33 protein-coding genes (2 of these 33 running past the window's edge) are annotated in these 57,671 nt (G+C 71.0%); 13 read left to right on the plus strand and 20 right to left on the minus strand.

Annotated elements, in window-relative coordinates:
- The 3 genes in view from ACSHXC_RS41260 to ACSHXC_RS41270 are tightly spaced (at most 29 nt apart) and all read left to right on the plus strand, a layout consistent with a single transcriptional unit that may run on beyond the window.
- Nucleotides 1-60, plus strand: the end of a protein-coding gene (locus ACSHXC_RS41260) for an acyl-CoA dehydrogenase family protein (RefSeq protein WP_438297298.1). It extends 1,119 nt beyond the left edge of the window; the window shows 60 of its 1,179 coding nt (coding positions 1,120-1,179); its start codon lies beyond the left edge, outside the window; it ends in the stop codon at nucleotides 58-60.
- Nucleotides 57-1,136, plus strand: coding sequence for an HAD-IIIC family phosphatase (locus tag ACSHXC_RS41265; RefSeq protein ID WP_438297300.1), 1,080 nt, complete (start codon nucleotides 57-59; stop codon nucleotides 1,134-1,136). The genes ACSHXC_RS41260 and ACSHXC_RS41265 overlap by 4 nt, the downstream gene beginning before the upstream one ends.
- Before the next feature lie 29 nt (nucleotides 1,137-1,165).
- Nucleotides 1,166-2,050 (plus strand): 3-hydroxyacyl-CoA dehydrogenase family protein, encoded by an 885-nt coding sequence (locus ACSHXC_RS41270; protein ID WP_438297302.1) that lies wholly within the window; start codon nucleotides 1,166-1,168, stop codon nucleotides 2,048-2,050.
- Nucleotides 2,051-2,140: 90 nt separating this feature from the next.
- Here the strand turns inward: ACSHXC_RS41270 and ACSHXC_RS41275 are convergent, their stop codons facing one another.
- Nucleotides 2,141-2,680 (minus strand): hypothetical protein, encoded by a 540-nt coding sequence (locus ACSHXC_RS41275; protein WP_438297303.1) that lies wholly within the window; start codon nucleotides 2,678-2,680, stop codon nucleotides 2,141-2,143.
- A 494-nt stretch (nucleotides 2,681-3,174) separates the two neighbouring features.
- Here ACSHXC_RS41275 and ACSHXC_RS41280 point away from each other — a divergent pair, with 494 nt between their 5' ends.
- The 4 genes from ACSHXC_RS41280 (at nucleotide 3,175) to ACSHXC_RS41295 (ending at nucleotide 6,482) form a co-directional block, all read left to right on the plus strand.
- Nucleotides 3,175-3,711: a toxin-antitoxin system HicB family antitoxin gene (locus ACSHXC_RS41280; RefSeq protein WP_438297305.1), complete on the plus strand. Its 537-nt coding sequence runs from the start codon at nucleotides 3,175-3,177 to the stop codon at nucleotides 3,709-3,711.
- 78 nt (nucleotides 3,712-3,789) lie between these two features.
- Nucleotides 3,790-4,626, plus strand: coding sequence for a DUF4097 family beta strand repeat-containing protein (locus ACSHXC_RS41285; protein WP_438297307.1), 837 nt, complete (start codon nucleotides 3,790-3,792; stop codon nucleotides 4,624-4,626).
- Between the two features lie 386 nt (nucleotides 4,627-5,012).
- Complete coding sequence (locus ACSHXC_RS41290; protein ID WP_438297308.1) at nucleotides 5,013-6,251, plus strand: cytochrome P450; 1,239 nt, start codon at nucleotides 5,013-5,015, stop codon at nucleotides 6,249-6,251.
- A gap of 3 nt (nucleotides 6,252-6,254) precedes the next feature.
- Nucleotides 6,255-6,482, plus strand: coding sequence for a ferredoxin (locus tag ACSHXC_RS41295; RefSeq protein ID WP_438297309.1), 228 nt, complete (start codon nucleotides 6,255-6,257; stop codon nucleotides 6,480-6,482).
- Nucleotides 6,483-6,842: 360 nt separating this feature from the next.
- Here the strand turns inward: ACSHXC_RS41295 and ACSHXC_RS41300 are convergent, their stop codons facing one another.
- The 3 genes from ACSHXC_RS41300 to ACSHXC_RS41310 all read right to left on the minus strand — a co-directional run bounded on the left by ACSHXC_RS41300 (nucleotide 6,843) and on the right by ACSHXC_RS41310 (nucleotide 11,482).
- Nucleotides 6,843-9,083 carry an MMPL family transporter gene (locus ACSHXC_RS41300; protein WP_438297311.1) on the minus strand — a complete coding sequence of 747 codons (2,241 nt, stop codon included), beginning with the start codon at nucleotides 9,081-9,083 and terminating at the stop codon, nucleotides 6,843-6,845.
- Nucleotides 9,084-9,323: 240 nt separating this feature from the next.
- The gene (locus ACSHXC_RS41305; RefSeq protein ID WP_438297312.1) at nucleotides 9,324-9,719 is read right to left on the minus strand and encodes a hypothetical protein; all 396 of its coding nucleotides are present in this window, start codon (nucleotides 9,717-9,719) and stop codon (nucleotides 9,324-9,326) included.
- Between the two features lie 212 nt (nucleotides 9,720-9,931).
- Nucleotides 9,932-11,482, minus strand: a complete 1,551-nt coding sequence (locus tag ACSHXC_RS41310; protein ID WP_438297314.1) for an MFS transporter — start codon at nucleotides 11,480-11,482, stop codon at nucleotides 9,932-9,934.
- Between the two features lie 241 nt (nucleotides 11,483-11,723).
- Here ACSHXC_RS41310 and ACSHXC_RS41315 point away from each other — a divergent pair, with 241 nt between their 5' ends.
- The gene (locus ACSHXC_RS41315) at nucleotides 11,724-12,443 is read left to right on the plus strand and encodes a TetR/AcrR family transcriptional regulator (protein ID WP_438297316.1); all 720 of its coding nucleotides are present in this window, start codon (nucleotides 11,724-11,726) and stop codon (nucleotides 12,441-12,443) included.
- A gap of 299 nt (nucleotides 12,444-12,742) precedes the next feature.
- Here the strand turns inward: ACSHXC_RS41315 and argC are convergent, their stop codons facing one another.
- From argC to argJ, 4 genes are all read right to left on the minus strand, one after another.
- Nucleotides 12,743-13,771 (minus strand): N-acetyl-gamma-glutamyl-phosphate reductase, encoded by a 1,029-nt coding sequence (gene argC / locus ACSHXC_RS41320; protein WP_438297318.1) that lies wholly within the window; start codon nucleotides 13,769-13,771, stop codon nucleotides 12,743-12,745.
- A gap of 75 nt (nucleotides 13,772-13,846) precedes the next feature.
- Nucleotides 13,847-15,100: an acetylornithine transaminase gene (locus ACSHXC_RS41325; protein WP_438297319.1), complete on the minus strand. Its 1,254-nt coding sequence runs from the start codon at nucleotides 15,098-15,100 to the stop codon at nucleotides 13,847-13,849.
- Nucleotides 15,097-15,999: an acetylglutamate kinase gene (gene argB / locus ACSHXC_RS41330; RefSeq protein ID WP_438297321.1), complete on the minus strand. Its 903-nt coding sequence runs from the start codon at nucleotides 15,997-15,999 to the stop codon at nucleotides 15,097-15,099. The genes ACSHXC_RS41325 and argB overlap by 4 nt, the downstream gene beginning before the upstream one ends.
- Nucleotides 15,996-17,150 (minus strand): bifunctional glutamate N-acetyltransferase/amino-acid acetyltransferase ArgJ, encoded by a 1,155-nt coding sequence (argJ, locus tag ACSHXC_RS41335; RefSeq protein ID WP_438297322.1) that lies wholly within the window; start codon nucleotides 17,148-17,150, stop codon nucleotides 15,996-15,998. Before argJ ends, argB begins: the two co-directional genes overlap by 4 nt.
- 508 nt (nucleotides 17,151-17,658) lie before the next feature.
- Between argJ and ACSHXC_RS41340 the strand changes: the two genes are divergently transcribed.
- Nucleotides 17,659-17,871 carry an MbtH family protein gene (locus ACSHXC_RS41340; protein ID WP_438297323.1) on the plus strand — a complete coding sequence of 71 codons (213 nt, stop codon included), beginning with the start codon at nucleotides 17,659-17,661 and terminating at the stop codon, nucleotides 17,869-17,871.
- Between the two features lie 93 nt (nucleotides 17,872-17,964).
- Here the strand turns inward: ACSHXC_RS41340 and ACSHXC_RS41345 are convergent, their stop codons facing one another.
- Nucleotides 17,965-19,308, minus strand: coding sequence for a lysine N(6)-hydroxylase/L-ornithine N(5)-oxygenase family protein (locus tag ACSHXC_RS41345; RefSeq protein ID WP_438297325.1), 1,344 nt, complete (start codon nucleotides 19,306-19,308; stop codon nucleotides 17,965-17,967).
- Between the two features lie 383 nt (nucleotides 19,309-19,691).
- On the opposite strand from ACSHXC_RS41345, the gene ACSHXC_RS41350 reads away from it, so the two are divergent.
- Complete coding sequence (locus ACSHXC_RS41350; RefSeq protein WP_438297326.1) at nucleotides 19,692-20,363, plus strand: FMN-binding negative transcriptional regulator; 672 nt, start codon at nucleotides 19,692-19,694, stop codon at nucleotides 20,361-20,363.
- Nucleotides 20,364-20,490: 127 nt separating this feature from the next.
- Here ACSHXC_RS41350 and ACSHXC_RS41355 read toward each other — a convergent pair whose 3' ends face one another.
- The gene (locus ACSHXC_RS41355; RefSeq protein WP_438297327.1) at nucleotides 20,491-21,081 is read right to left on the minus strand and encodes an LmbU family transcriptional regulator; all 591 of its coding nucleotides are present in this window, start codon (nucleotides 21,079-21,081) and stop codon (nucleotides 20,491-20,493) included.
- 621 nt (nucleotides 21,082-21,702) lie between these two features.
- Here ACSHXC_RS41355 and ACSHXC_RS41360 point away from each other — a divergent pair.
- Entirely contained in the window at nucleotides 21,703-22,005 is a 303-nt protein-coding gene (locus ACSHXC_RS41360) for a chorismate mutase (RefSeq protein WP_438297329.1), read from the plus strand.
- Between the two features lie 183 nt (nucleotides 22,006-22,188).
- Here ACSHXC_RS41360 and ACSHXC_RS41365 read toward each other — a convergent pair whose 3' ends face one another.
- The 8 genes from ACSHXC_RS41365 to ACSHXC_RS41400 form a co-directional block, all read right to left on the minus strand.
- Nucleotides 22,189-25,395: a non-ribosomal peptide synthetase gene (locus ACSHXC_RS41365; protein ID WP_438297330.1), complete on the minus strand. Its 3,207-nt coding sequence runs from the start codon at nucleotides 25,393-25,395 to the stop codon at nucleotides 22,189-22,191.
- A gap of 116 nt (nucleotides 25,396-25,511) precedes the next feature.
- A complete protein-coding gene (locus ACSHXC_RS41370; RefSeq protein ID WP_438297331.1) occupies nucleotides 25,512-26,714 on the minus strand; it encodes an NAD(P)/FAD-dependent oxidoreductase in 1,203 nt (400 codons plus the stop codon).
- Complete coding sequence (locus ACSHXC_RS41375; RefSeq protein WP_438297333.1) at nucleotides 26,707-43,095, minus strand: amino acid adenylation domain-containing protein; 16,389 nt, start codon at nucleotides 43,093-43,095, stop codon at nucleotides 26,707-26,709. The genes ACSHXC_RS41370 and ACSHXC_RS41375 overlap by 8 nt, the downstream gene beginning before the upstream one ends.
- Nucleotides 43,095-49,592 carry an amino acid adenylation domain-containing protein gene (locus ACSHXC_RS41380; protein ID WP_438297335.1) on the minus strand — a complete coding sequence of 2,166 codons (6,498 nt, stop codon included), beginning with the start codon at nucleotides 49,590-49,592 and terminating at the stop codon, nucleotides 43,095-43,097. The genes ACSHXC_RS41375 and ACSHXC_RS41380 overlap by 1 nt, the downstream gene beginning before the upstream one ends.
- Before the next feature lie 306 nt (nucleotides 49,593-49,898).
- Nucleotides 49,899-50,675 carry a thioesterase II family protein gene (locus ACSHXC_RS41385; RefSeq protein WP_438297337.1) on the minus strand — a complete coding sequence of 259 codons (777 nt, stop codon included), beginning with the start codon at nucleotides 50,673-50,675 and terminating at the stop codon, nucleotides 49,899-49,901.
- Between the two features lie 383 nt (nucleotides 50,676-51,058).
- Nucleotides 51,059-51,220, minus strand: coding sequence for a hypothetical protein (locus tag ACSHXC_RS41390; protein ID WP_438297339.1), 162 nt, complete (start codon nucleotides 51,218-51,220; stop codon nucleotides 51,059-51,061).
- Between the two features lie 201 nt (nucleotides 51,221-51,421).
- Complete coding sequence (locus ACSHXC_RS41395) at nucleotides 51,422-52,282, minus strand: DUF4097 family beta strand repeat-containing protein (RefSeq protein WP_438297341.1); 861 nt, start codon at nucleotides 52,280-52,282, stop codon at nucleotides 51,422-51,424.
- A 286-nt stretch (nucleotides 52,283-52,568) separates the two neighbouring features.
- Nucleotides 52,569-53,354 carry an SDR family NAD(P)-dependent oxidoreductase gene (locus tag ACSHXC_RS41400; protein ID WP_438297343.1) on the minus strand — a complete coding sequence of 262 codons (786 nt, stop codon included), beginning with the start codon at nucleotides 53,352-53,354 and terminating at the stop codon, nucleotides 52,569-52,571.
- 293 nt (nucleotides 53,355-53,647) lie between these two features.
- Between ACSHXC_RS41400 and ACSHXC_RS41405 the strand changes: the two genes are divergently transcribed.
- Nucleotides 53,648-54,505: an AfsR/SARP family transcriptional regulator gene (locus ACSHXC_RS41405; RefSeq protein ID WP_438297345.1), complete on the plus strand. Its 858-nt coding sequence runs from the start codon at nucleotides 53,648-53,650 to the stop codon at nucleotides 54,503-54,505.
- A gap of 102 nt (nucleotides 54,506-54,607) precedes the next feature.
- Nucleotides 54,608-55,486: an SAM-dependent methyltransferase gene (locus ACSHXC_RS41410; RefSeq protein WP_438297347.1), complete on the plus strand. Its 879-nt coding sequence runs from the start codon at nucleotides 54,608-54,610 to the stop codon at nucleotides 55,484-55,486.
- A 166-nt stretch (nucleotides 55,487-55,652) separates the two neighbouring features.
- On the opposite strand, the gene ACSHXC_RS41415 is transcribed toward ACSHXC_RS41410, so the two are convergent.
- Nucleotides 55,653-55,964 carry a hypothetical protein gene (locus ACSHXC_RS41415; protein ID WP_438297349.1) on the minus strand — a complete coding sequence of 104 codons (312 nt, stop codon included), beginning with the start codon at nucleotides 55,962-55,964 and terminating at the stop codon, nucleotides 55,653-55,655.
- Between the two features lie 67 nt (nucleotides 55,965-56,031).
- Nucleotides 56,032-57,671: the 3' portion of a condensation domain-containing protein gene (locus ACSHXC_RS41420; protein ID WP_438297351.1), read on the minus strand. The gene runs 448 nt beyond the window's last position; only the last 1,640 of its 2,088 coding nucleotides appear in the window; the start codon falls outside the window, past its right edge; the stop codon is at nucleotides 56,032-56,034.

Here is a 57,671-nt window from a genome sequence, read left to right on the forward strand (position 1 = left end):
GGCTTCTGTCCCCCCTCCGGCGAGCGAGCTCGCGCAGTGATCCAGGAAGGACCGCAATGACGACCGAGGCAACCCGCACCGAAGCGCCCACACCCGCACCCGCACCCGCACCTACCGTGAAGTGCCTGGTGTGGGACCTCGACGACACTGTGTGGGACGGCACCGTTCTGGAGGGCGACGCCCCGCAGCCCTTCCCCGAGGTCCTCGCCACGCTGCGCGCCCTCGACGAGCGCGGCATCCTGCACGCCGTCGCCAGCCGAGGCGACCACGCCACCGCCACCGCACATCTGGAAGCGCTCGGCATCGAGGAGCTGTTCACGGTCCTGGAGATCGGCTGGGGCGCCAAGTCCGACGCGGTGCGTCGCGTCGCCGAGGCCCTCAACATCGGCATCGACACCGTGGCGTTCATCGACAACGACGCGGTCGAACGCGCGGAGGTCGCGGCGGCCCACCCGGCCGTGCGCGTCCACGCGGCGGAGCAGGCGGGCGGGCTTCCAGCCCTGGCCGCCTTCCAGCCTCCGTTCGTCACCGACGAGAGCCGCGGCCGCCGCCACCTCTACCGCGGTGAACTGTGCCGCAAGCGCGCCCAGGACAACTACACCGGGCCGGCGAAGGACTTCCTGGCCACCCTCGGCCTGGTCCTCTCCGTCCGGCGGGCGAGTGAGACGGACCTGGAGCGCGCCCATGAACTCACCGTCCGCACCCATCAGCTCAACACCACGGGCCGCACGTACGACATGGCAGAGCTGCGCGAGCTGCTCGCCTCACCGACGCACCAGGTCCTGGTGGCAGGCCTTGAGGACCGCTACGGCTCGTACGGCACCATCGGCCTCGCGCTCACCGAACTCACCGAAAACGACAGCGTGTTGAAGCTGCTGCTGTTGTCGTGCCGGGTGATGTCGCGCGGCGTCGGCCCCGCTTTGATCGGTCACGTCGTCCGTGACGCGCTGGCGGGCGGCCGCCGGCCGGTGGCGGAGTTCGTGCCGACCGAGGTGAACCGGGTGATGCTGGTCAACCTGCGCTTCAGCGGCTTCGACGTGATCGAGCGCAGCGGCGACCGGGTCCTGCTCGGTTTCGACCCCGCGGCGACACCACCCGCCCAGGACGGTGCGGTACGCGTCGTCGCCACCGTCTGACCCCCTCCGTCGATCAAGGAGAGCCCGCGATGCACACGACCACCCGCCCCACCCCCCGCCGTACGGTCGGCGTCGTCGGCGCAGGCACGATGGGCGTCGGTGTCGCCCACTGCCTGGCGGCCGCGGGCCATGACGTGACCGTCGTGGATCCCGTGCCGCAGGCCCTGGCCAACGCCCCCGGCCGACTGCGCGCCGGCATCCGCATGGCCACCCTGCTGCGCCGGCCCCCGGCCGACGGGGTCGAGCGCACGGTGGAACGGGTGCGCTTCGGAGCCGACCTCGAAGAGCTGCGTACGGCGTCCTTCGTCGTCGAATGCGCCCGCGAGAGCATCCCCGTCAAGCAGGAGGTCTTCCGCCTGCTCAATGCCGTGCTCGCACCCAACGCGGTGATCGCCACCTGTACGTCCGCCATACCGGTCGGTCTGCTCGCCGAGCGCGTCGACGCCCCCGGCCGGGTGCTCGGCATGCACTTCATGAACCCGGCCTACGCCAAGGACTCCATCGAAGTCATCCGCGGCGAGGACACCACCGAGCAGACCCTTGAGCACGCCCACAACCTGCTGAAGAGCATGGGCAAGCAGGGCATCGTGGTGCGCGACGCGCCGGGGTTCGTGTCCAACCGGCTTTCGCACGCCACGTACAACGACGCGGCCGCCGTGGTCGAGGCCGGCACCGCGGACGCGGCCACGGTGGACCGGCTCTTCCAGGAGTGCTTCGGACACACCATGGGGCCGCTGCGCACCGCCGACCTGATCGGCCTGGACACCGTCGTGGACACCCTGCACGTGCTGCGCGAGCTCACCGCCGACGACCGTTTCACCCCGTGCGCGCTGCTCACCGACCTGGTGGCGGCGGGCAGGCTCGGACGCAAGAGCGGCCAGGGCTTCCACACCTATGCCACCGCGAAGTCCTGACGGACGGCCTCCGCCGAAAGCCCGACGGGCCGTCAACTCCTGTGAACGCCATGGGAGTTGACGGCCCACCGCTTCCCTCCGGCCCGCCGGTCAGCCCGGCGCGTGTGCCCGTGCCCGCGGGCTGCGGCTCGCCGGGCCGCCCAACTGCCGCGTACGGACGGGGCCGGACGCGGCCCGGCGGCGGACCAGGAGGCCCTGCACGCCGAGGGAGACCGCCAGGTGGAGGTAGAGAGTGGAGAGCCCGAGCGATCCGGCTCCCGCGGCCCGGTCGATCCACGTACCGATGCAGAAGTGGCCCGCGACGGAAGCGAACCACAGGATCGTCGTGAGGGGCGTGTCCCTGCAGAGGGTCCGGCCCCCGGGTGTGCGCCACACCTGCACCGTACGGGACCGTGCCGCTCCGAACCCCGCGCCCACGACGAGGCTCGCCATCACGAGGGTGACGGCCCCGGCGTCCAGCGGGCGGTGTCTCACGACGGATGCCACGCCGAGGGCGAGGGCGAGAAACCCCAGCGCGGTCAGGAATCCCAGCAGCGCCGGGTGGTTGTTCTCCCGTACGGTCCGCGCGCGCTCCTGTCGGTGTACGACCAGCGCGACGATCACGAACCCTAAGACGATGCCGCTGCTCACAGTTGAGGTCCCCTCTGATACGCCGCCTCGCGCCGTCAGCGGCCGCCGGAGACCCCCGGACCACCTGCCGACGGGGCGTCATGACGGCAACGTTCCGAGTCCCGGAATTCACGGCCGGAAGGCCTGACGCGGCTCCAGCTTGCAGAACGACAATCGGCTACGGCAAGGGAATCGAGGCCGAAGCGGCTCCGTGCGGCGTCACAACCATCCGTACTGGCAACAGGACAGGCCGACGGGCCACGGGCTCCTGCCCGTGGCCCACGCCGCAAAGGAGCCACCCCCGGCCCCAGAAGCCGCCGTTGCGCTGGAGGACGGTGCCGCCGCAGGCAGACGGCCCGAGAGCCGCAGCCGCTGCCCGCGACGAAGCGGCCGGAGGCGCGACGGCCACTGCGCACCACAGGGCAAGGCCAGGAGTCCGCAGCCCCACCAGCCATGACGCCACGATTGCGCCATCACGACTTGCGATGGCGCCATGACGGTGCCATGATGGCGTCATGGACCTTACTCCGTACGTCGACCATCTCCGGCACGAGCTCGCGGTCGCCGCGGATGCGGGCGGAGCCGAAGCACGGGCCCTGGCCGAGCGGCTCACGGCGCCCCTGGAGTCGGCTGCCCGGCTCACCCTGCTGAACGCGCTGTCGGCCGCCATGGGCGAGGTCACCCGTGACCTGGCACCGGGCTCGGTCGATGTACGGCTTCGTGGGCTCGACCCCGAGTTCGTGGTGACACCACCGCCGGGGCAGGAGCCGTACGAGGATGCAGGGGAGCGCGCGAGCACACCGAGCGGTGCACGGGCGCCGTTGGCACCCGCCCCGACGGACGGCGACGACGGCAGCACCGCGCGGATCAACTTCCGCCTCCCCGCCCATCTCAAGAACCGGCTGGAAGAAGCCGCGGCCCAGGAAGGCCTCTCGGTCAACGCCTGGCTGATCCGGGCCGCCGCCACTGCCCTGGAACCCGCCGAGCCCAGCCGCACGCAGGGACGCAGTAGACATCTGGGCCGACAGGGGTACACGGGCTGGGTCCGCTAGCGCGGACGCGAACCCCACCACCTCCCTCCCCCGCCGCACCGGCGGGCACGCACACCACCGCCATGAGGACGGGACACCATGCCCACTTTCGACACCCCAGGCCCCATCTCCGTCACCCTCGAATTCGACGTCGGCTCGGCACGGATCACCGCGGGCAAGCGCACCGACACGGTCGTCGACGTGCTCCCGAGCAACGGCGCCGACGACATCGACGTACAGGCCGCGCAGCAGACCAGAGTCACCTGCTCGGGCGGCAGGCTGCTCGTCAGGGGACCCAAGAAGCACTCCCTGTTCGGCAAGTCCGGATCGGTCGAGGTGAACATCGAGCTACCGGCCGGATCGGACGTCCAAGGCACCTCGTCCATGGCGGACTTCACCTGCGCGGGCCCGCTCGGGGACTGCCGGCTCAGGACCTCGCTCGGCGACATCCAGATCGACGAGGCCGCTACCGTGCGGCTGGGCACGGACCACGGCGACATCCGCGTGGACCGGGTGACGGGGGACGCCGAGGTCTCCGGAGCCGGCCGGATCGACATCGGCGAGATCGCGGGTTCGGCGACGGTCAAGAACGTCAATGGCGAGACCACCGTCGGCGAGGTCACCGGCGAGCTGCAGGCGAAGGCGTCCAACGGCCGCATCTCCGTGGGCATCGCGCATGCGGGGGTCGACGCCAAGTCCGCCAGCGGCGGCATCCGGATCGGCGAAGTGGCGCGCGGCCAGGTGGTGTTGCAGACCGCGGCCGGTGATGTCGAGGTCGGCATCCGTGATTCCACCGCTGCCTGGCTCGACGTGAACACCCGCATCGGCAGCGTGCGCAACTCCCTCGGCGCCTCCGAGGCCCCCGCGACGTCCGACGAGACCGTCGAGGTCCGCGCCCGCACCGGTGTGGGCGACATCGTGATCCGCCGCCCTTGATCCCCCGCACGACCCCAGCGATACGACTGCCGCACCCCGGGCTGCCGGACGGTATGCGTCCCCCGGCGACAAGGCGGTGCCGAGGCGCCGTCTGCGCATGGCCCGGGCCCTGCATCACGGGCGAGAGCGCCACCGAGCCGGCTCTCCCCGCTCCCACTCAAGCCGACTCACACCGGACGTGCCGCTCGCGCCGCGCTCCGCGTCCCCGCACCGTTCCCGGCCCGAGGCGACCTTCGACGCCACCTCGTGATCGTCCGCCCCGGCCGGCTTCGTGCTGCCCGGACGGCATCGGCTCGCCGGACCACCCGGCGGGCAGCCGCAGCACCATCGTTTCACCCTGCACGTCACGTCGTTGACCACACAGGCATTCCGCACCGGAGGACACCATGCGACACGAACCGTCCAGCCACACGCCCGGAACCGCCCACGAGGCAGCGCCACTCGCCGGGCTGCCCACCCGACGGCCCACGGGCTGCCCCTTCAGCCCGCCCAGTGAACTGGCCGAGCTGCGCGAACAGGGCGGGCTCGTCCGGATGCGTTACCCCGACGGCCACATCGGCTGGCTGGCCACCAGCCACGCCGTGGTCCGCTCCTTAACCGCCGACTCCCGCTTCAGCTCGCGGTATGAACTCATGCACTACCCGTTCCCCGGCGGGGACGTCACCGAGATGCCCCCCGCGCAGGTCGGCGACCTCACGGGGATCGACCAGCCCGAGCACACCCGCTACCGACGCCTGCTCGCGGGCAAGTTCACGGTCCGCCGGATGCGGGCACTCACCGCGCGCGTCGAGCAGATCACCGCCGAGCACCTGGACGCCATGGAGCGCCGCGGCCCCTCGATCGATCTGGTGGAGGCGTACGCGCACCCCATCCCGGCGCTGATGATCTGCGAGCTGCTGGGCGTGCCCGAGGCCGACCGCGAGGTCTTCCAGCGTCACGCGGCCACGTTGAGCGGCGTGGATGCCACGCGAGAGGAGCAGTTCGCCGCCTACACCGCGCTTCAGGAGGTGGTGCATACGCTGGTGCTGGCCAAGCGGGCCCGCCCCACCGACGATCTGCTCAGCGACCTCACCACGAGCGACCTCACGGACGACGAACTGGCCGGCATCGGGAGCTTCCTGCTGGCCGCGGGGCTCGACACCACGGCGAACATGATCGGGCTCGGCACCTTCGCGCTGTTGAGCAACCCCGCGCAGGCAGCCGCCCTGCGCGGCGAGCCGGACCTCGCCGACCAGGCGGTCGAGGAGTTGCTGCGCTACCTGAGCATCGCCCACACCGGAGTGAGGGCGGCGCTGGAGGACGTCGAGATCGACGGCCACCTGATCAAGGCCGGAGAGTCGGTCACCATCTCGGTGCAGGCAGCCAACCGCGACCCCGCCAGGTTCGCCGATCCCGACACCCTCGACCTGCGCCGCAAGGCCACCGGGCACCTGGCCTTCGGCCACGGCGTGCACCAGTGCCTGGGCCAGCAACTGGCCCGTGTGGAGATGCGGGTCGCCCTTCCGGCGCTGTTCACCCGCTTCCCGACCCTGCGGCTCGCCGTCCCGCCCGAGGAGGTGCCGCTGCGCGTCGGCATGGACGTCTACGGGGTGCACCGGCTCCCCGTCACCTGGGACGGGGAGTAGCCGATGCGAGTCGTCATCGACCGCGAGCGCTGCCAGGGCGCGGGCATGTGTGCGCTGGCTGCCCCCGAACTGTTCGACCAGGACGAGGAGGAGGGTCGGGTCCTTCTGCTGCCGGTCCCTCCGTCACCAGGGCGGGACGCGGCCGCCCGCCAGGCAGCCGGCTTCTGCCCCGCCGGGGCCATCACCGTCATCTCCCAGCGGGCGGGCGGAAGTTCACCGGCGGCCGAGTAGCTCGTGGATCCGGCAGGAGCAAAGGTGCTCCTGCCGGGCCGGCCGTCCTGCCCGGATCCCCGCACGTGGCGCGGACGGTCCCGGGCGCTCGGCACGGCCTGCCCATGGGGCGCCGACGAGGACGAACACGCGCAACCCCGCGGGCCGACATGAATCGCGCATGCGGTACGTGGCCGGCGGAGGTCAAAGCCTGGTCGGCGCGCCGACGGGGGATGGGCGGCGCGCCGATGTCGAACACCGTACGACAGTACGCACGCCGTACGCAATAGCGTACGGCGTGCGAAATGCTGCGGGTCAGACGATGGCGCCGTGCAGCCCCGCGGTCCAGCAGCCACTGGACCGTGGGGCCGTGACGGGTGATCAGTCCACGAGCTGGCGCTCCCGGCGCGGGTGCATCGGGATCGGGGCGGGCGCCACGCGGCTCAGCTTCTCGCCCTCGACGTCCACGTTCGGCAGCAGCCAGTCGAGCCATCGGGGCAGCCACCAGGCGGACCTGCCGAGCAGTGCGAGCAGTGCGGGCACGATCGTCATCCGGACGATGAAGGCATCGAAGAGGACGGCGACGGCGAGGCCGAAGCCGATCATCTTGATGAGGTCGTTGTCCTCCATGATGAAGCCCGAGAAGACGCTGGCCATGATGATCGCGGCGGCGCTGACGACCCGGCCGCCGTAGCGGAAGCCGGTGACGACCGCCTCGCCGGGCTGTGCCCCGTGCACATAGGCCTCCCGCATGCGGGTCACGAGGAAGACCTCGTAGTCCATCGCGAGGCCGAACACCACGCCGATCATGAAGATCGGCATCGTGCTCATGACCGGGCCCGGTTGGGCGACGTGGAAGACCTTGGCGAGCCAGCCCCACTGGAAGACCGCCACGACCGCGCCGAGCGCCGCGCTCACCGACAGCAGGAAGCCGAGCGCCGCCTTCAGCGGTACGAGGATCGAGCGGAAGACCACCATCAGGAGCAGGAACGCGAGGCCCACCACGAGGCCGAGGTACGGCAGCAGCGCGTCGTCCAGCGTCTTGGAGAAGTCGATGAACATCGCGGTCTGGCCGGTCACCAGGATCTCCGCGCCGTTCGCGGCCTGGAGGCCGGTCACGGTGTGGCGGATGGAGTGGACCAGGTCCTGGGTCTTGCTGTCGGTCGGCCCGCTGGTCGGGACGACGTTCAGGATCGCGGTGTCGCCCGCCTTGTTGACCGTGGCCGGGGACACCGAGGCGACGCCGTTCTCCTTGGCGAGAGCCTTGCCCACGCCGTCGGCCGCGGAGGCGGCGTTCTTGGCCTCCACCGTGACCATCAGCGGGCCGTTGAAGCCCGGGCCGAACGAGTCCGAGAGGATGTCGTACGCCTTGCGCTGGGTGGTCTCCGGCGCCATCGTGCCCTCGCCGGGCAGCCCGAGTTCGAGGCTGGCGGCCGGCACGGCGCAGGCACCGAGGCCCACGACGGCGATCAGCAGGACGCCCACCGGGTGGCGCAGGACGTAACCCGCCCAGCGGGCACCCAGGTTGGGCCCCGCCTTGGCGGCCCGCTTGGCCGCCTTGCGCTGCTGGCGCTCCGAGAGCGGCTTGCCGTAGTGCTGCTTGCGGTCCCTGCGGCGCAGCACCTTGACGGGTGCGAAGCCGAGCAGCGCGGGGACGAGGGTGATCGCGATGAGGACGGCGACGGCAACGGTGCCCGCTGCCGCGAGCCCCATCTTGGTGAGCATCGGGATGTTGACGACGGCCAGCCCCGCGAGCGCCACGATGACGGTCAGACCGGCGAACACGACGGCCGAACCCGCGGTGCCGGTGGCACGCCCGGCGGCCTCCTGACGGTCGCGGCCCTCGGCGATCTCGGCGCGGTAGCGGGAGACGATGAACAGGGCGTAGTCGATGCCGACGGCGAGGCCAAGCATCATCGCCAGCGTCGAGGTCGTGCTGGACAGACCGAGGGTGCTGCCGAGCGCGGTGATGCCGGAGATGCCGATCCCGACCCCGATCAGGGCCGTGAGCAGCGGCATGCCGGCGGCGATCACGGAGCCGAAGGTGATGAGCAGGACGACGGCGGAGACCAGGATGCCGATCTTCTCGCCGGTGCCTCCCATCGAGGCCTCGACCTTGACCGCGTCACCGCCCGCCTCGACGGTCAGGCCCGTGCCGCGGGCCTTGTCGGTGGCCTTGGTCAGTGCGTCGTGCGCCGCGTCGGTCAGCTTGGGCGCGGCGTCCTTGTAGGTGACCACCGCGTAGACGGTCGTGCCGTCCTTGCTGACGGCCTTGGTCTGGAACGGGTCGGTGACCGCGACGACCTGCGGGCCCTTGGACAGGTCTGCGACGAGTCCGGCCACTTCGGCCTTGTGCTTGGGCGCGGAGATCTTCTCGCCCTTGGGTGCGCGGACGACGACGCGGGCGCTGGCGCCGTCGGCGCTGGCGGCGGGGAACTTGGCCTGCAGCAGGTCGAAGGCCTTCTGCGACTCGGTTCCCGGCATCGAGAACGTATCGGCCGGCGGTGTGGGCGCGGATGAGGCGGCGAAGCCCACTCCGCCGAAGATCAGTACCCACAGCAGTGCCATCAAGCCCCGCCGTCGGAAGGCGAAGCGGCCCAGTTTGTAGAGGAACGTAGCCACGGCGAAAGGACTCCCGTTGGGGTCGGGGACAGCAGGACTTGGAACACACTCGAAAACCGCTCAGACGGTTTCCTTGACGGTATCCGCGGAGCCGGAAGCGCCTCAAGTGCCCTGGATCGAGGCTTGAGTTGATCTCGATTCGGCCTTGAGCCGGTCGATGTTTCGAGCCCGGTCTGGGGTCAATTGCGCCCCAAAAACAGGTTCGCCAATATGTTTTTGGCGGTACACGTCGGCCTGCGGTCATCCGCAGGGCGCGGGCTGGCGGTCCGCGGGCCGGGACGCGGCGAGGACGGGCGCGGTGTACGCCACGGGTACGGGGGCGCCGAGGCCCGGGCACGGCGTCACGGCTTCCTGGAGCCGGGCGGTCGCGATGGCCTGCAGCCGGCCGCCCGACACCCGCCGGCCGCACGCGCGGGGCACGGGCTCGGCGAAGGTCTGCGCGATCAGGACGGCGAACTCGGCGGGGGCTCCGCCGAAGGCGGCATCGAGCGCCGCCTCCACCTGCCACAGCCCGTCGAGCGCCAGGTCGAGGCGGCTCGGGAGTGTCACCGTGGCCTCCGCCACGACGTACCGCCCGTCGCGTTCCTGGGCGCTGCAGCAGAGCCCGTGCACGCCGGCTCCGAGGGCGTCGAGCACCTGGGCGAGGGCGGAGGCAGGCGCGACGCCGCCCGCTCCGGGGTGCCGCGCCGACCGGCGGAGGTGGGGTGGGAGTGCCGGTCATGGCCACGGAACGGTCACCCCTCCACTGGGGGAAGTCGGGTCGAAAACGGCCGAGCGGTGACCGTGGCCGACGTGGACTTGCCACGTCGGCCACGGTCACCGCTGTGCGCTCGGGCAGCCTGCCGGGATCAGTGGCTGGCCTCCACGGCCCCGGCGCCCGCGACGTCCGGCGCCGAGGCAGCCTGCTCCGCGCCGGCCTCCGCGCCCTCCGCCGCGGGGGCCGCCTTGCCTCCCTTGATGAGGAAGAGGGCCAGTACGGCGGCGCCCACGACGCCACCGGCGCCCGCCAGGAAGCTGGCGGACATGGCGTCGGTGAACGCCCGGTGGACGGTGTCGAGCAGCGAGGAGTCCTTCGTCTGGGCGACGACGGCGAGGGCGTCGACGATGGACTTCTTGGCCGTCTCGGGCGCCGAGCCCGGCATCGAGCTGGTGTAGGTGCCCGACAGGACGGCACCCAGAACGGCGACGCCGAGGGCGGCACCGGCCTGCTGGATGGTGTCGTTGAGCGCGGAGCCGACACCGGCGTGCTCCTCCGGCACGGCACCCATCAGGGCCGACATGACCGCGGGCATCGCCAGACCGCTGCCCGCGCCCATGAGGACCATGGCCGTGATCAGCGGTCCCCAGCCGTCGTCGGCCGAAAGCGTCGACAGCACGGCGAACCCGGAGGCGATGAGGAGCAGACCCACCACGGCGATGGGGCGGTTGCCGGTCTTCGGGATGAGGCCCGCGCCGACACCGTTGAACGCCAGGGTCGCGACAGCCAGCGGGGTGAAGGCCAGACCGGTCTGGACCGGGGTGTAGTCCATGACGTACTGCAGGTACTGGGTGAGCACCAGCATCAGGCCGCCGTTGGCGAAGGTCAGCAGTACGAGCGAGAAGCTGGCACCGGTGAAGATCTTGTTGCGGAACAGGGTGAGCGGCACCATCGGCGATTCGACGCGGGTCTCCCAGATCACGAAGGACACCAGACCGACCACTGCCACGGCGAGGGATGCGACGGTGCTGCCGTGGCCGAGGCCGCCCTTGGGCAGCTCGTTGATCGTCCAGACCAGCGCCCCCATGCCGACGATGGAGAGCACCATGCCGACCGGGTCGGCCTTGCGCCAGGGGCCCTTGGACTCCGGCATCAGGACCAGCGCCGCGATGATCGCGAGGAACGCGATCGGGATGTTGATCAGGAAGACCGAACCCCACCAGAACTGGGCGATCAGCGCGCCGCCGAGCACCGGACCGCCGACCAGGCCGACCATCGCCACCGCGCTCCAGGCCGCGATCGCCTTGGGCCGCTCCTCGTCGTCGAAGACGGTGATGAGGATGGACAGCGTGCTCGGCATGATCAGTGCGCCGCCGATGCCCATCAGGACACGGGCCAGGATCAGTTGCTCAGGACTTCCGGCCCAGGTGGCCAGGACCGACGCGGCTCCGAAGGCCGCGAGGCCGATGATCATGACTCGTCGTCGCCCGAACTTGTCGGAGAGGCTTCCCGCCGTGAGCAGGAGGCCGGCGAAGACCAGCATGTAGGACTCGATGATCCACTGGATGTCCTGGGCGCTCGCCTTCAGGTCCTCCGCGACGTGCGGAACCGCCACGGTGAGCACCATGTTGTCGATGACCAGCACCAACGTGCTGAGACACAGCACGATCAGGATGAGCCAGCGTCGCGGATGACGTTCCATCTTGAATACCTCTCGAACGGTGTGGGCAAGGCGAACAGCCACGCCCGGGTAGGGGGAGCTTAGGCGGCTATCAAACCAGCGTGCCGGTTTTTTATCTAGAAGCTAGTCCGTTTCAAGCCACCCCCTGAGAGCTGTACGCCGTTCGATCTAGCGAACACCGTACGCTCAACGAACACTGTACGCAACCCCGTACGTTGTGCGGGATTCGCGCTATGCTGAGGCGACGAGAGAAGGAGGCCCCATGCCTGCCAAGGAGCAGCTGATCCAATCGGTGTGGACCCGCCCGCACCGCGCCCGACGTGAGCAGCCGGCTCTGAGCCGGGACCAGATCGTGGCCGAAGCGGTCCGACTGCTCGACTCCGAGGGACTCGAAGCCCTGAGCATGCGGCGCCTGGGGGCTCGTCTGAACGCCGGGGCCACCTCGCTGTACTCGCACGTGGCCAGCAAGGACGAACTGATCGAGCTGGTCGTGGACGAGGTCTACGGCGAGATGGAGGTCCCGGACGCGGCAGCCGCGGGCTGGCGTTCGGCGGCCGCCGACAGCGCCCAGAGCCTGCGAGCCGCCATCATGCGGCACCCCTGGCTGGTTTCGGTGCTCGGCCGGGCCGGGTTCTCCTCGCTCGGCCCGAACATGATGCGCAATACCGACCGGCTGCTGGCCGTGTTCGAGGCGGGCGGCTGTGACCTGAACGAGGCCGACCACGCCATGAAGGCCCTCGTCGCCTACGTCGTCGGCATGGGCACCAGCGAGGCGGCATGGATGACGGCGCTGAGCCGGAGCGGCAAGAGCCAGGAGGAGTGGGCCGAGGACCTGTGGCCGGCCGTCGAACAGGCCGCGCAGCCCTACCCGCGGCTGCACGCATGGTGCGTGTCGCGCCGCAGCAGTGACCCGATGGGCGGCGACTCGACGGACATCTTCACCTACGGCCTGGACCGGCTCCTCAACGGCCTGGAGGCCTAGAGCATGCGCGGCAGACTGCGGCCGCCGAGAACTTCTCGGCGGCCGCAGTCTGCCGCGGCGCGGCGGGCAGCAGTGTCCCTGGTACGACCGGCTGCCGCGCCCGCTACCGAGGCACCCGTGGGTGGGGCGCCCTCGTCCAGCGCCCCGGCTCGTGGGCAGGGCGCTTCGTGCGGCGCCGTCGTGACGGCGCGTCCTTGGGGGTGCCGCCCACGACGGCATGTCGGATGGGCCTCAGCGGCCGCCCCGCCTGCGGGGCGTCACCGGCGCAGCCCCGGGGGCCCATCCGGTCCCGGCGGTGTTCACGGCGCCACCCCGGTCATGGGCAGGCCCGTCTCCTCCGGCAGACCGAGGGCGATGTTCATCGACTGCACCGCGCCGCCGGCGGTGCCCTTGGTGAGGTTGTCGATGGCGCACACCGCGATGACGCGGCGCGCGCTCTCGTCGTAGGCGACCTGGACCTGCACCGCGTTGGACCCGTACACGGCCGCGGTCGTCGGCCACTGTCCCTCGGGCAGCAGGTGCACGAACGGCTCGTCCGCGTACGCCTTTTCGTACGCCGCGCGCACTGCCTCGTGACTCACCCCCGGCTTCGCCCGCGCCGAGCAGGTGGCCAGGATGCCGCGCGGCATCGGAGCCAGGGTGGGCGTGAACGACACCGTGACCGGCTCACCCGCGACGGAGCCGAGGTTCTGTGCCATCTCCGGGGTGTGCCGGTGCCCGCCGCCCACTCCGTACGGCGACATGCTGCCCATGACCTCGGAACCCAGCAGGTGCGCCTTGGCCGCCTTGCCCGCGCCGGAGGTTCCGGACGCGGCGACGATCACCGCCTCGGCCTCGGCGAGCCGCCCGACGTAGGCGGGAAACAGCCCCAGCGAGACCGCGGTGGGGTAGCAGCCGGGCACCGCGATGCGCCGGGATCCCTCCAACGCGGCGCGGGCGCCCGGGAGTTCGGGAAGCCCGTAGGGCCAGGTGCCGGCATGGGGGGAGCCGTAGAACTTCTCCCAGTCCGCCGCGTTCCGGAGCCGGAAGTCGGCGCCCATGTCGACGACGAGGACCCCGCGGCCCAGTTGTTCGGCGACGGCGGCGGACTGGCCGTGCGGCAGGGCGAGGAAGACCACGTCGTGGCCGGACAGCGCCTCGGCGGTGGTCTGTTCCAGGACGCGGTCGGCGAGGGGCAGCAGGTGCGGCTGCAGTGCTCCCAGGTACTGGCCCGCGTTGGAGTTGCCGGTCAGGGCACCGATCTCGACATCGGGGTGGTTGAGGAGCAGCCGCAGCACCTCTCCTCCCGCGTATCCGCTCGCTCCCGCCACCGCTGCTCGTATCCTCATGAGTCCTCCCCGTCGCGGACCTGTCGTCGTACCGGCCCCCGGCGGCCGCTGTCGGCAATGTCGGTCATGGCCATCTCAAAGCCGGGCCAGGTGCTCGGTGCGCACCTCGGTCAGGGCGTCGACGGCCGTCGACGCCCGGCGCCACCCCTCGTGCACCTGGCCCAGTACCCGGGGCAGTGTGCGCAAGAAGGCGGCCACGTCGTCGTCGCCCAGGATCAGCGGCGGGGCGAGGCGTATCACCTCCGGCGCGACGGCGTTCACCAACAGGCCCGCTTCCTCCGCCGCCTGCTGCACCTGGAGGGCGAGCGGCTCGGCGAGGACAATGCCCAGCAGGAGACCCGCGCCGCGGACCTCCTCGACCAGCGGGTGCGCGAGCTCCTCGATGCCACTGCGCAGCTTCTCGCCCTGCCGCTCGACGTGGCGCAGGAGGTCGTCGCGGGCGATGGTGTCGAGTACGGCGAGCGCGGCGGCGCAGGAGACCGGATTGCCGCCGAAGGTGGTGCCGTGCGAACCGGGGCCCAGGAGCTGGGCGGCTGTGCCGAAGGCGAGGGTCACGCCGATCGGGAGACCGCCGCCAAGGCCCTTGGCCAGCGTGACGATGTCCGGCTCGATGCCCTGCGCCCGGTGCGCGAACCAGTGGCCGGTGCGGCCGATGCCGGTCTGCACCTCGTCCACCGCGAGCAGCGCTCCGGCGGCCCGGGTGATCTCACGGGCGGCGGCGAGGTAGCCGGGGGGCGGAACGACCACGCCGTTCTCGCCCTGGATCGGCTCGATGACGACGAGGGCCGTACGCCCGGTGACGGCGCGGCGCAGGGCCTCGGCATCGCCGAACTCGACGAAGGTGACGTCCTCGGGGAACGGCTCGAAGGGGGTTCGCTTGGCCGGCTGACCGGTGACCGACAGGGCGCCCATGGTGCGGCCGTGGAACCCGCCGCGGGTGGCCACCATGTGCCGGCGCCCGGTCAGGCGGCCGATCTTGAAGGCCGCCTCGTTGGCCTCGGCGCCCGAGTTGCAGAAGAAGACCCGCCCCGGGCGGCCGGCGAGCTGGAGCAGCCGCTCGGCGAGCTCGACCGGCTGCGGGGCGACGAACAGGTTCGACACGTGACCGAGCCGGCCGATCTGCTCGCTGACGGCCTGCACGACGGCCGGGTGCGCGGTACCCAGGGAGTTGACGGCGATGCCGCCGACGAAGTCCAGGTACTTCTTGCCGTCGGCGTCCCAGAAGGCGGTGCCCTCGCCGCGCACCAGCGGGACGCGCGGCGTGCCGTAGTTGCCCATCAGCGACGCCTGCCAGCGCCGGACGAGCTCCGTATTCGCACCCTCGCTCATGACTTCCCCTCTTCGTCGTCCGGCACGACCACCGTGCCGACTCCCTCGTCCGTGAACATCTCAAGGAGGACCGCGTGCTGGACCCGGCCGTCGATGACGCGGGCGTCGCTCACGCCGTTGCGTACCGCGTGCAGGCAGCCGGCCATCTTCGGCACCATGCCGCTGGACAGCTCGGGCAGCAGCTTCTCCAGCTCCGTCGCCGTGAGCCGGCCGATCACCTCGTCGCTGTTGGGCCAGTCGGCGTAGAGGCCTTCGACATCGGTGAGGACCATCAGGGTCTCGGCGCCAAGCGCCGCAGCGAGCGCCGCAGCCGCCGTATCAGCATTGACGTTGTAGACATGTCCGTCGTCCTGTGAGTGGGCGATCGAGGAGATCACCGGGATCCGGCCGTTATCGAGGAGCGCCTCGACGGCGCCGGTGTCGACCTCGGTGATTTCACCGACCCGGCCGATGTCGACCAACTCGCCATCGATCTCGGGCCAGTGCCTCGCGGCCGTGATGGTGTGCGCGTCCTCGCCCGTGAGGCCGACGGCGAGCGGGCCGTGCTGGTTCACCAGGCCGACGAGCTCGCGCTGGACCTGGCCGGCGAGCACCATGCGCACGACGTTCATCGCCTCGGGCGTGGTGACGCGAAGGCCGGCCTTGAACTCGCTGGCCAGGCCACGCCGGTCGAGCTCCGCGCTGATCTGCGGCCCGCCGCCGTGGACTACCACCGGCTTCAGTCCGGCGTGGTGCAGGAAGACGATGTCGCGCGCGAAGGCGGCCTTCAGCTCGTCGTCGACCATGGCGTTGCCGCCGAACTTGACGACGACGATCTCGCCCCGGTGGCGGACCAGCCACGGGAGCATCTCGATGATGGACTCCGCCTTGGCCAGGCCCGGATGCTGGTCGGTCTTCATGAGGCGTACGCGCTGTTCTCGTGGACGTACTCGGCGGTCAGGTCGTTGGCCCAGACGGTGGCCGACTCGGTGCCCGCGGCGAGGTCGGCCGTGATGACGACCTCCCGGCCGCGCAGGTCCACCCGGTCGCGGTCCTCGCCGATCGCCCCTTCCTTGCAGACCCACACGCCGTTGAAAGCGACGTTGAGCCGGTCCGGGTCGAAGGTCGCCCGTGTGGTGCCGATCGCGGCGAGCACCCGTCCCCAGTTGGGGTCCTCGCCGTGGATGGCGCACTTGAGGAGGTTGTTGCGGGCGATGTTCCGGGCGACCTCGACGGCGTCGTCCTCGCAGGCCGCGCCGACGACATCGATGCGGATGTCCTTGGAGGAGCCCTCGGCGTCGCCGATGAGCTGGCGCGCCAGGTCGTCGCACACCATACGCACGGCCTCGGCGAACTCCCCGTACTCCGGGGCCTGTTGGGAGGCTCCGGAGGCGAGCAGCAGCACGGTGTCGTTGGTGGACATGCAGCCGTCCGAATCGACCCGGTCGAAGGTGGTGCGGGTCGCCGCCCGCAACGCCTCGTCGAGGGTCTCGCTGGCGAGGTCCGCGTCCGTGGTCAGGACCACCAGCATCGTGGCGAGGCCGGGAGCGAGCATGCCGGCGCCCTTGGCCATGCCGCCGACGGTCCAGCCATCGCCCTCGTACACGGCGGTCTTGTGCACCGAGTCGGTGGTCATGATGGCGACCGCCGCGTTCTCGCCGCCGTCCGCGGACAGTTCGACGGCCGCCTTCTCGACTCCCGGCAGCAGCCGGTCCATCGGCAGCCGGACGCCGATGAGCCCGGTGGAGGCGACGGCGACCTGGTCGGCGGTGTGCCCGTCGAGCACCTCGGCTGCCTTCTCGGCGGTGGCTCGCGTGTCTTCCAGGCCTTCCGGTCCCGTGCACGCGTTGGCGCCACCGGAGTTGAGGACGACGGCGCTCACCACCCCGCCGGCCAGCACCCGTTTGCTCCACCCGACGGGCGCGGCCTGCACCCGGTTGGAGGTGAAGACGCCCGCCGCGGCTCTGCTGGGGCCGCTGTTGACCACAAGGGCCAGATCCGGGTTGCCATTGCTCTTGATTCCGGCTGCGACGCCTGCGGCCGAGAAGCCCTGCGCTGCCGTAACACTCATGGCGAAACTCCTAAGGTGGAAAATTCCTGTTTCCTGAGGGCCGATGGCGGCCACCGACAAGGCCGCGGCCCGTGCTGTTGGCGGGAGCGGCACGGCCGCCGCAAAGGGCAGGTGAATCGCACCTTTGCCGACCGGCTTTCCTGGGCTCCGTCGCCGGTGCCGGAGGGGTACGTCGGCCACTATCGGCCGGAACTTGACCGTCCGTCCAGCGCCTTGTGCCAAACTGCTGGCAATTCAAGTCCTTCAGCGCGGACTGTCCTGTCCACAGGACACCTCAAGATCTGATCCAGGGTAGAACCACCTGGCTTTGACTGCAGGCGCAACGCTGATATGCATGGACCGATCAACCGGCCTGCAAGAGCCCGGAGTCGCCGAAAGCCCCGGCTCCGACAGGCCGAACACCCTAAGAATGCGGGCTGGGGAGCCTATCCACCTCGCAGAGTACACGGATCACGAAATGGCTTCCCGCTGGAAAGCCGATCGTGAACGGCTTGAATTGGAGTGGACGATGAGCAGCAACCTGTTCGATGACGCGGATGGCCAGTTCTATGTCCTGGTGAACGAGGAGGAGCAGCACTCCCTGTGGCCGTCCTTCGTCGAGGTCCCCGCCGGCTGGCGGGTGACATTCGGCGAGGCCGGTCACCAGGAGTGCCTGGACTACGTCGAGAAGAACTGGACCGACCTGCGCCCGAAGAGCCTGCGCGAGGCGATGGCCGCCTAGGCGACTGCCCGCCGGCAGTCTCCATAGCCCCGCCGCGGGACACGCGAACGGCTCGTCAGCCCGGCTGACGGGCCGTTCGCACAGGTTCACGGCTCATCCGCCCACCGCGGCCAGTACCCCTTGGGCCTCCTGCTGCCGCGGCGCGGGACGGCTGCTGACGATGGAGTCGGCGATCTCGCCGCTGCGTACGGCGATGTTCGACAGCAGGGCCGACGACAGGCCGTGGGTGTGCTCGGTACCTCCCTGGATGTAGATGCCGCAGGACAGTTCCGGGGTGGTGACCAGCCGGTTGTCGCGCTGTACCTGGTGGCGCCCGGCGTCGTCGCGCAGGCAATGGCGGTCGAGGTCGCCGAGCAGGCGGCTCGGGTCCAGGGAGTCGTAGCCGGTGGCGAAGACGATCGCGTCCACGTCGAGTTCCCGTGTATGGCCGTCGAGCAGGGTGTCGAGCAGAACGCGCGTCTCGTCTCCGGCCCGCTTGACCTCCCTGACCCGCGTCATGTTGAGGAAGTGCAGGCGCTGGACGCCCTGGACGTCCTCGTCGTAGGAGCGCCGGTACAGGTCCTTGATGACGTCGGCGTCGACCACCGAGTAGTTCGTGTTCTTGTGGTAGCGCCAGAACGATTCCCGTGCCTTCTCCGTTCCGTAGTAGTAGTGGTCGACCGCGTCCGGGTCGAATATCTGGTTCGCGAAAGGCGTGTCGTCCGCGACGGAATATCCGTACGACGGGAAGACCGCCGACACCTGCGCGTGCGGAAGGCTGTCGTACAGGAACCGGGTGATCTCGGCGGCGCTCTGGCCGGCGCCGACCACCGCCACGTTCTTGAGGTCGGCCGGGTTCATGCGCCGGTACTTGGCCAGGAACTCCGAGCTGTGCCATACGCGTTCGTCGCTCTTCATGCCCTGCGGCATGCGCGGTACGAGCCCTGTCGAGATGGCCACGTTGCGCGCGTTGACCAGGCGCTTGGCGCCGGTGGCGTTGTCCCTGACCTCGACCTCAAGGTAGTCGGGCCGCTCGGCGCCGTCGGCCGGCGGCATGCGGATCGCCGTGACGTCCGAGCCGTAGTGGACCCGGTCGTCGAAGCTTGCCGCCGCCCATTCCAGGTACTGGTGGAACTCAAGACGGGTGGGGAAGAAGTCCATGTTGTTGACGAACTTCGCCAGCCGGCCCGACTCGTGCAGGTACGACACGTAGCCGAAGCGCGACACCGGGTTCCGGAAGGTGGCCAGGTCCTTCAGGAACGAGATCTGCATGGTGGCCGACGGCAGCAGCATGTTGCGGTGCCAGCCGAACGCGGACTGCCGCTCGAAGAACACGGCTTTGGTCGGATGTGCCGGAACATTCTCCCGGTGTTCTTCCAGGGAGATGGCGAGCGACAGGTTTGACGGGCCGAAACCGATGCCGACCACGTCGTATATCTCGTGTGCACGAGTACTCATAGAGAATTCTCCCGTTTGCGTAGCTGTGACGGAACCTGCCGTAGTTTCGGCAGGCCAATCTGTGTATACCCCAAGAGGCCCCTGATCAGGAAAGTCGTCAACTGTCGTCAAGCGCACGGCAGATGGTCTCGGAATCTCAACCGGCAGTCCGGGAGAGAAGCATTCGCGTATGGCACTCAAGAATGCTTCGGGAACCAACGTAGAGCGGCCGGACGAGCGTTGCAAGACTTTCGGTCAAGGCAGGCACCCGGCGCCGCTGTCCTGTCGACAGGACAGCGCGGCGACTGCTCCGAAAACATTTGACAGAACCGCTCGAATCACCAGTAGCGTCGATGCTGCTTGGACTCGTCTTCGAGTGAGATCTCCGAAAGGGTGGATGTCAGATGTTCGTTCCCAGCCAATATCGTGAACCGGACGGTTCATGGATGGTCGACCTGATCCGCAACAATCCGATGGCGCTTATGGCGACCAACAGCGGCCCGGCCGACGGAAGTTCTCCCGCGAGCCCTTTCGCCACTCACCTGCCGGTCATCCCGGATCCGCAGATGAATGGCGAACCAACCGACGACCTGTCCGGAATGACCCTGCTCGGCCATATGAACAGGGCGAATCCCCACTGGAAGGCACTCAAGTCGGGAAGCTCGGTCCTGCTGGTCTTCACCGGCCCGCACGCCTATGTCTCGCCGACGGTCTACGACATCACGCCGGCTGCTCCGACCTGGGACTTCACCTCGGTTCATGTGCACGGCGTGGTGGAGAAATTCGATTCGCTCGACGACACGCTGGAGGTGGTGCAGTCCACCGTGCGGGCCTTCGAGGGCGAATTCGGCACCGGCTGGGACATGTCCGAGTCCATCGGCTACTTCCACAAACTCGCGCCGGCCGTCGGTGCGTTCCGGGTCAGGGTGACCGGCGCCGACGGCATGTTCAAGCTCAGCCAGGAGCAGGCGCCGGAAGTCCGTGACCGCGTGCAGCAGTCCTTCGCCGGACGGGAGTGCGGCCGTCACCGCGACACGGCCAGGCTCATGAGCGAGCTGCCGTGCGCGCGGGTCTGAAGGAGCGAGGGCCCATCGTCGCCTAGCGCTCTCGTCCGGGCAGCCTTCAGGGCCCCCACTCCGGCTGGAGTGCGGGCCCTCGGCATTCGTCCGGGCGCGGCGGCTCCCGCTTTCCGGCTGTACGAATTCAGGCGCTGATGCTGGCCCGCTCCCGCATCTCCTCCATCTCCGCTATCTCCTCCAGGGCCCGTCCGGCCGCGCTGTCGAGCGTCTCCAGGACCCATTGTTCGAGGTCGAGACCCGACTGCTCCGCGGCCTTGTGCCACCACTGCAGGCGGCTGTCGGGCAGTGCGAGGCTCCGCGTCGTCTGGAGCTGCTTGCCGGCGCGCGGCTCGCCCGCACGCGCCACCCGCAGGGCGCCGCGGAGCTGCTTGGTGGTCCACTTCTTCTGCTCGGCGCGGTCGAGCCACACCTCCTGCTCGTCGACGGGCAGGGAGGCTATCTCGGCGTGGTGCTGGAACGTCAGTGCCTGCCGTCGTCGGCCGAACTCGAACCGCCGGGCGACCCATGCGTAGTTGCGCAGTGTCTGGTACTGCAGCCCGGCCGTGCGGATGCCCCGCTGGTAGCGGTCGGTGTAGTGGTCCTTGCCATAGACGAGCCAGTCGCCGAGCCACCACGAGGACGAGTCCACGATGCCGGAGAGCTGACGGCCCGCCTGCTCCCAGTCCTCGTAAGTCGTCCCCGCCGGAATCTGCAGACCCACCTTCGTCGTGAGCACCTGGCCGTGGCGTGCCCCGTCCGCGCCGCTGCCCCGGCGCTGCCTGGGCAGGCCTTCGGACCTTCGGCGGAAAGGGGCAACTGTGGCGCCTGCGGGATCACTGGTCCGACTGGTCATCATGCCTCCGTGTGAATGGACGCGAAGCGCTGGAGCAGCGCGATCCGCTCCCAAACAGGAATAGATTCATGGGAATTCGGCAGCAGCCCTCGAGTGCGGCACGGTGCCGGCCGTTCATGCGGCTCACGATGCACGTCCGGACCGACAACACCCGTCGACCACTTCCCCCGTTCGCCTCGACCACAGAACTCCCCACGTCATGGCGGCTATTGGCTCGCTCCCCCGCGCCCGCGCGGCACACTCCCTCTCGCGCGGGGGCGGGTTCGCTCATGGACCATCGAACACTCCGGCCCGCAACCGGTGCGCAACAGGCCGACACGGCAGCCGTGTTGCGCACCTGTTGCGCGCCCTCGGGTCTCCTTGTCCGCGACGGTTCGCCGCACTCGCCGGCGCCGTGGGCACCCGCCGAGTGCGGGTGCGAAGGACCGCCCGGGCAGCTGCCTCCCGGTCCCCTTGCACCGCGTACGGAAGCAACCGCTCCCGCCATCGAGAAGAGGCCCGAAGATGACCGCCACCACCACCGCGCAGGCGCCTACCGAGACGACCGGTGCCCGCACGGAGCAGGCCGCGTCGCTGATCGGCGACGCCCGCGAGCGCATCGACGCGCTCGACAACCGCATCATCGGCCTGATCCGGGAGCGCATCGCCTTCTCGGCCATGATCCAGGACACGCGTATCGCATCGGGCGGCCGGCGCGTGAACCTGTCGCGCGAGATGGAGATCCTGTCTACCTACAACGGGGCCTTCGGCAAGCCCGGTACGGCCCTCGCCATGACGCTCCTGGAGCTCGGCCGCGGCCGCATCTGAGCCGGACGGGACCCCCACTCGCCTGCACGCCACGAACGGCGGAGGGGCCGCACCCAAGGGTGCGGTCCCTCCGCCGTTTCTCATGGCTCCGGCGTGCGACGCGAGCCGCTCGCCCAGCGAGCTCTCCCGGACAGCACCGCGGCCCGCCGGGCAGAACCCGGCGGGCCGCGGTGTGCCGCGCTCCTACGCCTTGCCGGCCACCGCCTCGGCCAGTTCGGCGATCGTCTGCCGCCGGAACACGTCCTTGGCGGTGATCGGCAGCCCGGCCTTCTTCGCCTTGGAGACGACCATGATGCCGAGGATCGAGTCGCCGCCCAGTTGGTAGAAGTTGTCGGTGATGCCCACCTGGGCGAGACCGAGCACCTCGGCCCAGATACCGGCCAGCAGGCGCTCCGTGTCGGTGCGCGGCTCAAGTCCGTCGCCGCCCTCCACCGGGTGCTCCGGAGCCGGCAGCGCCTTGCGGTCGATCTTGCCGTTCGGGGTGAGCGGGAACTCGTCGAGCGACACGAAAGCCGAGGGCACCATGAACTCCGGCAGCCGGGCGGCTACGAAGTCGCGCAGCTCGGCCGCCTGCGCCTGCCGCCCGGTGGCGGGCCGCACATAGCCGACGAGGCGCTTGTGCCCGCCCTCCTCCAGGGCCATGACGAACGCGGCCTCGATGTCCGGGTGTTGTGCGAGAACCAGCTCGATCTCGCTCGGTTCGATCCGGTAGCCCCGGACCTTGACCTGGTGGTCGACCCGGCCCACGTACTCAATGACTCCCTCGGACGTCCACCGCACCAGGTCTCCGGTGCGGTACAGCCGGTCGTCCGGGGCCTCGCCGTACGGGTTGTCCAGGAAGCGTTCCGCGGTCAGTTCGGGCCGGTTGAGATATTCGCGGGCCACTCCGGGGCCGGCGATGTACAGCTCGCCGACCACTCCCACGGGCACCGGGGCGAGCTGCTCGTCCAGCACGTAGACCGTGGTGTTGGCGAGCGGACCGCCGATGGGGACGGAGGAGTTCTCGTCGGCCTCGCGCACCAGGTGCCAGGTGGCGAACGTGGTGGTCTCGGTGGGCCCGTACACGTTCAGCAGCCGCTCCGGGGGCTCGGCTGCGAGCACCTGGGCCACCCGGGCGGAGTTGCTCGCCTCGCCGCCGAAGAGCAGGTTGCGCAGTGTGCGGAAGGCGGTGGGGTCGGCGGCGACGACCTGGTTGAACACGGCGGTGGTCAGGAACAGCGTGGTGATCCGGTGCCGGGTCAGCGCGCCGATCAGTGCGGCCGGGTCGAGGAGGGTGTTCTTGTCGATCACAACGAGGCGGGCACCGGCGACCAGCGGCGCCCAGATCTCGAAGGTGGCCGCGTCGAAGGTCGCGTCGGCTCCCTGGCCCACGACGTCGTCCTCGCGCAGCGAGACGTAGTCGGCGTTGCACACCAGGCGGGTGATGGAGCGGTGCTCGATCACGGTCCCCTTGGGCCGGCCGGTGGAGCCCGAGGTGTAGATGACGTACGCCGCGTCGCGCCCCGAGACCTGGATCCGCGGAGGCTCGGCCGGCAGCGCGGCGATGGTCTCCCTCTCCTCGTCCAGGCACAGCATCCGGACGTCCGTGTCCAGCAGCTTGGCGGTCAGCCGCCGTTCGGTGAGGCACACCGTCGCCCCGGCGTCGGCGAGCATGAAGGCGAGCCGGTCGGAGGGGTAGTCGGGGTCCAGTGGCAGGTAGGCGCAGCCGGCCCGCAGGACGCCGAGCAGCGCGGCGAACAGCTCCGGACCTCGCGGCAGGCACACCGCGACGAAGGATCCCGGCCGGACCCCGGCCGACACCAGCAGGTTGGCCAGCAGGTTGGCTCGCGCGTCCAGCTCCGCGTACGTCGTCGTGTCCGAGCCGTCCTCCACCGCGACCGCGTCGGGCTGCTCCTGTGCCCGGTCGCCGACCAGCTCGTGCACCCCGCGGTCGGCGGGGAAGTCGACGCGGTTGACGGCCCAGTCGGCGGTCACCGTGCGGCGCTCCTCCTCGTCGAGGAGGGGCAGGTCGGCGACCGGGCGCGAGGGGTCGGCCACGGCGGCGGTCAGCAGCACCCCGAGGTGCCGGGCGAGCCGCTCCATGGTGGTCGCGTCGAACAGCGCCGTGTCGTACTCCAGGACACCGGCCAGTCCACCAGTGCCGGTCGGGCGGAACTCCACCATGACGTCGTACGCGGCGGGGACTCCGGCCGGCCGGAACTCCCGCACCGTGAGTCCGGGCAGCTCGGGGGCGTCGCCGGGTGCGTCGCGCAGCACCACCATCGCCTGCACCAGCGGCTGGCGGCCCCCCTCTCCCCTGTCCCCCAGTTCCTCCAGGAGACGCTCGTAGGGCACCTCCTGGTGGGCGTGGGCGTCCTGGATGGTCTGGGTGCTCTCGGCGAGCAGTTGCGTGAACGGCGTCTGCGGCAGCACGGTCCCGCGCAGGACCAGCGGGTTGGCGAAGTGGCCGACCAGGTCCTTGAGCTGCGGCCGGGACTCGCGGCCGGCCGCGATGGTGCCGAGCACCAGGTCCTGCTGCTGGGTGTATCGCGAGAAGAGCACCTGGCATGCCGTGAACAGGCCGCCGAACAGCGTGCCGCCCTGCTCCCGGGCCAGTTCGTCCAGGCCGCTGACGACGTCGGCGGCTACCTCGAACTCGTACAGCGCGCCGTCCGCGCCGCGCCCGCCGCCCCGGGGCCTGTCGGTGGGCAGCCGGAGCACGGGAAGGTCGGCGAGGCGCTTGCGCCAGCAGTCCACGCGAGAGTCGAGCTTGGCGTCGGTGAACCGCTTGCGCTGCCAGGCCGCGTGATCCGCGTACCGCGCGGTGAGCTCGGGCAGCCGGGTGGGCCGGCCCGCCACGGCCGCCGCGTACAGCTCGCCCAGTTCCGCGGTGATGACGTCCTTCGACCAGTCGTCCGCGGCGATCCGGTGCAGGCACAGCACCAGGACATGCTCGGTGGCGGTCAGGCGGGCCAGGAGCACCCGCAGCACCGGTCCGGACGCGAGGTTGAAGGGTGCTGCGAGCAACTCCCCGGTCCGGACGTCCAGTTGGGCCTGGCGATCCGCTGCGGGCAGCGGCTCCAGATCGGCGAACTCCAGCTCGATGGGAGCGACGGGCCACACGCTCTGGCAGGGGCGGCCGTCCACCACGGCGTAGGTGGTGCGCAGCGGTTCATGCCGGGCCACCAGCTGCCGCACCGCTTCGGTCAGCGCCGTCTGCCGCAGCTCGCCGCTCAGGCGCAGCGCCACGATCAGGCGGTGCTCCGCCCCTTGTGATGCCAGCCGGTACAGCTGCTCCTGGCCGAGGGAGAGCGGAAGCCGGTCGTCCCCGGCCGCCGGCCCCCGTTCCCGCAACAGCACCGTCGGTTCCTCACCGAGCAGGGCACCACGGCCGATCGTCACGTCGGTCATCTCGTCATTCCCTTCGCGTCCACAGAAAACGGCCGCCGTCAGAACTGCACTTGCACTGATGGATGGGGCGGGCCCCGCACGCAGCGGGACCCGCGGTGGAGCGGAGCGGGTGCCGGTTACGCGGCCACCTGATCCGCCATGAGTTCGAGGAGCTCGGGGGTGAGGAATTCATCGACCGGGCAGACGCCCGACATCGTCGAGAAATACCGGGAGGTGAGTTCGGGACTTGTGGAAATGGCGCGCAGCATGTCCAGCTGGTGGGCGGGCGCGGACAGCCGGCCCGTCTTCAGGGTGCTGCGGTAATAGGGCATGAGGGCCTCGGTCCGCTGGACCGCGAAACTCTCCAGCGCCGCCTCCAGGCGGTCGGGGTCCTGGAGGCTGTCGCCGATGCAGTCCACGAGGAGCTGGGACTGGAAGAAGCCGTCGGTGATCCCGCGTGCGGTGATCGAGTCCTTGTGATGTCCGGCGTCTCCGATGAGGGCCCAGCCGGGACCGGCGGCCTGCCGGAAGAAGTTGCGCTGGTCGCCGGTGCCGTGCACGCGCTCGAGCCGGCTGCCGCCCGCCATCTGTTCGCGTACCTCGGGCGCCGTCCGCGCCACGCATTCGAGCAGGCCGTTCAGGGCGTCGCCGCGGACGCTGCCGAACTCCGACTGGGGGAAGTAGCCCGCCACGAGCGTCGCGCCGTCGTTGGTCGGTACGGTGCCGACCCAGCGTCCCGGCGCCTCGAAGAGCCTGAACTGCTGTGGCAGGTCCGACCAGTAGGTGTAGTAGGCGCAGGTGAGGGACGGGTCCTCGATCACGAGCGGGGCCTCGACCTTGGCCGCCACCGTGGAGCGCATTCCGTCGGCGCCGATGACCAGCCGGGCGCGTTCGACGGTTTGGCCGCCGCCCCGGACGGAGCCGATGCGGACGCCTACGACCCGATCGTCCTCCCACACAAGGTCGTTCACCGAGCAGTTGTCGCGGAACTCCACTCCGGCGTCCACCGCGGCTTGCGCCAGGATCGAGTCGAGCAGGTAGCGCCGGGGCGCGTAGGAGGCCGCGTTGCCGTCGGCCGGCCAGGAGCAGCCTTCGAGCCTGATGTCGTCGATCGTGTAGCGGACGTTGTCGAGGGCCGGGGCGCCGGTGTTCACGACGTCGGGCAGCACGCCCCAGCGGTCCAGCTGCGCCACACCGGGCTGGTGGATGTAGAGGGTGGACAGGGTGTCCTTGGGGAACCGGGCCCGCTCCAGCATGAGCACCCGGTATCCGGCGCGCGCGAGCAACATGGCGGCCGGTGCTCCGGCGGCCCGTGCGCCAACCACAATCACGTCATACAAGAGATGCTCCCGAATTCGCCTTGATTTCCTTGAGGTGCCGGTTGATTACCTTGCAGATCTCGGCCGCAGGGCCCGGCATATTCATGCCGAGGTGGGTGGAGTGGATGTCCCACTCCTGTACGGAGCCCAGGATGTAGGGGGTCCAGTGGCTGCGGTACGAGTCGTCCGGGTTCAACGTCGCATTGAAGAACAGGGCGTCACCGTCGAATACGGGCGACTCGAAGTCCTTCATCATCGTGATGTGGCGCACCATGATGGCCGACGAGTTGTCGACGAGTGATTCCCGGTCGCCTTCGGTCGAGCCCGCCAGGGCCGGGAGCCGTTCCCCGAAGAATTCGCGCACCTCGGACACGTCGACCGTTTCGTTGTGCGTGAACCAGGAGGCGGGGACGCAGTCCAGCAGGGCGAGCGTCGCCACTTCGTGGCCCTGCTTCTGCAGCTCCGCAGCCATGGCCTGGGCGAGCGTGCCGCCGAGGGAGAGCCCCACCAGATGGAAGGGGCCCTGCGGCTGGACCTTGACCATCTGCTCCAGGTAGTCGGCGATCATCGCCTCGATCGATTCCGGCAGTGCCGTCCCGTCGAAGCCGCGCGCCTGGATCGCGTAGGCGGGGCGGTCCTCGCCGAGGTGTCCGGCGAAGCCCATGTAGGCCCAGGAGAGCCCCACACCGGGGTGGACGAACCACAGGGGCGCCTGGTCCCCGTCGGTCTTCAGCGGCAGCACGACACCGAACGGATCGGTGAATTCGGACGAGCCGGTGCCCGACGCCAGGTATTCGTTCAGCTCGACGACGGTGGGCGACTGGAACATGACCCGGATGGGGATCGCGACGCCGAGCAGCGTACGGATCCGGTTGATGAGCCGGCTGGCCAGCAGTGAATGCCCGCCCAGGGTGAAGAAGTCGTCGTCGATGCCGACCCGTTCGAGGCCCAGCACTTCGGCGAACAGTCCGCACAGCACCTCTTCGCGCGGCGTCCGGGGCGCCCGGTAGGCCCCGCCGGTGAACTCCGGCTCGGGCAGGGCGGCCCGGTCCAGCTTGCCGTTCGGGGCCAGCGGGAGCCGCTCCAGCGGCACGAAGGCCGCGGGGACCATGTAGTCCGGCAGGCGTTCCGAGGCCAGGTGGCGCAGTTCGCCGACGGAGAGGCCGTCGCTCGCCGGGACCACGTAGGCGACGAGTTGCCTGCCGGCGTTGCCGGCGCGGCCCTCGCGGGCGATGACGGCCGCCTGCGCGATGTCCGGGTGGGCGGTGAGAGCGGCCTCGACCTCGCCGGGCTCGACACGGAATCCGCGCACCTTGACCTGGGAGTCGTCGCGGCCCGCGTATTCGAGCCGGCCCTCCTCGTTCAAGCGGGCGAGGTCGCCGGTGCGGTACATCCGCGAGCCGGCGGGTCCGAAGGGGTCGGCGACGAAGCGTTCCGCGGTCAGGCCCGGACGGTCGTGGTAGCCACGGCCGATGCTCCCCGCGACGTACAACTCCCCGACGACACCGGGAAGTACGGGAGACAGCCCGGGACCGAGCACGTAGGTGCGCATGTTGCCCAGCGGCGTGCCGATGGGTGTGCTCCCCGAGCCGGTCCACTCCTCGTCGCCGGGGATGGCGAAGGCGGTGGCGTAGAAGGACTCGCTCTGCCCGTAGGCATTGACCACCCGCACGCCGGGGAATGCCTGGCGGGCCCGGTGCACCAGCGTCGCCGGCAGCGCCTCGCCGGCGAAGACAAGTGTCTCGACGGTGGTGTGGTCCGCGATCTGGTCGACGAGCTCGGCGAAGGCGGAGGGGACGGTGCTGATCACACTGCCCGTCCAGCCGTCGCGCTCGCCGAGGACGAGGACGTCACGGACCACTTCGATGCTGCCGCCCGAAGTGAGGGTGGTGAAGATCTCGAACGCCGAGACGTCGAAGTTGACCGAGGTGCTCGCCAGCGTGCGCCGGTCCGGACCCGTGCCCACCTGCGCGGCCAGCTTCAGCACACCGTTGACGACGGTGCGGTGGGTGATGGCGACGCCCTTCGGCGTGCCGGTGGAACCAGAGGTGTACATGACGTACGCCAGGTTCTCCGGCCGCAGCGGGGCCGTCAGTTCCCGGCCGGTGGGATCGGTGTCCGGTCCCGCCTGCTCGAAGTCGAAGGCGTCCAGGTGGAAGCGGACGCTGTCACCGGGTGGCAGCACGGACTCGGTGGCGGTGTTCGTGAGGATCAGTTGCGGCCGGGCCTCGCCGAGGATGGCCTCCAGTCGGTGGCTGGGGTACTTGGGGTCGATCGGCAGGTAGGCGCCGCCGGCCTTGAGCACCGCGAGCAGCGCGACGACCAGGTCCGCCGAGCGCGGCAGCGAGACAGCCACCACCGACTCGGGGCCGACTTCGCGCCGTATCAGTTCCCGCGCCAGCCGGTTGGCCCGCGTATTCACCTCGCCGTACGTCAGCGACTCGTCGTCGCAGACCACCGCCACGGCGTCCGGGGTCGCCGCGGCGTGGCGCTCGAACAGGGTGGGAACGGTCAGTCCGGGGGTGGACATGGCCGTGTCATTGAGTTCGAGCAGCCGCTCGTGCTCGGCCGGCTCCAGCACGTCCACCTGACCGACCGGCACGGTCGGATCGGCCGCCACCTGCCGCAGGATCCGCGCCAGCCGAGCCGCGATCGCCTCCACCTCGTCCCGGCCGAAGGCGCCCTGCTGGTACTGCAGCACCATCATGAGGTGCGGTTCGGCGCCGGCCATAAGGGCCAGCGGGTAGTGGGTGCCGGAGAAGGGCCGGATGCCGGTGAAGGCGATGCCCGCCGCCGTGTTGGCGTCGGTCAGGCCTTCCTTGTCCACCGGGAACGACTCGAAGACGACCAGCGTGTCGAACAGGCTTCCCTGGCCGAGGGACTGCTGGATGTCGCTCAGACCGTAGTAGTGGTGGTCGAGCAGGGCCGCCTGGCGCTTCTGCAGACCGGTCACCAGATCGGCCAGCGAGTCCCCCGGGGCGTATGCGACGCGGACCGGAAGGGTGTTGATGAACAGGCCGATGATCGAGTCGACGTCGGGCAGGGCGGGCGGGCGTCCGGAGACTGTGGCGCCGAACACCACGTCCTGACGGCCGGTGAGCTGGCCGAGCAGTACGCCCCAGGCGCCCTGGAGCAGGGTGTTGACGGTGACGCCCAGCTCGGAGGCGCGCCGGTTCAGGGCACGGGCCTCCTCCAGCGGCAGCGGGATGTCGATCTGTCCGACGCCCTCGGTGTCCGGGGCGGCGGGGGCGAGCACGGTGGGCTCGGCGCCGACGAGTTCCTCGGCCCAGGCCCGGGCGGTCGCGTCGTGGTCCTGCTGGGAGATCCAGACCAGGAAGTCCCGGAACCCGCGCACCCGCGGCAGCGCCGAGGCGTCGCCGCCGGAGCCGTACAGCCGCAGCAGATCCTGCATCAGGAGCGGGAACGACCATCCGTCGAACAGCACGTGATGGGCGGTCAGGACCAGCTCGGAGCGGTCCGGGCCCATGGTGACCAGCGTCAGCCGCAGCAGCGGAGGCTTGGCCGGGTCGAAGTGCTCGTGGTGGTCCTCGGCGAGGAGCCGCTCGAACGCCTCCTCACGGGCCGACTCCTCCAGGCCGCGCAGGTCGACCTCCCGCCAGGGCACCTCGACGTGGTCGAGGACGACTTGGACCTGGTTGCCGTCGGAGTCGGTGACGACCGCGGTGCGCAGGCTGGCGTACCGGTCGAGCACCGCCTGTCCGGAGCTGCGCATCCGGGCGGGGTCGACCTCTCCGGAGACGTGGAAGACGATCTGCATCTGGTACGCGTCGAAGGTGTTGTCGTCGAGCATCGTGGACTGGAAGAGCAGACCGGACTGGAGCGGGGTCAGCGGCCAGACGTCCGCCAGGCCGGGGTAGCGCTGCTCCCAGGCCTCGATGTCGCTTTGGCGCACCGACACCAGCGGCAGGTCCGAGGGGGTGAGCCCACCGGCGCCGGGAGCGGCGACGTGGCGGGCGAGCGCCGCCAGCGCCTCGCACCACAGGTCGGCCAGTTCCTGCACCTCTTCGCGGCCGAGCACGCCGGATGGGAAGCCGATCACCGCGCCGAGCTGCGGGCCCTGACCGGTGTCCAGGACTGCCGAGTTGATCTCCACGGTCGACATCGCCGGCATGTCGGCGTCCAGGGGCGCGTCCATGTCGGGCAGTTGGGTGAAGCCGAGCCCTCGGAGCTCCTCGGGCATGTCGGCCGAGGAGAACTGGCCCAGGTAGTTGAACCCGATCTGGCCCGCCGAGTGCTGTCGCAGCTCCGCCGCGGTCTCGGGGTTGAGGTAGCGCAGGAGACCGAAGCCGAGCCCCTTGTCCGGGACCGCCCGCAGTTGCTCCTTGACCGCCTTGACCACACCGCCCGCGGCCGGGCCGCCGGCGAACGCCTCGTCGAGGCTGAAGCCGGCGGTGTCCAGGCGGACCGGGAACATGCTGGTGAACCAGCCCATGGTGCGCGACAGGTCGGCGCCCGGCACCACGTCCTGCTCACGGCCGTGGCCTTCGAGGCGGATCAGTGCCGACGGCTCGGACACGCCGCGCCCACGACGCCACTTGGCGACCGCGAGGGCGAGAGCGGCGAGCAGGCCGTCGTTGACACCGCCGTGGAAGGCGGCCGGCACCGACGTGAGCAGCGCCTCGGTCACCGCCACCGGCAGTTGGATCTCAAGGTGTTCGACGGTGGACAGCACGTCCACCGCGGGGTCCAGCGGACGCGAGCCCAGGATGGGGTCGGGTCCGTCCAGCATGCCGCGCCACAGGTCGAGTTCGGCCACCCGCTCGGGGCTGCCCGCCTCGTCCACCAGGGCGTGCGTCCAGCGGCGCACCGACGTGCCGACCTCGGGGAGTTCCGGTGTCCGGCCGGCTCGGATCTGCTTCCACGCCTCGGCGAGGTCGGGGACCAGGATCCGCCAGGACACGCCGTCGACGACCAGGTGGTGCAGTGCCACCAGGAGTCGGCCGGCTCCCTGGTCGGGGTCGAACCAGACGAACTGGGCCATGACTCCGGCGGCCGGGTCGAGACGGCCGGTCGCGGCGTCCAGCTCTGCCGCGGCTGCCTGATCCCAGTCGCTCCAGGCGCCGTCGCAGGCGACCCGGTGCACCAGCGCGGCCACGTCGGCCGTACCGGGCTCGGTGATGTCCAGGGCGCCGCCGTCCTCCAGGAGGAGGCGGGAGCGCAGGATGTCGTGGTGGTCGACGACCGCACCCAGGGTGGCGACGAGCTGCTGCTCGTCGATCCCTTCGGGCAGTTCCAGCGCGATGGACATGGAGAACCGGTCGAAGCCGCCGCCGAGTTCGAGCATGTAGGCGCCGATGGGCAGCAGGGGGAGCCGGCCCACGCCGCCGCCTTCGAGCTCCTCGAGGACCTGGCGGGCGCCGAGGTCACTCGTGGCAACCTCGGCGAGCTCGCCGACGGTCCGCTGCTCGAAGATCTGACGTGGCGTCACCTCGATGCCCTGGGCCCGGGCCCGGGTGACGACCTGGATCGAGCGGATGCTGTCGCCGCCCACGGCGAAGAAGTCGTCGTCGAGACCGACCCGGTCCAGGCCGAGCACGTCGGCGTAGACGGCGGCGAGCGTCTGCTCGACCGCGGTGCGCGGCGCGCGATACTCGCCGCCGGTGAACTCCGGATCGGGCAAGGCGGCTCGGTCCAGCTTGCCGTTGGGGGCCAGCGGCAGCCGGTCCAGGACCACGAAGGACGACGGCACCATGAACTCGGGCAGCTTGGCGGCGACGAAGCGGCGCAGGTCGCGCGCGGACAGACCGGCGGTCATGTCCACTTCGAGATCGCCGAGCCCGTCGACGCTGTGGTCGGCGTCCACGCCGACCGGAACGACGTAGCCCACGAGCTGCTTGGAGCGGCCGGGCCCGTCGCGGACGATCGCCACTGCCTGGGCCACCTCGGGGTGGGCCGTCAGCGCGGCCTCGACCTCGCCGGGCTCGATGCGGAAGCCCCGCACCTTCACCTGGGCATCCCCGCGGCCGGCGTACTCCAGCTGGCCGTCGGCGTTCCAGCGGGCCAGGTCGCCGGTGCGGTACATCCGCGAACCGGCCGGGCCGAACGGGTCGGCGACGAAGCGCTCGGCCGTCAGCGCGGGGCGCCGGTGATAGCCGCGCCCGACGTTTCCGGCGACGTACAGCTCGCCCACTACGCCGACCGGGACCGGTTCGAGGCCGGGGCCCAGGACATAGGCGCGCATGTTCCCGATCGGGGCGCCGATCGGAGCGCTGCCCGCGCGTTCCCATCCCGCGCAGGGCGACATGGGGAACGTGGTGGCGTAGAACGACTCGGTCTGTCCGTAGGCGTTGACCACCCGGACGCCGGGGATCGTCTCCTGGACCCGGCGCACCAGCGAGGCCGGGAGCGCCTCGCCGGCGAACACGACGGTGTCGGCGTTGATCTCGCCGGCCGTCTGGTCGAGCAGCTCGGCGAAGACCGACGGGACGGTGCTGATGACGCCGCCGCTCCAGCCGCCGCGCTCGCCGATGACCAGGACGTCCCGGGCGATTTCAAGGGTGCCGCCGGTCGTCAGCGTCGTGAAGATCTCGAACACCGACACGTCGAAGTTGATGGACGTGCCCGCCAGGGTCCGGGTGCCCTCCACCATGCCGGTGGACGACGCCAGGCCCGAGACGCCGTTCACCACGTTGTGGTGGGTGATCGCGACGCCCTTGGGGCGGCCGGTCGAGCCGGAGGTGTACATCACGTACGCCACGTGCCCGGGCCGCGGCGCCGTGAGCCGCTCCGCGTCTTCGGCGCCGGTGTCCGGCCCGGTCGCGCCAAGGTCGAGGTCGCCGAGGAGCAGGCGCGGGATGTCGGTCTCCGGCAGGATCCCGACGGTCTCCGCGTCGGTCAGCAGCAGCGTCGGACGCGCGTCGGACAGGATGAAGTCGAGCCGGGTGCTGGGGTACTTGGGGTCGATCGGCAGATACGCACCGCCCGCCTTCAGCACGCCCAGGAGCGCGGTGACCAGGTCCGCCGAGCGCGGCAGCGACAGAGCCACCACCGTCTCGGGCCCCACGCCCCGTCCGGCCAGTTCGCGCGCCAGCCGGCCGGCCCGCGCATCGAGCTCCCGGTACGTCAGCGACTGTTCGCCGTGCACCACCGCGACCGCGTCCGGGGTTCGCGCGACCTGGCGCTCGAAGAGCCCGGGAACGGTTACGTCGGGGATCTCCACCGCCGTGTCGTTGAACTCGCGCAGCACCAGCTCCCGCTCGGCCGGCTCGACCAGTTCGACCGTGCCGACGCGCCGGCGCGGATCGGCCGCCAGCTGACCGACGACGCGGGTGAACCGGGCCGCGATGGCCTCGACGGTCTCGCGGTCGAACAGGTCGGTGGCGTACTCAAGATGGCCGAGGACGCCCATGCCGGGCAGGTCGGCCATGTTGAAGAACAGGTCGAACTTCGCGGACTCGTTGCGCACCCGCTCGAACTCCACCCGCACGTCGGGCAGGGTGAAGTCCTTCCGGGCGAAGTTCTGCCAGGCGAACATCACCTGGAACAGCGGCGAGTACGCGGTGGAGCGCTCCGGGTTCAGCTCCTCCACGAGGCGCTCGAACGGAACGTCCTGGTTGTCGTACGCGGCCAAGGACTTGTTCCGCACCTGCTGGAGCAGTTCCTCGAACGAGAGGTTTCCCGACAGGTCGGCGCGCAGCACCCAGGTGTTGACGAAGAACCCGATGAGGTCCGCGAGGCCCTCGTCGGTGCGGTTGGCGATCGGGGATCCGATGGTCACGTCGTCGCCCCCGCCGAGGCCGTGCAGCAGCACCGCGAGGGCCGACTGCAGGACCATGGACACGGTCACGCCGTGAGTGCGGGCCAGCTCGTCGACGGCGGCGATCACGTCCGGTGCGAGGCCGAACTCCACCGTGTCGCCGCGGTGGCTGGCGGCCGGCGGGCGCGGGCGGTCCGCGGGCAGCTGAAGCGGCTGCGGAACTCCCGTCAACTCCTCGCGCCAGTACCGGACTTGGGCGGACAGCGCGCTGTCGGGGTCGTTCTCGTCCCCGAGCACCTCGCGCTGCCACAGCGTGTAGTCGACGTACTGCACCGCCAGGTCCGCCCACTGCGGGGCCTCGCCCTCGCGGCGTGCGGTGTAGGCGGTGGCGAGGTCCCGGGCCAGGGGCGCCATGGATTCGCCGTCGCTGGCGATGTGGTGGATCAGCAGTACCAGGACGTGCTCCTGCTCGCCGACCCGGAACAGGGTCGCCGCCACCGGGATGTCCGAGGACAGGTCGAACGGGTGGGCCACGGCCTCGGCCATGGCGTCGGCCAGGCTTTCGGCGTCCGTCTCGACGACCGGCATGTCCAGGGTGGCCTCGTGCGCCGGGAGCACTCGCTGGTGCGGGACGCCCTCGGCGTCCTCGACGATCAGCGTGCGCAGGCTCTCGTGCCGGGCCACGACGTCCCGTACCGCCGACTCCAGCGCGGCCACGTCCAGGGTGCCGGTCAGCCGCAGCGGGAAGGGCGCGTTGTAGGTGGCCGAAGGGCCCTCGAACTTGTCGATGAACCACAGGCGGCGCTGCGCGAACGACAGCGGCACCAGGTCCGGCCGGTGCTCCGCCCTGTGCAGCTGCGGCCGTGCCCGCGAGCCCGAGGACAGGTGTCCGGTGAGCTCCACGACGGTGGGCGAGTCGAACACCGTCCTGATGGGAACCTCGATGCCCAGCGACGTACGGATCCGGCTGACGAGCCGGGTCGCCAGCAGGGAGTGCCCGCCGATGTCGAAGAAGTTGTGGTCGATGCCGACCTGGTCGAGTCCGAGGACCTCGGCGAACAGCGCGCAGAGGACCTCTTCCTGCGGGGTCCGCGGTGCCCGGTAGGTGTCGCCGGTGAACTCCGGCTCGGGCAGGGCCGCCCGATCCAGCTTGCCGTTGGGGGCCAGCGGCAGCCGGTCCAGGACCACGAAGGCCGACGGCACCATGAACTCCGGCAGCTGGGCCGCCACGAATTTGCGCAGCTCGTCGATGTCGGCGCCGGCGCCGTCCTCGCCCGCCGCGGCGGGGACCGCGTAGGCCACGAGCCGCTTGCCGGAGCCCGTTTCGCGGGCGACGACCGCGGCTTGCGCGATGCCGGGGTGGGCGGTGACGGCTGCCTCGATCTCGCCGGGTTCGACGCGGAAGCCGCGTACCTTGACCTGCGCGTCGTCGCGGCCGACGTACTCCAGCTGGCCGTCGGCGTTCCACCGCGCGAGGTCACCGGTGCGGTACATGCGCGAGCCCACGGCGCCGAAGGGGTCGGCGACGAATCGCTCCGCGGTCAGTGCGGCCCGGCCCAGGTAGCCGCGCGCCACGGCGCCGGCGATGTACAGCTCGCCCACCACTCCCGGGGGGACCGGCAGGAGGCCGGGGCCCAGGACGTAGGCGCGCATGTTTCCGATCGGGGTGCCGATCGGAGCGCTGCCGGTTCCGTCGCCGGAGTCCGAGGAGGTGGTGGCGTAGAAGGACTCGGTCTGTCCGTAGGCATTGACCACCCGTACCCCGGGCATCGATGCACGGATCTTGTGTACCAGCGATGCGGGGAGCGCCTCGCCGGCGAACACCAGTGTCTCGGCGCTGATCCGGTCCTCCAGCCGGTCGATCAGCTCGGCGAAGACGGACGGGACCGTGCTGATGACACTGCCCGTCCAGCCGTCGCGCTCACCGAGGACCAGGGCGTCGCGGACGACCTCGATGCTCGCGCCGCTCGACAGTGCGGTGAAGATCTCGAACACCGACACGTCGAAGTTGATGGAGGTGCTCGCCAGCATACGCGAGCCCTCCTCTGCGCCGACGCGCGAGGCGAGCTGCGTCACGCCGTTGACGACGGTGCCGTGCGTGATCACGACGCCCTTGGGGGTCCCGGTGGAGCCCGAGGTGTACATGACGTAGGCCAGGTGCTGGGGGTGCAGCGGTGTCGTGCGGTCCTCGTCGCGCAGCGGTGCACCGTTGCCGGCGCCGTCCCCGTCGAGGTCGTCCAGGTGGAGGTGGGCGATGTCGGTGGGCGGCAGCACGTCCGCGGTCGCGGCATCGGTGAGGATCAGCCGCGGCCGGGCCTCGGACAGGATGAAGTCCAGGCGGTGGCTCGGGTACTTCGGGTCGATCGGCAGGTATCCGGCACCGGACTTGAGGATGGCGAGCATCGCCACCACCAGCTCGGCGGAGCGCGGCAGGGCGAGGCCCACCACGGTCTCCGGGCCCGCCCCGCGCCCGATCAGCTCGCGGGCCAGCCGGTTGGCCCGCACGTCCAGCTCCCGGTAGGTCAGCGAGGTGTCCTCGAAGACCACCGCGACGGCGTCCGGGGTGCGGGCCGCCTGGCGCTCGAACAGTCCGGGGACCGTCAGCTCGGGGGCCGGCGCGGCCGTGTCGTTGAACTCGACCAGGAGCCGGTCGCGTTCGGCCGCCTCCAGCACGTCGACCTGGCCGACGCGCACCTGCGGGTCCTCGACGAGCTGCTGCAGGATCCGCTGGAACCGTGCGGCGATGGTCTCGACGGCGGCGCTGTCGAAGAGGTGGTGCTGGTATTCCAGGGCGACGCGCAGCCGTGGTTCGGCGGTGGCCGTCACGATCATCGGGTAGTGGGTGCCGCTGAGCGGGCTGATGCCGGTGACGGCGATGCCCGCCGCCGAGTACGCCTCGGAGATGCCCGCGCGGTCGATCGGGTAGGAGTCGAACACCACGATGGTGTCGAAGAGCGACTTGAGACCGGTGGCGTGGTGGATCTCGGCGAGGCCGTAGTGCTGGTGGTCCAGGAGCGCGCCCTGGCGGTCCTGGAGGCCGGTCAGTACCTCGCCGAGGGTGTCCGCGGGGGCGCAGTCCACCCGCACCGGGAGGGTGTTGATGAACAGTCCGACCATGGAGTCCACGCCCGGCACCATGGGCGGGCGGCCGGACACCGTGGTGCCGAACACCACGTCCTGACGGCCGGTCAGCCCGCCGAGGAGGAGGCCCCAGGCGGCCTGTACGACGGTGTTCATGGTGACGCCCAGCTCGGCGGCGCGCCGGGACAGTTCCTGGGAGAGCTCGGCGGTCAGGGGGACGTCGACCTGGCCGATGCCCGTGGGTGCCGCGTCGGACGACACGGCGGCGGGGACGAGCAGGGTGGGCTCCTCGATCCCGGCGAGCTCGTCGGCCCACACCCGGGCGGCCTCGTCGCGGTCCTGCTGCGACAGCCACACCAGGAAGTCCCGGTATCCGCGCACCCGGGGCAGCGCCGAGGCGTCCCCGCCGGAGCCGTAGAGCCGCAGCAGGTCCTCAAGGAGCAGCGGCACCGACCAGCCGTCGAACAGCACGTGGTTGGCGGTGAAGACCAGCTCGGCCCGGTCCGGGCCCATGGTCACCAGGGTCATCCGCAGCATCGGCGGCGTGACCGGGTCGAAGTGCGTGGCGTGGTCCTCGGCCAGCAGCTGCTTGAGCGCCGCGCCGCGCGCCTCCTCGCCGAGGCGGCTGAAGTCGACCTCCCGCCAGGGCAGTTCGACGTGGTCGAGGACGACTTGGACCTGGTCTCCTGCCGCGTCGGCCACGAACGCGGTGCGCAGGGCGGCGTAGCGGTCCAGGAGAGCCTGGCCGGCGGCCCGCATCCGGGACGGGACGACCTGCCCGGACAGGTGGAACACCATCTGCATCTGGTAGGCGTCGAACGCGGCGTCGACCATCAGGGTGTGGAACAGCAGACCCGACTGCGTCGCGGTCAGCGGCCAGACGTCCGACAGGCCCGGGTACTGCTGCTCCCACCGGTCGATCTCGCGCTGGGTGGCCGACACGAGTGCCAGGTCCGAGGGTGTGAGTCCGCCGGCGCCGGGCTGCTCGGCGTGCCGGGCCAGGGCTTCGAGCGCGGTCCGCCAGTAGTCGGCCAGTTCCTGTACGTCGGCCTCGTCGAGCACTCCGGTGGCGAAGCCGAGCCGGGCGCTGAGCTGCGGGCCGTGCTCGCCGTCGGTGACGATGGCGTTCAGGTCGAGCGTCGAGAGGGCGGGCATGTCGGCGTCCGGGTCGGCGACCAGTTCGGTGGTCCCCTCGGCCTGGGTCCAGCCGAGGCCGCGCAGGTGCTCGGGCATGTCCGTGGTCGAGTACCGGCCCAGGTAGTTGAAGCCGATCTGGCCCGTGGAGTGCTGCTTCAGCTCCGCCGCGGTCTGCGGGTTGAGGTAGCGCAGCAGGCCGTAGCCGATGCCCTTGTCCGGGATGGCGAGGAGCTGTTCCTTGACGGCCTTGATCGCTTCGCCCGCGGACGCGCCGCCCGCGAAGGCCTCGTCGAGGTCGACGCCGGCGAGGTCGAGCCGGACGGGGAACATGGTGGTGAACCAGCCCACGGTGCTGGACAGGTCCGCCCCTGGGACGGCGTCCTCCTCGCGGCCGTGGCCTTCGAGGCGGATCAGCGTCGAGGGCTCCTCGATGCCGCGTGCCCGGCGCCAGCGGGTGACCGCGAGGGCGAGGGCGGTGAGCAGGCCGTCGTTGACGCCGCCGCGGAAGGTCGCGGGCAGGGTGTTGAGCAGGGTCTCGGTGATCGTCTCCGGCAGCCGTACCCAGATGTGCCCGGACTTGGAGACGACGTCGACCTCGGGGTCGAGGGGGCGGCTGCCGAGGACCGGGTCCGGTCCGGCGACCACCTCGCGCCACAGGTCGAGTTCGGCGACCCGCTCGGGTGATGCGGCGGCATCGACGAGGGCGTGCGCCCAGCGCCGGGCCGAGGTCGTGGTGGCCGCGGGCTGCGGTGTGCGACCGGCTCGTACGTGTTCCCAGGCGGCGGCGAAGTCGGGAAGCAGGATGCGCCAGGACACCCCGTCGATCACGAAGTGGTGCAGCACCACCAGGAGGCGGCCCGGGGCGTCGCTGCCCGCGTCGAACCACACGAACTGCGCCATCGTCCCCGCGGCCGCATCGAGCCGGCCGGTGGCCGCGTCCAGTTCCGCGGCGGCGAGTTGCTGCCACTGCTCGTTCCAGCGGCCGTCGCACTCGACGCGGTGGATCAGGCTCGGCACGTCCACCGTGCCGGGCGCGTCGACCTCCAGGCCCCAGTCGTCGCCGGACACCAGGCGGGAGCGGAGCGCGTCGTGGCGGTCGAGGACCGCGCCGAGGGTCGCGGCGAGGCCCTCCTGGTCGATGCCCCGAGGCAGTTCCAGGACCAGGGACATGGAGAACCGGTTGATGCCGCCGCCCAGTTCCATCAGGTACTTGCCGACGGGCAGCAACGGCATCCAGCCGACGCCGCCGCCTTCGAGCTCCTCCAGGACGACGCCCGCTCCGGCGGGGCCGCCGGCCTGGGCGACCTGGGCGAGTTCGGCCACTGTGCGGCTCTCGAAGATCTGCCGGGGGGTGACCTCGACGCCCTCCGCCCGGGCCCGGGAGACCACCTGGATCGAGCGGATGCTGTCGCCGCCGATGGCGAAGAAGTCGTCGTCGATGCCGACCCGGTCGAGGCCGAGGACCTCGGCGTAGACGGCGGCGAGGACCTGCTCGGCGGGAGTGCGCGGCGCGCGGTACTCGCCGCCGGTGAACTCCGGTTCGGGCAGGGCCGCCCGGTCCAGCTTGCCGTTGGGGGTCAGCGGCAGCCGGTCCAGCATCACGAACACCGAGGGGACCATGAACTCGGGCAGCTTGGCGGCCACGAAGCGGCGCAGGTCGCGGGCCGAGACACCGGCGGTGATGTCGATGTCGAGGTCGCCGAGGCTCTCGACGCTGCCCAGACCGCTCTCCTCGACCTCCACCGGGACGACGTAGCCGACGAGTTGCTTGCCGGTGCCGCTGCGGCCCTCGTGGACGACCACCACGGCCTGGGCGACGCTCGGGTGGGCCGTCAGCGCGGCCTCGATCTCGCCGGGCTCGATGCGGAATCCGCGTATCTTCACCTGGGAGTCGTCACGGCCGGCGTACTCCAGCTGGCCGTGGGCGTTCCAGCGGGCCAGGTCGCCGGTGCGGTACATCCGTGCCCCGGGCGGGCCGTAGGGGTCGGCGACGAAGCGCTCCGCGGTCATCTTGGTCCGGCCGTAGTACCCGCGGGCCACATTGCCCGCCACGTACAGCTCGCCCACCACGCCGACGGGGACCGGCTCCAGGCCGGGACCCAGGACGTAGGTGCGCATGTTCCCGAGCGGAGTGCCGATCGGGGCGCTGCTCGCGCCGTCCCACTCCTCTTCGGGCAGCAGGGCGAAGGTGGTGGCGTAGAAGGACTCGGTCTGTCCGTAGGCGTTGACCACCCGGATGCCGGGGATCGTCTCGCGGACCCGGCGCACCAGCGCCGGCGACAGCGCCTCGCCGGCGAAGACGACGGTCTCGGCGCTGATGTCGCCGCCCACCTGGTCGAGCAGTTCGACGAAGACGGACGGGACGGTGCTGATGACTCCGCCCGACCAGCCACCGCGTTCACCGATGACCAGGACGTCCCGGGCCACTTCGAGGGTGCCGCCGGTCGACAGCGCGGTGAACAGTTCGAACACCGACACGTCGAAGTTGATGGAGGTGCCGGCCAGCAGCCACGTGTTCGAGTCCACTCCCACCGCGGACACCAGCCGCGTCACACCGTTGACCACGGTGTGGTGGGTGATCGCGACGCCCTTGGGCTGCCCGGTGGAGCCGGAGGTGTACATCACGTACGCGATGTGGTCGGGTCGCAGCGGGGAGAGCCGCTCGGCGTCCTGGAGCGGCGTGCCGTCCGCGTCGCCGGTCAGGTCGAGGTCGCTGAGGAACAGGCGCGGGGTGTCGGTCTCCGGGAGGATCCCGACGGTCTCCGCGTCGGTCAGCAGCAGCTGCGGGCTGGCGTCCGAGAAGATGAAGTCGAGCCGGGTGCTGGGGTACTTGGGGTCGATCGGCAGATACGCGCCGCCCGCCTTCAGCACACCGAGCAGCGCGACGACCAGGTCCGCCGAGCGCGGCAGCGAGAGCGCCACCACCGTCTCCGGGCCGACGCCGCGCCGGACCAGCTCACGCGCCAGCCGGTTGGCCCGCGCGTCCAGCTCTTGGTACGTCAGCGCGGCGCCGTCGAAGACCACGGCCTCGGCGTCCGGCGTCCGGGCCACCTGCCGCTCGAACAGCTCGGGAACCGTCACCAGGGGGGTCGGCCTGGCCGTGTCGTTGAACCCGCGCAGCACCAGCTCCCGCTCGGCCGGCTCCAGCACGTCCGCCTGCCGGACCGGCTTGTCCGGGTCGGCCACCATCTGCTCGATGACGCGGACGTAGCGGGCCCCGATGGCCTCGACCGTCCCGTGGTCGAAGAGGTCGGTCGCGTACTCGATGTAGACGAGCATGCCCGGCTTGGTGGGGTCGGCGAAGTAGTTGAACTCCAGGTCGAACTTGGCCGACGAGGTCGCCTGGACCTCCAGGCGCGCCTGCAGCCCACCGGGCAGTTCGAGGTCGATCCAGCGCTCGTTCTCCCAGGTGAACATCACCTGGAACAGCGAGTGGTAGGCGGTGGACCGCTCCGGGTTCAGCTCCTCCACCAGGCGCTCGAAGGGTGCGTCCTGCTTGTCGTAGGCGGCCAGCGCCTTCTCCTGGACCTGCCCGATGAGCTGGTTGAACGTCGGGTTGCCCGACAGGTCCGTGCGCAGCACCCAGGTGTTGACGAAGAACCCGATCAGGTCCTGGAGTTCGTCGTCGGTACGGCCCGCGATCGTGTTTCCGATCGGGATGTCCTCGCCGGCGCCCAGGTGCTGGAGCAGAACCGCCAGGGCCGTCTGCATCACCATCGGCACCGACACGTCGCGGTCGAGGGCGAACTCCTCGACGGCGGCGAGCAGTTCGGGTTCGATCGGGAACTCCACGATGCCGCCGCGGTGGCTGGCGGCCGGCGGGCGGGGGCGGTCGGTGGGCAGGCGCAGCGGCTGCGGAGTGCCCGTGAGCTCGTCGCGCCAGTACTTCACCTGGGCCGACAGGACGCTGTCGGGGTCGTCCTCGTCGCCCAGCACCTCGCGCTGCCACAGGGTGTAGTCGATGTACTGGACCGGCAGCTCGGGATAGTCCGGGGCCTCGCCCAGGATCCGGGCCGTGTAGGCGGTGTCCAGGTCGCGCGCCAGCGGAACCACCGACTCTCCGTCGCTGGCGATGTGGTGGATCAGCAGCACGAGGACGTGCTCCTGCGGTCCGGAGCGGAACAGGGTGGCGCGCACCGGGATCTCGGTGGCGAGGTCCATCGTGGCTCGGCCCGCCTGGTCGACGGCGTGGTCCAGCGCGTCGGGCGCCACCTCGACGACCGGCACCTCGAACATGAGCTGGTCCACCGGCACGACCTGCTGGGACGGAACGCCCTCGGCGTTCGCGACGATCAGCGTGCGCAGGCTCTCGTGCCGGACCACCACGTCGCGTACGGCTGCCTGGAGTGCCGCCACGTCCAGGGCGCCGGTCAACCGCACCAGGAACGGGACGTTGTACGTCGCCGAGGGGCCCTCGAACTGCTCGATGAACCACAGTCGGCGCTGCGCGAAAGACAACGGGATCATTACTGTCCACTCCTGTTCATCTTGCGCAGACGGGGGCGACTCGACGTGTTCGCACTCTTCACCGTGCGCGACAATTCAGCGATGTTGCGGTGTTGGAAAATGGCTCGGATGGTCACAGAGACTCCGAGGGTCTTGCGGATGCGGCTGGTCAGGCGGGTCGCCGTCAGGGAGTTGCCGCCGAGTTCGAAGAAGTCGTCGTCGATGCCTACGCGTTCGAGGCCGAGGACTTCGGCGAACAGCTCGCAGAGCTTCTCCTCCTGCTCGCTGCGCGGGGCGCGGTAGGCGGGGCCGGCGGATCCGGGATCGGGCAGGGCCGAGCGGTCCAGCTTCCCGGCCGGGGTCAGCGGCAGTTCGTCGAGAACCACGAACGCCGCGGGGACCAGGTACGCGGGCAGGCGCTGCTCGGCGAAGGCGGTGAGTTCGCCGGTGTCGGCGCCCGCCTCTGCGACCACGTAGCCGACCAGTCGCCTGGTGTCGCCGTCGTGGGCGGCCACCACCGCCTGGCTCACCGAGGGGTGCTGCTGCAGGACGGCCGCGACCTCGGCCGGTTCGATCCGCTCGCCGCGGATCGTCAGCTGCGTGTCACCGCGCCGTACGTGGGCGAGGTGGCCGTCGGCGTGCCGTCGGACCAGATCGCCGGTGCGCACCATCCGCGATCCGGCGGGGCCGAACGGGTCCGCCACGAAGTGCGCGGAGGTGAGTTCGGCACGGCCTTGGTAGCCGCGCCCCAGGGTGGTGCCGGCTATGTACAGCTCGCCGACCGCGCCCGGCGGAACCGGGGTGAGCCCGGCGCCGAGCACATAGGTCCGTACGGAGGGAAGGGGTGTTCCGAGGGCCGTCTCGCCCCCCGGGGCCGGCTCGTCGCCCTCCTGCGGCGCGAAGGCGGTGGCACCGAAGGATTCGCTCGGCCCGTAGGTGCCCACGATCCGGGCGCCGGGAACCGCCTGGCGTATCCGCTGCACGAGCGGTGCCGGCAGCGGCTCGCCCGCGAACAGGATGGTGTCGGCGGTGATGTCGCCCGCCTCGTCGAGGAGTTCGGCGAAGGCCGACGGAATCGCGTTGATCACGCCGGAGCGTCCCGCGAAGTCGGGTGTCTCCCCGGCCAGTTCGACGCTGCCGCCGGTGCAGAGCGCGCTGAACAGGGCCAGCGCCGTGACCTCGGAGGTGCTCGTCGCCGCTGCCAGTACGTGGCTGGCGGGGGTGTCGGCCGGGTGCGCCGCCAGTCCCGGCACGCCGCCGGTCACGTTGCCGTGGGTGAGGGTCACTCCCCTCGGTCCGCCGGGATAGCCCGATGTGTAGGTCAGCCAGGCCACGTGGTCCGGGAGCAGCGGCCGTATCCGGTCCCGGTCGCCGAGGTTGCCGTCCGTCGCTTCCGGGTCGGCGGTGATCTCGTCCAGGCGCAGGTGCGGAACTCCGTGCTCCGCCAGGGAGGTTGTGGCGCCGTCCGTCAGGATGAGCGCCGCTCCGGCGTCCGCGAGGAGGGACGACAGATGATGGGCGGGGGCCTTGGGGTCGAGCGGAAGGCAGCCGCCGCCGGCCTTGAGCACCGCGAGGACCGCGGCCACGTGGTCGGGGCTCTGCGGCAGGGCCACGGCCACGACCGTCTCGGGGCCGATGTCTCGGCGGACCAGTTCGTGGGCGAGGCGGTTCGCCCGTGCGTTGAGCTCGCGGTAGGTCCACGAGACGTCGCCGCGGACGACCGCGACGGTGTCCGGCGCGGCTTCGGCGTGTCGCTCGAACAGCTGCGGGATCGTCGTCGCGGGCCCGGTCACGGGCGTGGCGTCGAGCCCGGCGAGCAGCTCGCGCTCGGCCTGGTCGAGCACGTCGACGCGTCCGACCCGTTGGGCGGGGTCTGCTCCCAGTTGGCGCATGATGCGCCCGTAGCGGGCGGCGATGGCCTCGGCCGTGCTCCGGTCGAGAGCGTTCTGCTGGTACTGGACGGTCAGGCGCAGTCCGTCGGACTCGATGAACACCAGCAGGGTCACCGGGTAGTGGCTAGCGGTGAAGGAGCGGATCCCGGTGACGGATATGCCGGCCGCCCGGCAGGCCTCGGCGATGCCGACTCGGTCGAGGGGGAAGGACTCGAACCCGATGATGGTGTCGAACAGCGCTTCCAGACCGGTCGCCGCGTAGATCTCGGTCAGCCCGTAGTGGTGATGGTCCATCAGTGCGGCCTGTCCGCCCTGCACCGCGGTCAGCAGCTCGGCGAGCGTGTCCCGCGGAGAGGTCCGCACGCGCACGGGCAGGGTGTTGAGGAACATGCCGACGATGGCGTCGACGCCGGGCACCGCCGGCGGCCGGCCGGACACGGTGGACGCGAAGATCACGTCCGAACGGCCGGTGAGCTGGTTCAGCAGGATCGCCCAGGCGCTCTGGACGACGGTGTTCAGGGTGACGCCGAGGTCGGCCGCGCGCCGCATCAGGTCGCGGGCCTCCTGGCCCGACAGCTGGACATCGACCTGCCCGATCCCGGTCCCGCCGTCGCTGTGCTCCGCGTCGGCGCCGGGGACGAGCAGGGTGGGCTCGCCCACCCCGTCGAGTTCCCGCGTCCACACCCGGGCCGACTCGTCGGGGTCCTGCTTGGACAGCCAGTCCACGAAGTCCCGGTAGCTGCGCACCCGCGGCAGGACGGAGGCGTCCCCGGCGGATCCGTACAGCTTCAGCAGGTCCTGCATCAGGAGCGGCACCGACCAGCCGTCGAACAGCACGTGGTGGGCGGTCAGGACGAGTTCGAAGCGCTCCGCCTCCATCTTGACCAGGGCGAGGCGCAGCATGGGCGGCGCGACCGGGTCGAAGTGGGTGCGCAGGTCCTGGGCCAGGAACTGTTCGAACGCCTCGGCGCGTTCGGCCTCGCCGAGGCCGCTGTAGTCGAGGTCCTGCCAGGGCAGCGGGATGCTCTCCGAGATCAGCTGGACCAGGTCGCCGTTGGAGTCGGGCCGGAACGCGGCCCGCAGGCTGGGGTGCCGGTCCAGGAGTGCCTGCCCTGCGGCGAGCATCCGCGCCGGGTCTACCTGGCCGGACAGGTGCAGCGCGTACTGCACCTGATAGGCGTCGAACGTGGAGTCGTTGAGCTGGGAGTGGAACAGCAGGCCCGACTGCAGCGGGGTGGCGGGCCAGACGTCCGAGAGCCCGGGGTAGCGCCCCTCCCAGGCCTCCAGGTCGCTCTGGCTCACCGGCACCAGGGGAACGTCCGACGGGGTCAGACCGCCGGCGTCCGGCTGGGCGACGTGTTGGGCCAGGCCGTTCAGGGCGGCGCACCACAGGTCCGCAAGCTCCCGCACCTCGGCCGGGGTCAGGACGCCGGTGGGGGCGGCGAACACGGCGCCGAGACGGGGGCCTTGGGGGGTGTCGGTGACGCTGGCGTTGATGTCGAGTTCGGCCGGGGCCGGCATGCGGGCGTCCTGGCCGGCGTCGAGCTCGGCGAGTTCGGCGATGTCGGTGGCCTGGGTCCAGCCGAGGCCGCGCAGGTGCTCGGGCATGTCGGCGGCGGTGGAGAACCGGCCGAGGTAGTTGAAGCCGACCTGTCCGATGGGGTGTTCGCGCAGGACCGCGGCGGTGCGGGGGTTGAGGTGGCGCAGCAGGCCGTAGCCGATGCCCTTGTCGGGAATGCTCCGCAGCTGCTCCTTGACCGCCTTGAGTACGCGGCCCGCGGCGGGGCCGCCCGCGAACGCGTCCTGGAGGTCCACGCCAGTGAGGTCGAGACGTACCGGGAAGGCGCTGGTGAACCAGCCCACCGTGCGGGACAGGTCCGCGCCGGGTACCACGTCCTCTTCGCGGCCGTGTCCTTCGAGGCGGACCAGGGCCGAGGTCTCCTCGATGCCGCGGATGCGGCGCCACTGGGCGAGCGCCAGGGCGAGGCCGGCGAGCAGGCCGTCGTTGACGCCGCCGCGGAAGGCCGCGGGGACGGCCGTCAGCAGAGCCTCGGTGACTGCGGCCGGGAGCTCCACGTGCGTCTTCTCGACGGTGGACACGACGTCCACCGCGGGGTCCAGGCGCCTGGTGCCGAGCACCGGGTCCGGGCCCTCGACGATCGAGCGCCACAGCTTCAGCTCCGCCGCCCGCCGGGGGCTTGACGCCTCGTCGGCCAGGGCGTGGGCCCAGCGGCGCACCGACGTGGCCACGTCGGGCAGTTCGGGGGTGGCACCGGCCCGGACCTGCTTCCAGGCGGCCGCGAAGTCGGGCATCAGGATCCGCCACGACACGCCGTCGATCACGAGGTGGTGCAGGGCGACCAGAAGGCGGCCCGCGCCGGCGGGCTCCGGGTCCTCACCGGGCTCCGGGTCGAACCACACGAACTGCGCCATCACTCCGGCGGCCGGGTCCAGGCGCTGCGCGGCGCCGTCCAGTTCGCTCAGCAGCGTCCGGGTCCAGGACTCGTCCCAGCGTCCGTCGCAGGCGACCCGCCGGATCAGCGGATCGGCCCGGACCGAGCCGGGCGGGGTGACCTGCAGGCCTCCGCCGTCCTCGGGCACGAGGCGGGACCGCAGCAGGTCGTGGTGGTCGAGGACCGCGCCCAGGGTCGCGGCGAGGCCGGCGCGGTCGATGCCCTCGGGCAGGTCGAGCACCATGGCCTGCAGGAAGCGGTCGAAGCCCGGTCCCCACTCGCGGATCCACTGTGCCACCGGCAGCAGTGGCATCCCGCCCGTGCCGCCGCCCTCCAGCTCTTCGAGGACCGGTCCGGCGCCGGCTTCGCTGTTGGCGGCGGCGACCTCGGCCAGTTCGGCCACGGTGCGGCGCTCGAAGATCTCGCGTGAGCTGAGCACCAGGCCGTGGGCCCGGGCCCGGGTCACGACCTGGATCGACTGGATGCTGTCGCCGCCGATGGCGAAGAAGTCGTCGTCGATGCCGACGCGGTCGAGGCCGAGGAGCTCGGCGAACAGCCCGGTCAGGATCTCCTCGTGCTCGGTGCGCGGCGCCCGGTAGACCCCGCCCCGGAACTCCGGCTCCGGCAGCTTGGCCTTGTCGAGCTTGCCGTTCGGAGTCAGCGGCAGCCGGTCCAGGACGGTGAACGTCGCGGGGATCATGTAGTCGGGCAGGCGCTGCGCCAGGAACGGCCGCAACTCCCCGACCGCGAAGCCGGATTCGAAGGCGATGGCGCCGTAGGCGCCGTTCTGGGCGCCGTGGTCCTGCTCGGCGGAGCCGGCCGGGACGACGTACCCCACCAGCTGCTTGCCTCTGCCGGAGCCCGCTGCCTCGTGGGCGATCACGGCGGCGTGCGCCACGCCGGGGTGTGTTTCGAGCGCCGCCTCGATCTCGTGGAGTTCGATCCTGAACCCGCGGATCTTGACCTGGGTGTCGGCCCGCCCGTGGAAGATCAGGTCGCCGTCGGGCGTCCATTCCGCGAGGTCTCCGGTGCGGTACATCCGCTCTCCGGGGTCACCGAACGGGCAGGCCACGAAGCGCCCGCTGGTCTGTCCCGGACGGCCCAGGTATCCGCGGGCCAGGGCGGCACCCGACACGTACAGTTCGCCGACCTCCCCGGCCGGCACCGGCCGCAGTCGGGCGTCCAGCACATAGGTCCGGGCGTTGTTGATCGCCGTTCCGATGGGCGGCACCCGGCCGTCGCCGGGCAGCGGCGCGCTCATGGTGGCGCAGACGGTGGTCTCGGTGGGCCCGTAGGCGTTGATCATCCGTCGGCCGGCCGACCAAGTCGCCGCGAGTTCCGGCGAGGTCGCGTCGCCGGCGACGACCAGGGTCTCGACGCTCGCCAGTGAGGCGGTGGGCACGGCGGCGAGCACCGGCGGCGGCAGCGTCACGTGGGTCACGCCGTGGGCCGCGATCGTCTCGGCCACCGGGCTGCCCGGGGCCAGGTGGTCCTTGTCGGCCAGCACCAGCGTGGCGCCGGAGAGCAGGGCCATGCACAGTTCCCACACCGAGGCGTCGAAGCTGGGGGAGGCGAACTGCAGTACCCGGCTGTCGGCGGTCACCTTGAGCCGGTCCGTCTGCGTCGCGAGCAGGCTGGCGAAGCCGGTGTGGGTGACCTGCACGCCCTTGGGGCGTCCCGTGGAGCCCGAGGTGTAGATGACGTACGCGGTGTTGGTGGCCGTCGCCGGGATGCGTTCGTCCGCCGTCAGCGGGGCGGGGTCGAGGCTGGCCACCGACTGGGCGATGGCCGGGTCGTCGAGGCGCAGTACGGGGACGGACAGCTCGGGCAGTTCCCCGGCCGTTGCCACGTCCGCGAGGATCAGGCGGGCCGCGGAGTCCTCCACCATGTAGGCGAGCCGGTCGGCCGGGTAGGCCGAGTCCATCGGCAGATAGGATCCGCCGGCCTTCAGCACGGCGAGGACCGCCACGGTCCATTCCGGCGAGCGGCGCATCGCGATGCCCACGACCGATTCGGGTCCGACGCCGCGCCGGGCCAGCAGGCGCGCCAGCCGGTTGGCGTGCTCGTCGAGTTCCCGGTACGTCAGCTGAATGTCGCGGAACACCACCGCGACCGCACCCGGTGCCGTCGCGACCTGCCGCTCGAACAATTCAGTGAACGTCTCCACCGGCACCGGAACCTCCGTGTCATTGAGCTCACCCGGCAACGAATTCTGCCCAAAGGAACACAAGGGACTTCCCCCAGAGTGGTTAGACGTCAGCGAAAAGGGCATGGATCGATTAGGGACCATGCATCCAGAAAAGAGCGGAAGGACCGCTTGACCGCTGGGGCGAGATTTTCTCTGCACCCGTAATTCGAAGGTCTGGCCGATAGCGTAGACCAGGTTTGAGCCAGACCGATATGAAAGCGCTACAGACTCGTTCAAGGCCGGTCGGCAGCTGTGGGAGCGCCCGCCGCTGCCACGCGGCGGGCGCATCGCTCACGGGGCCAGCAGGGTCTCGGCGAGGAACTCGAAGACCTGCGTGTCCGTGCCGGGGTCGAAGAGATAGAAGTGGCCGCCCGGGTAGATCTGCTTGTCGAACCCGGCGGAGGTGTGGTCGCCCCAGCCCTCGATGGTGTCGAGCGGCGCCCGGACGTCCGCCTCGCCGACCATCACCGTGATGGGGCTGTCGATGAGCGGGCCGATCGTCATGGCGTGCTGCTCCCAGAGCGCGAAGTCCGCGAGGACGGTCGGGATCAGCTCGTCCATGGCGTCCTCGTCGAGGGCGACCTCCTCGTCGAAGCCGCCGAGTCGCATGACCTCGGCGCGGAACTCGGCCTCCGAGAGGTTGTGGATCTTCGGCCGCAGCGCGGCCGCGGCGGGCGAGGGCTGCGCGGACAGGAACAGGCGCTCGGGCCGGGGGCCGCCCTCTGCGTGCAGGAGCTGTGCCACCTCGTAGCCGAGCAGCGCCCCGCAGGAGTGGCCGAAGAAGGAGAACGGGCCGTCGAGGAGCGGGCGCAGGGCCTCGGTGACGTCCCGGACGAGCGGGCCGACCTCGGTCGGCGGGTCCTCCAGGATGCGGTTCTGGCGGCCGGGCAGCTGGATGGCCGCGACCTCTATCTCGGCGGGCAGGGCGCTGACCCATTCGGTGAACGCGCTCGCGCCGCCGCCCGCGTGTGGGAAGCAGATCAGTCGGTGCCGGGCGTTGGGCCGGCGTGCCCGCCAGATGTACGGGCTCTCAAGAACCAGGCCGGGCCGGCGTATTTGTGTAGTCATGACCCCTCTACGGAAGTGAGGAAACGCTCGACGGAATGCGAGGAAGTGGCGCGGAAATCACCAGCTCGGTGATTGCGGCGACGCTGCTCGTGCCGATGCCGGCACGATGCGCATCAATTTCTCACAGAGCCTATGGGCGGCCCTCAGGGAGAGGCAAGAAAGATTCGAACGGAAGCACAACAATAATTCAGGCCGGACTTGTCCGACCAGCGGTTATGTCCAGTCGCCGGGACAATTCTCAGATGATTGTCGAGGCGCATTCGAGTGGTCACCGAGCGGTATTGGGGCGGCCTGGCGCGGAACAGCCGACGGGGCCGTCCGGGCTGTTGCCCGGACGGCCCCGTCAACGGATCGTCCATCGGTGATGTGGTGGGGGTGTTCTTCTACTGCTTGGCGAAGGCCGACCGTGCCCACAGGTAGCCGAGGGCGCCGAGGCCGACGCCCCGGGCGAGGGCGACGCCGATGACGAGGACCAGGCTGATCATGGTCTGGATGACGTTGCCGAGAACATGGCCGGTCAGCACGGAGGCGCGGGAGATCGCCATGGCGCGAAGCGGTTGACGATGCCTTCGGTCATGTCGGTGCACACCGACACGGCGGTCGAGATGGCGCCGGAGGTCACGGCCATCAGGAGGATGCCGGGGGCGACGTAGTTGGTGTAGGCGCCGCGGTCGCCCGATTCCCCTTGGCCGGGGCGGTGACTTCGGTGAGGGCGGTCATCGTCTCTGCTCCTTCCCGGCGCTGCTTCAGCGGCTCTTGCCGGCGAGCTGGGCCTGCGCGCGGTGGACCACGATGTCGCCGCGGCTGGTGCGCACGAAGACGTCGATGCTCATGCCGATCTCGCCGGAGCCGTCGGCGGAGTCGATCAGTCGGTGGACCGTGCCCGACTGGGCGTTGGCGTCGAGCCACGCGGCGGTGCCCTCGGGAATGCCGAGCTGGATGTTGCCGATCTGGGCCCGCAGGTCGACCCTTCCGCGGGCCTCCTCGATGGTGATGTCACCGGTGGCGCAGGTCGCGGTGACGTCGGTGTGGGCGCGGCCGATGGAGATGTTGCCCTCGGCGGCCCGGAGCTGGGCCTGGCCGGTGATCTCGTCGATCTCGGTGCTTCCGTTGGAGTTCTTGATCACCGCGGTGCCGTCGATCTCGCCGATGCGCAGCTCGCCGCTCCCGGTGGTGATCTCGGCGCTGCGGGTGCGCTCCACGGTGACGTCGCCCTTCTGGGTACGCAGCTGCGTCTCGCCCGCGTGGTCGATCTGGATGTCGCCGTCCATGGTCGTCAGGCTGCACTCCCCCAGCTGGCCCTTGGAGACGAAGTGGGCCCGCGCGGCAGTGCCGTTCAGCCGGGAGCCGCGCGGGAGCGCGATCTCCACCCGGACGGCACCCGGGGCGCCGCTCAGCACGCGCCCCTTCGGTGTCTTGATCAGCAGCTTGCCGTCCGAGTACGAGACGCGGGTCTGCTCCGCCGCCTTCAGGTCGGCCTCGCTGGCGGTGTCCGCCGGGTGTACCTCGACCACGGTGTCGGCGCGGTCACCCGCGATGATCCGGGCGGATCCGACCTCGACGTGGATCGTGGCGGTGATCGGCTTCGGGGTCTCGAAGGTAGGCATGGCTTCCCCATCCTCAGTCTGTAGGGCGTCCCTGCTGGTGGGACAGGTGGCGAGGGGCTCCGGCAGACGCGCCGGTCCACTCATCCGCACACTGCACGGTGCAGCGCACGGCGTTCGCACTTGATGGTCCGGCCCCCGTGGTGCGAGGTCGTGCCACCACTATGGCACACTATTGGCGCCATGGCGAGCCATAATGGCGCCATACATGGCGCAGCGTGTTGTGGCGGCGTCATGAGCGGGGGCCGGGACGGGGCGGCGGGAGCAGGCGGAGGTCTCCCGCCGCAGGTCAGAAGGCGCCGAGCCCGCCGCAGACGTTCAGCGCCTGTGCGGTGATCGACGCGGCGCTCTGTGTCGTCAGATAGCCGACCAGGCTCGCCACCTCCTCCATGGTCGAGTAGCGGCCGAGCGGGATCTGCGCCTCGAACTGCTCCTGGACGAACCCCTCGGTGGTGTCCCACGCCGCGGCGTAGCCCTTGCGGACGCGCTCGGCCATGGGCGTCTCGACATAGCCGGGGCACACCGCGTTGACGGTGATGCCGCGGGGGGCGAGTTCCTTGCCCAGCGCCTTGGTGAACCCGACGACCCCGTGCTTGGAGGCGGAGTAGGGGGCGCCGAGCAGGACACCCTGCTTGCCCGCCGTCGAGGCGATGTTGACGATCCGCCCGTATGCGGCATCCGCCATGCCGCCGTTCCTGAGCACCTCGCTCGTGACCAGGAAGACACCGTTGAGGTTCGTGTCGATGACGTCGTACCAGAGGTCGTCGGCGAGATCCGCGGTGGCACCGCCGCCGCTGCGGCCCGCGTTGTTGACCAGGATGCCGATCGGGCCGAAGCTCTCGACGGCGGCGGCGACCAGGTGGGCCACCGACGCACGGTCGCGGACATCGGCCCCGGTGCCCTCCGCCTCGAAGCCCTCCTCGCGCAGATCCTCGACGGTCTGCTTGACCTGCAGATCCGTTCGCGCGCAGATGAAGACCCGATGGCCGCGCCGCCCCAGATCACGGGCCACGGTCAGGCCGATGCCACCCGTCGCGCCGGTGATCAGGGCGGTCGTCCTCGTCGTTGCCGTCATCGCATGAGCCTCCACGAACCCGTTGGGCGGATTTGACGGTGCCCGGGCAACGTAGCCCGGGCCGTGGCGCGGGCCCCGATTCCTGAGGCGGGAGTGCGGCAAGCCTTGAGCGGACTTCGAGACCGGAGCCGGCCCGCGCGGCAGAGGCCCTCGCGCACCGCACCTCGTCCCGTTCTTGAGCCGTGCTGGAGCCGTCGCGTCTTCAATGGAGGGAAACGCAAGAGCCGCGCAATCTCGGATACCGGCGTACACGGAGCACTGCGCGCCGCCGATGACCGGAGGGGAGTGGGGAGTTGCTGATCAGACTCATGGGTCTCGTCACGATCGAGCACGAGGGTCTGGCGCCTGTGCACGTGTCGAGCGCCCAGGCCCAGGTGGCCCTCGCGCGCCTGGTGCTCGAACGTGACTCGGGGACCAGTCGGGAACACCTCGCGGACACCCTCTGGCCGGAAGGCCTGCCCGACACCTGGGCCTCGGCCCTGCGCAGTGTGGTCAGCAGGGTCCGCTCCAGCGTCGCGAGCCCACTCCAGCAGCCGGGCGCGACACCGCTGGTCTCGCAGAGCGGCCGCTATCTGCTGCGACTGCCCGAGGACACCGCCGTCGACCTGGAGGCCGCCGATGCCGCGGTCGCCGAGGCGGAGGCGGCCTTCGCCGACGGTGCGCACACCGTGGCGCGCCGCCTCGCGGCGGGCGCGCTGGACAATCTGCGCGGCTCGTTCCTGCCCGCCCACGAGGGCGAGTGGGCGGCCGGGGTACGGGAGCGAGTGGAGGAACTGCGCCTGACCGCACTGGAGCTGGCCAGCCTGTCGGCCTCCGGACTCGGCGACGAACACCATGCACTGCGCTTCGCCGACGAGGCGGTGCGCCGCGCCCCGTTCCGAGAGAGCGCCCACCGGTGCCGGATGACCGCGCACGCCGCCGCGGGCAACCGGGCGGACGCGCTACGCGCCTATCATCAGCTGGGAGAGGTCCTCGCCGAGGAGCTGGGCATCGACCCGGCACCCGAGACCCAGGCCGCCTACCTGGAGCTGCTGCGCGCCCCCCAACCGCCCCGGCGGCCCCGCTCCTCCGCCTCGGGCCGAGCTCCGGCCGACGGCCTGGACCCGGTCCTCATCGGGGCCTTCGAGGCGCTCAGCCCGCCCTTGAGGTGACCTTGAGCGTCACCGGGCCCGGGCCGTGTTGCGCCTCTGTTGCGAGTGGAGCGCTTTCCTGGTTCCCGACAGCGCCATGCCGCACGGGAGTTGGGAGCCACGATGACGACGGTGCCAGGACGGTCGGTCCCCGGGCTCGGCACCCTCAGGCACCGCCACGAGGAGAGCGCCGCCTTCCACCGGCTCCTGCTCGGCCCGACCATGGTGTGCTCCGGCGGGTACTGGGAGGACGGCGAAGGGCTGACCGAGACCCTGGACGAGGCCCAGGAGCGCAAGCTCGACCGATTCGTCGAGCTCGCCGGGGCGGCGGGCGCCCGGCGCGTCCTGGACGTGGGCTGCGGCTGGGGCACCCTGCTCAACCGGCTCACCGTCGTGCACGGCGTGGAGCAGGCCGTCGGCCTCACCCCCAGCCGTGCCGAGGAGCAGTTCATCGCCGGCTACGCCAACCCGCGGATCTCGGCACGGGTGGAGAGCTGGGAGGACCACCGACCGCGGGATCCGTACGACGCGGCGTTCTGCATCAATGCCCTGGAGCACGTGGTCCCCTGCGCGGCTCCCCCGCAGGTGCGCGCCGCGAGGTACCGGGCCTTCTTCACCGCGGTGGCCGGCGCGCTCAGGCCCGACGCGCGATTCGTCCTGCACACCCTCACCGCCGGGGCGCGGCCCGTGGACGGACGGCTCCTGGACGACCTGAGGTTGCTGCGGCGCTCCGGTCTCGGCCACGGCCGCATCCCTCACCTGCACGAGCTGGCGCGGGCCGCCGAAGGCCTCTTCGACGTCATCGAGATCGTCGACGAGCGCGAGTCGTTCGCGATGGCCTGCCGTGCCTGGCGAGAGCGCCTGACCCGCTGCCGTGACGTCGCCGTCGTGCTGGCCGACGAGGAGGCGGTGGCCCGCGTCGAGCGCTGCCTCGGCATCGTCGTGTCCGCCTTCGAGGACAAGTTCTTCAGCAATGTGCGGGTCACCCTCGCGCGGCGCTGACGAGGAGGGCGCCCGCCCTCCGTCCGGGGGAGGAACGGAGAACGGGCGCGGCTTGTGCGGGGCAACGCCCACAGATGTCAGCCTAGACAGCCGCCGGCCCCGAGTCCCGCGCACGAGGCGGATCCTCAAGCGCACCGCGAGCGCGGGTCCAGCGCGGACGCCGGGTTCAACGGCCCGGGGCCGGCCGCGACTCCACGTCCGGCGGCCCGCCTCGGTCCGCCGCCGTCCCGGCTCCCGCGACGGCGTACACGGCCAGGAAAGTGGCCAGGTCCCGCACCCCGGGCCGGGCGGTGAGCGCGGTGACGGGCACGCTGCGGCCGAGCCCCGTGCACAGGGCGCCGTGCGCGCGCAGCGCGGCGGCCGTGATCTCGCCGGGGGCACGGTGGCGGTGCTCCTGATCCGCACCGGCCATGCCGCGGGCTTCCGCCCAGGCCTGGGAGACGAGTTCCGGCGTGCTCTGTTGTGCTGACTCGGGCATGTCCACCCTCCGCTGTACGACGGGTCGGTTCAGGCAAGGTCCTCGTACGGCCGTGTGCGCGGGCAGGTCAGGGGGCGCGCCGGGTGGCGGCGAGGGTCCGGGCGAGTGCGGCGGCGCCGGTCGCGGCCGCCGGGAGCACCACGACCCGGGGCCGGCCGCCGTGCGCGGCGACCAGCCGGGCGATCTCGTAGGCGGCGGCTCCGTCCCCGGTGAATCCGGCGAGCGTGACGTGCCCGCCGTCGCCGATCCGCGGCCCGAGCGCCGAGTACCGGGCCCTCGCGCCGTCTCCATCGGGCACCGCGTGCAGCAGGACGAGTTCCTCGGGGCCTGGGTAGGCCTGTGCGAGCCGGGCGTAGAACGAGCCGGGCGTCCCGGGTGCCTGTAGGAGGGCAACGGTGCCCGCGCCCGGGCGGTCCGGCGGACGCAGCACGCCGAGCGACGGGGGCGCGGCCGCGGCGGCGCGCGCCGAGCGGTGGTTCGCCAGGCCGGTGCGGACCCCGGAATTCATGCCGGACAACAGGCCGAGGGCCTCGGCTACCGTCGTGAACTCCCTTACCCGGTCGGGGAGTTCACGCAGCAGCAGCGCTCCGTACGCGAGGACCTCGGTGGCGTCGAGCAGCCGGGCGCGGTCGTACGACACGGTCAGGGCGAGCCCTCCGGCGCTGTCGTGGTGAGCCGCCATGACGAGGGAGAAGGCCGTGTGGGAGCCGAGCGGCTCAGGGGGCTCCACGTGGATTCCCAGCGCCGCGAGTCCGGACGTCACATCGTCCGGGACCGGCGGCCGGGTCTCGAAGGCGAGGAGGCTGTCGGGCGGAGCCGGCGCGTCGTTGGTCCAGGAGCGGATCTGGCCCGCCGACACCCATTCGTAGCCCGCCGTGTCCACGGCCCGGTCACGCAGTTCGGCCAGCAGAGCCGACACCGGGGCGCCCGGGTCGATCACGACGGACAGCGGCACCGGGTTGCACAGCGCACCCGGCAGGCGTTCCACGCCGTCGAGCAGAATGCCCCGGCCCGAGACGGTGGTGCTGAAACGCACGGGAGCCACGCTCTCGGCCCCGCCGAGCCGGTACAGCAGCAGCGCCCACACGGCCTGCAGCACCGTGCTCTCGGTGGCACCCCAGGCGGCGGCCCAGACGGCGAGGCGCGCGGTCTCGTCCGGGGTCAGCCGGAGCCGGAAGCAGCCGTTGCCCGTGGCGTGGGGGTCCGTGCCGGTGAGGGCGGCAGAGCCGGGAGCGGCCGCGGCCGTGCCGGGGCGGTCGGGCGCGCCACCGGACCAGAAGTCCCGTGCCGGGCCGGTGTCCTGGTCGGCCAGCCATCGCGCGTAGTCCCCCATGTCGGGGCGCCGTTCCCCGCCCGGCAGCCGGCCGCCGGCCAGGTAGGCGCGGTAGAACTCGCGCAGCAGCAGACGCACGCTCCAGTTGTCGAGCAGGGCGTGGTGATGGGTGAGCACCACGCGGATGGGCGGGGCGGTGGCGAACATGGCGGGTCCACCGCCCATGACCGTGATCCGCAGCGGTCCCGGACGGCGCGGGTCCAGGCCCCGCCGCCGGTCGCGTTCGATGAGCGCGTTCCAGTGGGCAGTGCCTTGCGGCAGGCGTACGACCTCGGGTGCGACCCGGTCGTGCACGACGACGACCGGCTCGGATCCCCCGTCGAACGCGCTGCGCAGCACGCTTTCGCAGTCGAAGACGGACTGCCAGGCGGCGG

The organism is Streptomyces sp. HUAS TT7, from assembly GCF_051550175.1.
Lineage (GTDB): Bacteria > Actinomycetota > Actinomycetes > Streptomycetales > Streptomycetaceae > Streptomyces.

Bases quoted from the DNA above. Each gene is read 5' to 3' on its own strand.
- ACSHXC_RS41265 (WP_438297300.1), top strand. From the start codon at position 57: ATGACGACCGAGGCAACCCGCACCGAAGCGCCCACACCCGCACCCGCA.
- ACSHXC_RS41270 (WP_438297302.1), top strand. From the start codon at position 1,166: ATGCACACGACCACCCGCCCCACCCCCCGCCGTACGGTCGGCGTCGTC.
- ACSHXC_RS41280 (WP_438297305.1), top strand. From the start codon at position 3,175: ATGGACCTTACTCCGTACGTCGACCATCTCCGGCACGAGCTCGCGGTC.
- ACSHXC_RS41285 (WP_438297307.1), top strand. From the start codon at position 3,790: ATGCCCACTTTCGACACCCCAGGCCCCATCTCCGTCACCCTCGAATTC.
- ACSHXC_RS41290 (WP_438297308.1), top strand. From the start codon at position 5,013: ATGCGACACGAACCGTCCAGCCACACGCCCGGAACCGCCCACGAGGCA.
- ACSHXC_RS41295 (WP_438297309.1), top strand. From the start codon at position 6,255: ATGCGAGTCGTCATCGACCGCGAGCGCTGCCAGGGCGCGGGCATGTGT.
- ACSHXC_RS41310 (WP_438297314.1), bottom strand. From the start codon at position 11,482: ATGGAACGTCATCCGCGACGCTGGCTCATCCTGATCGTGCTGTGTCTC.
- ACSHXC_RS41315 (WP_438297316.1), top strand. From the start codon at position 11,724: ATGCCTGCCAAGGAGCAGCTGATCCAATCGGTGTGGACCCGCCCGCAC.
- argC (WP_438297318.1), bottom strand. From the start codon at position 13,771: ATGAGGATACGAGCAGCGGTGGCGGGAGCGAGCGGATACGCGGGAGGA.
- ACSHXC_RS41325 (WP_438297319.1), bottom strand. From the start codon at position 15,100: ATGAGCGAGGGTGCGAATACGGAGCTCGTCCGGCGCTGGCAGGCGTCG.
- argB (WP_438297321.1), bottom strand. From the start codon at position 15,999: ATGAAGACCGACCAGCATCCGGGCCTGGCCAAGGCGGAGTCCATCATC.
- argJ (WP_438297322.1), bottom strand. From the start codon at position 17,150: ATGAGTGTTACGGCAGCGCAGGGCTTCTCGGCCGCAGGCGTCGCAGCC.
- ACSHXC_RS41340 (WP_438297323.1), top strand. From the start codon at position 17,659: ATGAGCAGCAACCTGTTCGATGACGCGGATGGCCAGTTCTATGTCCTG.
- ACSHXC_RS41345 (WP_438297325.1), bottom strand. From the start codon at position 19,308: ATGAGTACTCGTGCACACGAGATATACGACGTGGTCGGCATCGGTTTC.
- ACSHXC_RS41350 (WP_438297326.1), top strand. From the start codon at position 19,692: ATGTTCGTTCCCAGCCAATATCGTGAACCGGACGGTTCATGGATGGTC.
- ACSHXC_RS41360 (WP_438297329.1), top strand. From the start codon at position 21,703: ATGACCGCCACCACCACCGCGCAGGCGCCTACCGAGACGACCGGTGCC.
- ACSHXC_RS41365 (WP_438297330.1), bottom strand. From the start codon at position 25,395: ATGACCGACGTGACGATCGGCCGTGGTGCCCTGCTCGGTGAGGAACCG.
- ACSHXC_RS41375 (WP_438297333.1), bottom strand. From the start codon at position 43,095: ATGATCCCGTTGTCTTTCGCGCAGCGCCGACTGTGGTTCATCGAGCAG.
- ACSHXC_RS41385 (WP_438297337.1), bottom strand. From the start codon at position 50,675: ATGACTACACAAATACGCCGGCCCGGCCTGGTTCTTGAGAGCCCGTAC.
- ACSHXC_RS41390 (WP_438297339.1), bottom strand. From the start codon at position 51,220: ATGGCGATCTCCCGCGCCTCCGTGCTGACCGGCCATGTTCTCGGCAAC.
- ACSHXC_RS41395 (WP_438297341.1), bottom strand. From the start codon at position 52,282: ATGCCTACCTTCGAGACCCCGAAGCCGATCACCGCCACGATCCACGTC.
- ACSHXC_RS41400 (WP_438297343.1), bottom strand. From the start codon at position 53,354: ATGACGGCAACGACGAGGACGACCGCCCTGATCACCGGCGCGACGGGT.
- ACSHXC_RS41410 (WP_438297347.1), top strand. From the start codon at position 54,608: ATGACGACGGTGCCAGGACGGTCGGTCCCCGGGCTCGGCACCCTCAGG.
- ACSHXC_RS41415 (WP_438297349.1), bottom strand. From the start codon at position 55,964: ATGCCCGAGTCAGCACAACAGAGCACGCCGGAACTCGTCTCCCAGGCC.